This is a genomic window from Desulfonatronovibrio hydrogenovorans DSM 9292 (genome assembly GCF_000686525.1).
Lineage (GTDB): Bacteria > Desulfobacterota > Desulfovibrionia > Desulfovibrionales > Desulfonatronovibrionaceae > Desulfonatronovibrio > Desulfonatronovibrio hydrogenovorans.
In genome coordinates, this window is record NZ_JMKT01000010.1 from 57672 (window position 1) to 115342 (window position 57671).

58 protein-coding genes and 2 tRNA genes (2 of these 60 cut by a window edge) are annotated in these 57671 nt (G+C 50.1%); 33 read left to right on the plus strand and 27 right to left on the minus strand.

From position 1 onward, the window contains the following. On the minus strand, positions 1 to 300 hold the beginning of the coding sequence (locus P771_RS0107925) for a M23 family metallopeptidase (protein ID WP_161635954.1). The gene continues 540 nt to the left of window position 1, outside the view; 300 of the gene's 840 nt are visible here — the first part of the coding sequence; its start codon is at positions 298 to 300; the stop codon falls past the left edge of the window. 167 nt (positions 301 to 467) lie between these two features. Here P771_RS0107925 and P771_RS18295 point away from each other — a divergent pair, with 167 nt between their 5' ends. Then, the gene (locus tag P771_RS18295; protein WP_084301766.1) at positions 468 to 1109 is read left to right on the plus strand and encodes a YkgJ family cysteine cluster protein; all 642 of its coding nucleotides are present in this window, start codon (positions 468 to 470) and stop codon (positions 1107 to 1109) included. Here P771_RS18295 and P771_RS0107935 read toward each other — a convergent pair. From P771_RS0107935 to P771_RS0107960, 5 genes are all read right to left on the minus strand, one after another. Further along, a complete protein-coding gene (locus tag P771_RS0107935) occupies positions 1103 to 2146 on the minus strand; it encodes a hypothetical protein (RefSeq protein ID WP_028574726.1) in 1044 nt (347 codons plus the stop codon). The genes P771_RS18295 and P771_RS0107935 overlap by 7 nt on opposite strands. Before the next feature lie 24 nt (positions 2147 to 2170). After that, positions 2171 to 5023, minus strand: a complete 2853-nt coding sequence (locus P771_RS0107940) for a DEAD/DEAH box helicase (RefSeq protein WP_035244133.1) — start codon at positions 5021 to 5023, stop codon at positions 2171 to 2173. 11 nt (positions 5024 to 5034) lie between these two features. Beyond that, complete coding sequence (locus P771_RS0107945) at positions 5035 to 6408, minus strand: sigma-54-dependent transcriptional regulator (RefSeq protein ID WP_028574728.1); 1374 nt, start codon at positions 6406 to 6408, stop codon at positions 5035 to 5037. 48 nt (positions 6409 to 6456) lie between these two features. Then, a complete protein-coding gene (locus P771_RS0107950; RefSeq protein ID WP_028574729.1) occupies positions 6457 to 7884 on the minus strand; it encodes an ATP-binding protein in 1428 nt (475 codons plus the stop codon). Positions 7885 to 8010: 126 nt separating this feature from the next. Continuing rightward, positions 8011 to 9186, minus strand: coding sequence for a pyridoxal phosphate-dependent aminotransferase (locus tag P771_RS0107960; protein ID WP_028574730.1), 1176 nt, complete (start codon positions 9184 to 9186; stop codon positions 8011 to 8013). A 215-nt stretch (positions 9187 to 9401) separates the two neighbouring features. Between P771_RS0107960 and P771_RS0107970 the strand changes: the two genes are divergently transcribed. The 3 genes from P771_RS0107970 to P771_RS0107980 all read left to right on the plus strand — a co-directional run bounded on the left by P771_RS0107970 (position 9402) and on the right by P771_RS0107980 (position 12090). Beyond that, the gene (locus tag P771_RS0107970) at positions 9402 to 9824 is read left to right on the plus strand and encodes a 4Fe-4S binding protein (RefSeq protein ID WP_028574731.1); all 423 of its coding nucleotides are present in this window, start codon (positions 9402 to 9404) and stop codon (positions 9822 to 9824) included. After that, the gene (locus P771_RS16925) at positions 9817 to 11592 is read left to right on the plus strand and encodes an aldehyde ferredoxin oxidoreductase N-terminal domain-containing protein (RefSeq protein WP_051617207.1); all 1776 of its coding nucleotides are present in this window, start codon (positions 9817 to 9819) and stop codon (positions 11590 to 11592) included. Before P771_RS0107970 ends, P771_RS16925 begins: the two co-directional genes overlap by 8 nt. 63 nt (positions 11593 to 11655) lie before the next feature. Then, positions 11656 to 12090 (plus strand): pyridoxamine 5'-phosphate oxidase family protein, encoded by a 435-nt coding sequence (locus P771_RS0107980; RefSeq protein ID WP_028574732.1) that lies wholly within the window; start codon positions 11656 to 11658, stop codon positions 12088 to 12090. A gap of 64 nt (positions 12091 to 12154) precedes the next feature. Here P771_RS0107980 and P771_RS0107985 read toward each other — a convergent pair whose 3' ends face one another. The 10 genes from P771_RS0107985 to P771_RS16930 form a co-directional block, all read right to left on the minus strand. Next, a complete protein-coding gene (locus P771_RS0107985) occupies positions 12155 to 13018 on the minus strand; it encodes a YitT family protein (RefSeq protein WP_028574733.1) in 864 nt (287 codons plus the stop codon). A gap of 170 nt (positions 13019 to 13188) precedes the next feature. Then, on the minus strand, positions 13189 to 13491 hold the full coding sequence (locus tag P771_RS0107990; protein WP_028574734.1) for a MerR family transcriptional regulator: 303 nt from the start codon (positions 13489 to 13491) through the stop codon (positions 13189 to 13191). A gap of 210 nt (positions 13492 to 13701) precedes the next feature. Continuing rightward, positions 13702 to 16098 carry a phenylalanine--tRNA ligase subunit beta gene (gene pheT / locus P771_RS0107995; protein ID WP_028574735.1) on the minus strand — a complete coding sequence of 799 codons (2397 nt, stop codon included), beginning with the start codon at positions 16096 to 16098 and terminating at the stop codon, positions 13702 to 13704. Between the two features lie 110 nt (positions 16099 to 16208). Further along, on the minus strand, positions 16209 to 17261 hold the full coding sequence (gene pheS, locus P771_RS0108000) for a phenylalanine--tRNA ligase subunit alpha (RefSeq protein ID WP_028574736.1): 1053 nt from the start codon (positions 17259 to 17261) through the stop codon (positions 16209 to 16211). Then, a complete protein-coding gene (gene rplT, locus P771_RS0108005) occupies positions 17261 to 17614 on the minus strand; it encodes a 50S ribosomal protein L20 (RefSeq protein WP_028574737.1) in 354 nt (117 codons plus the stop codon). The genes pheS and rplT overlap by 1 nt, the downstream gene beginning before the upstream one ends. A 185-nt stretch (positions 17615 to 17799) precedes the next feature. Continuing rightward, on the minus strand, positions 17800 to 18000 hold the full coding sequence (gene rpmI / locus P771_RS0108010) for a 50S ribosomal protein L35 (protein ID WP_028574738.1): 201 nt from the start codon (positions 17998 to 18000) through the stop codon (positions 17800 to 17802). A gap of 116 nt (positions 18001 to 18116) precedes the next feature. Then, a complete protein-coding gene (gene infC / locus P771_RS0108015; RefSeq protein ID WP_028574739.1) occupies positions 18117 to 18635 on the minus strand; it encodes a translation initiation factor IF-3 in 519 nt (172 codons plus the stop codon). Next, positions 18619 to 20559: a threonine--tRNA ligase gene (gene thrS / locus P771_RS0108020; protein ID WP_028574740.1), complete on the minus strand. Its 1941-nt coding sequence runs from the start codon at positions 20557 to 20559 to the stop codon at positions 18619 to 18621. Before thrS ends, infC begins: the two co-directional genes overlap by 17 nt. 65 nt (positions 20560 to 20624) lie before the next feature. Then, a tRNA-Val gene (locus tag P771_RS0108025) sits at positions 20625 to 20699 on the minus strand. Positions 20700 to 20744: 45 nt separating this feature from the next. Then, positions 20745 to 21485: a Mut7-C RNAse domain-containing protein gene (locus P771_RS16930; RefSeq protein WP_051617208.1), complete on the minus strand. Its 741-nt coding sequence runs from the start codon at positions 21483 to 21485 to the stop codon at positions 20745 to 20747. Between the two features lie 145 nt (positions 21486 to 21630). Here P771_RS16930 and P771_RS0108040 point away from each other — a divergent pair, with 145 nt between their 5' ends. After that, positions 21631 to 22026 carry a secondary thiamine-phosphate synthase enzyme YjbQ gene (locus P771_RS0108040; protein ID WP_028574741.1) on the plus strand — a complete coding sequence of 132 codons (396 nt, stop codon included), beginning with the start codon at positions 21631 to 21633 and terminating at the stop codon, positions 22024 to 22026. A gap of 35 nt (positions 22027 to 22061) precedes the next feature. Here P771_RS0108040 and trmFO read toward each other — a convergent pair whose 3' ends face one another. Further along, positions 22062 to 23396, minus strand: coding sequence for a methylenetetrahydrofolate--tRNA-(uracil(54)-C(5))-methyltransferase (FADH(2)-oxidizing) TrmFO (gene trmFO / locus P771_RS0108045; protein WP_028574742.1), 1335 nt, complete (start codon positions 23394 to 23396; stop codon positions 22062 to 22064). A gap of 314 nt (positions 23397 to 23710) precedes the next feature. On the opposite strand from trmFO, the gene P771_RS0108060 reads away from it, so the two are divergent. From P771_RS0108060 to P771_RS0108070, 3 genes are all read left to right on the plus strand, one after another. Beyond that, positions 23711 to 24670, plus strand: a complete 960-nt coding sequence (locus tag P771_RS0108060; protein WP_028574743.1) for an ABC transporter ATP-binding protein — start codon at positions 23711 to 23713, stop codon at positions 24668 to 24670. A gap of 101 nt (positions 24671 to 24771) precedes the next feature. After that, complete coding sequence (locus tag P771_RS0108065) at positions 24772 to 25734, plus strand: ABC transporter ATP-binding protein (protein WP_028574744.1); 963 nt, start codon at positions 24772 to 24774, stop codon at positions 25732 to 25734. Next, positions 25727 to 27658 (plus strand): U32 family peptidase, encoded by a 1932-nt coding sequence (locus tag P771_RS0108070; RefSeq protein ID WP_028574745.1) that lies wholly within the window; start codon positions 25727 to 25729, stop codon positions 27656 to 27658. Before P771_RS0108065 ends, P771_RS0108070 begins: the two co-directional genes overlap by 8 nt. A gap of 4 nt (positions 27659 to 27662) precedes the next feature. On the opposite strand, the gene P771_RS0108075 is transcribed toward P771_RS0108070, so the two are convergent. Further along, positions 27663 to 28001 carry a tRNA-binding protein gene (locus tag P771_RS0108075; RefSeq protein ID WP_028574746.1) on the minus strand — a complete coding sequence of 113 codons (339 nt, stop codon included), beginning with the start codon at positions 27999 to 28001 and terminating at the stop codon, positions 27663 to 27665. A gap of 138 nt (positions 28002 to 28139) precedes the next feature. Between P771_RS0108075 and P771_RS0108080 the strand changes: the two genes are divergently transcribed. From P771_RS0108080 to P771_RS19215, 6 genes are all read left to right on the plus strand, one after another. Next, the gene (locus tag P771_RS0108080; RefSeq protein ID WP_028574747.1) at positions 28140 to 28985 is read left to right on the plus strand and encodes a sugar phosphate isomerase/epimerase family protein; all 846 of its coding nucleotides are present in this window, start codon (positions 28140 to 28142) and stop codon (positions 28983 to 28985) included. After that, positions 28978 to 29544: a nucleotidyl transferase family protein gene (locus P771_RS0108085; protein ID WP_051617209.1), complete on the plus strand. Its 567-nt coding sequence runs from the start codon at positions 28978 to 28980 to the stop codon at positions 29542 to 29544. The genes P771_RS0108080 and P771_RS0108085 overlap by 8 nt, the downstream gene beginning before the upstream one ends. 56 nt (positions 29545 to 29600) lie before the next feature. Next, complete coding sequence (locus tag P771_RS0108090; RefSeq protein ID WP_028574749.1) at positions 29601 to 30071, plus strand: HAD family hydrolase; 471 nt, start codon at positions 29601 to 29603, stop codon at positions 30069 to 30071. A gap of 199 nt (positions 30072 to 30270) precedes the next feature. Beyond that, complete coding sequence (locus P771_RS0108095) at positions 30271 to 30603, plus strand: cupin domain-containing protein (protein ID WP_028574750.1); 333 nt, start codon at positions 30271 to 30273, stop codon at positions 30601 to 30603. Between the two features lie 171 nt (positions 30604 to 30774). Continuing rightward, complete coding sequence (locus P771_RS0108100; protein WP_028574751.1) at positions 30775 to 31425, plus strand: nuclease-related domain-containing protein; 651 nt, start codon at positions 30775 to 30777, stop codon at positions 31423 to 31425. Between the two features lie 53 nt (positions 31426 to 31478). Next, entirely contained in the window at positions 31479 to 31928 is a 450-nt protein-coding gene (locus P771_RS19215; RefSeq protein ID WP_353740014.1) for an ORF6N domain-containing protein, read from the plus strand. A 46-nt stretch (positions 31929 to 31974) separates the two neighbouring features. On the opposite strand, the gene P771_RS0108110 is transcribed toward P771_RS19215, so the two are convergent. The 4 genes from P771_RS0108110 to P771_RS19220 form a co-directional block, all read right to left on the minus strand. After that, positions 31975 to 33900, minus strand: coding sequence for a PhnE/PtxC family ABC transporter permease (locus P771_RS0108110; protein WP_028574752.1), 1926 nt, complete (start codon positions 33898 to 33900; stop codon positions 31975 to 31977). Continuing rightward, entirely contained in the window at positions 33900 to 34712 is an 813-nt protein-coding gene (locus tag P771_RS16940; protein ID WP_035244136.1) for a phosphonate ABC transporter ATP-binding protein, read from the minus strand. The genes P771_RS0108110 and P771_RS16940 overlap by 1 nt, the downstream gene beginning before the upstream one ends. A 111-nt stretch (positions 34713 to 34823) precedes the next feature. Continuing rightward, positions 34824 to 35735, minus strand: coding sequence for a phosphate/phosphite/phosphonate ABC transporter substrate-binding protein (gene phnD, locus P771_RS0108120; RefSeq protein ID WP_035244138.1), 912 nt, complete (start codon positions 35733 to 35735; stop codon positions 34824 to 34826). 856 nt (positions 35736 to 36591) lie between these two features. Continuing rightward, a complete protein-coding gene (locus P771_RS19220; protein WP_084301768.1) occupies positions 36592 to 36978 on the minus strand; it encodes an integrase core domain-containing protein in 387 nt (128 codons plus the stop codon). An 83-nt stretch (positions 36979 to 37061) separates the two neighbouring features. On the opposite strand from P771_RS19220, the gene P771_RS0108130 reads away from it, so the two are divergent. From P771_RS0108130 to P771_RS0108210, 15 genes are all read left to right on the plus strand, one after another. Beyond that, positions 37062 to 37286, plus strand: a complete 225-nt coding sequence (locus tag P771_RS0108130) for a Fic family protein (RefSeq protein ID WP_337833573.1) — start codon at positions 37062 to 37064, stop codon at positions 37284 to 37286. Positions 37287 to 37722: 436 nt separating this feature from the next. Next, entirely contained in the window at positions 37723 to 38082 is a 360-nt protein-coding gene (locus P771_RS16945) for a type II toxin-antitoxin system RelE/ParE family toxin (RefSeq protein ID WP_035244192.1), read from the plus strand. Then, positions 38042 to 38323 carry a helix-turn-helix domain-containing protein gene (locus P771_RS0108140; RefSeq protein WP_028574756.1) on the plus strand — a complete coding sequence of 94 codons (282 nt, stop codon included), beginning with the start codon at positions 38042 to 38044 and terminating at the stop codon, positions 38321 to 38323. The genes P771_RS16945 and P771_RS0108140 overlap by 41 nt, the downstream gene beginning before the upstream one ends. A 268-nt stretch (positions 38324 to 38591) precedes the next feature. Then, positions 38592 to 38813 carry a hypothetical protein gene (locus tag P771_RS0108150; protein ID WP_028574758.1) on the plus strand — a complete coding sequence of 74 codons (222 nt, stop codon included), beginning with the start codon at positions 38592 to 38594 and terminating at the stop codon, positions 38811 to 38813. Between the two features lie 56 nt (positions 38814 to 38869). Next, positions 38870 to 39097, plus strand: coding sequence for a hypothetical protein (locus P771_RS0108155; RefSeq protein WP_028574759.1), 228 nt, complete (start codon positions 38870 to 38872; stop codon positions 39095 to 39097). A gap of 348 nt (positions 39098 to 39445) precedes the next feature. Beyond that, the gene (locus tag P771_RS0108160) at positions 39446 to 40777 is read left to right on the plus strand and encodes a hypothetical protein (protein WP_028574760.1); all 1332 of its coding nucleotides are present in this window, start codon (positions 39446 to 39448) and stop codon (positions 40775 to 40777) included. A gap of 108 nt (positions 40778 to 40885) precedes the next feature. Beyond that, on the plus strand, positions 40886 to 41587 hold the full coding sequence (locus P771_RS18815; protein ID WP_150112160.1) for a hypothetical protein: 702 nt from the start codon (positions 40886 to 40888) through the stop codon (positions 41585 to 41587). A 101-nt stretch (positions 41588 to 41688) separates the two neighbouring features. Then, on the plus strand, positions 41689 to 42495 hold the full coding sequence (locus tag P771_RS0108175; RefSeq protein WP_028574763.1) for a hypothetical protein: 807 nt from the start codon (positions 41689 to 41691) through the stop codon (positions 42493 to 42495). A gap of 123 nt (positions 42496 to 42618) precedes the next feature. Next, on the plus strand, positions 42619 to 45330 hold the full coding sequence (locus P771_RS0108180; protein ID WP_244147309.1) for a type I restriction endonuclease subunit R: 2712 nt from the start codon (positions 42619 to 42621) through the stop codon (positions 45328 to 45330). Beyond that, positions 45330 to 46919: a restriction endonuclease subunit S gene (locus P771_RS16950; RefSeq protein WP_051617211.1), complete on the plus strand. Its 1590-nt coding sequence runs from the start codon at positions 45330 to 45332 to the stop codon at positions 46917 to 46919. Before P771_RS0108180 ends, P771_RS16950 begins: the two co-directional genes overlap by 1 nt. Beyond that, the gene (locus tag P771_RS0108190; protein WP_028574765.1) at positions 46916 to 48349 is read left to right on the plus strand and encodes an RNA/DNA-binding domain-containing protein; all 1434 of its coding nucleotides are present in this window, start codon (positions 46916 to 46918) and stop codon (positions 48347 to 48349) included. Before P771_RS16950 ends, P771_RS0108190 begins: the two co-directional genes overlap by 4 nt. A gap of 1 nt (position 48350) precedes the next feature. Next, positions 48351 to 49829 (plus strand): class I SAM-dependent DNA methyltransferase, encoded by a 1479-nt coding sequence (locus P771_RS0108195; RefSeq protein ID WP_028574766.1) that lies wholly within the window; start codon positions 48351 to 48353, stop codon positions 49827 to 49829. After that, on the plus strand, positions 49819 to 50004 hold the full coding sequence (locus P771_RS0108200) for a type I restriction enzyme endonuclease domain-containing protein (RefSeq protein ID WP_028574767.1): 186 nt from the start codon (positions 49819 to 49821) through the stop codon (positions 50002 to 50004). The genes P771_RS0108195 and P771_RS0108200 overlap by 11 nt, the downstream gene beginning before the upstream one ends. Before the next feature lie 85 nt (positions 50005 to 50089). After that, positions 50090 to 50371: a type II toxin-antitoxin system Phd/YefM family antitoxin gene (locus P771_RS0108205; protein ID WP_028574768.1), complete on the plus strand. Its 282-nt coding sequence runs from the start codon at positions 50090 to 50092 to the stop codon at positions 50369 to 50371. After that, positions 50368 to 50694, plus strand: coding sequence for a type II toxin-antitoxin system RelE/ParE family toxin (locus tag P771_RS0108210; protein WP_028574769.1), 327 nt, complete (start codon positions 50368 to 50370; stop codon positions 50692 to 50694). Before P771_RS0108205 ends, P771_RS0108210 begins: the two co-directional genes overlap by 4 nt. A 64-nt stretch (positions 50695 to 50758) precedes the next feature. Here the strand turns inward: P771_RS0108210 and P771_RS0108215 are convergent, their stop codons facing one another. Further along, positions 50759 to 52189, minus strand: coding sequence for a sensor domain-containing diguanylate cyclase (locus tag P771_RS0108215; RefSeq protein WP_028574770.1), 1431 nt, complete (start codon positions 52187 to 52189; stop codon positions 50759 to 50761). Between the two features lie 260 nt (positions 52190 to 52449). Here P771_RS0108215 and P771_RS0108220 point away from each other — a divergent pair, with 260 nt between their 5' ends. After that, the gene (locus tag P771_RS0108220; protein WP_035244142.1) at positions 52450 to 53199 is read left to right on the plus strand and encodes a class I SAM-dependent methyltransferase; all 750 of its coding nucleotides are present in this window, start codon (positions 52450 to 52452) and stop codon (positions 53197 to 53199) included. A 210-nt stretch (positions 53200 to 53409) separates the two neighbouring features. Here P771_RS0108220 and P771_RS0108230 read toward each other — a convergent pair whose 3' ends face one another. Together P771_RS0108230 and P771_RS0108240 are read right to left on the minus strand one after the other, a co-directional pair. Further along, on the minus strand, positions 53410 to 54123 hold the full coding sequence (locus P771_RS0108230; protein ID WP_028574772.1) for a DUF4412 domain-containing protein: 714 nt from the start codon (positions 54121 to 54123) through the stop codon (positions 53410 to 53412). A 326-nt stretch (positions 54124 to 54449) separates the two neighbouring features. After that, positions 54450 to 54526 (minus strand) — tRNA-Arg (locus P771_RS0108240). Between the two features lie 174 nt (positions 54527 to 54700). Between P771_RS0108240 and P771_RS0108250 the strand changes: the two genes are divergently transcribed. Together P771_RS0108250 and P771_RS0108255 are read left to right on the plus strand one after the other, a co-directional pair. Then, positions 54701 to 55258 carry a UbiX family flavin prenyltransferase gene (locus P771_RS0108250; RefSeq protein ID WP_028574773.1) on the plus strand — a complete coding sequence of 186 codons (558 nt, stop codon included), beginning with the start codon at positions 54701 to 54703 and terminating at the stop codon, positions 55256 to 55258. Positions 55259 to 55324: 66 nt separating this feature from the next. Further along, the gene (locus P771_RS0108255; protein ID WP_028574774.1) at positions 55325 to 56017 is read left to right on the plus strand and encodes a metal-dependent hydrolase; all 693 of its coding nucleotides are present in this window, start codon (positions 55325 to 55327) and stop codon (positions 56015 to 56017) included. 143 nt (positions 56018 to 56160) lie between these two features. Here P771_RS0108255 and P771_RS0108260 read toward each other — a convergent pair whose 3' ends face one another. Next, on the minus strand, positions 56161 to 56637 hold the full coding sequence (locus P771_RS0108260; protein ID WP_028574775.1) for a chemotaxis protein CheX: 477 nt from the start codon (positions 56635 to 56637) through the stop codon (positions 56161 to 56163). A gap of 62 nt (positions 56638 to 56699) precedes the next feature. Beyond that, entirely contained in the window at positions 56700 to 56843 is a 144-nt protein-coding gene (locus P771_RS18900) for a hypothetical protein (RefSeq protein ID WP_153304078.1), read from the minus strand. A 205-nt stretch (positions 56844 to 57048) separates the two neighbouring features. Between P771_RS18900 and P771_RS0108270 the strand changes: the two genes are divergently transcribed. Next, positions 57049 to 57671: the 5' portion of a basic amino acid ABC transporter substrate-binding protein gene (locus tag P771_RS0108270; RefSeq protein ID WP_028574776.1), read on the plus strand. 115 nt of this gene lie beyond the right edge of the window; only the first 623 of its 738 coding nucleotides appear in the window; it begins with the start codon at positions 57049 to 57051; its stop codon lies off the right edge, out of view.

The window sequence follows — 57671 nt, forward strand, 5'->3', positions numbered from 1 at the left end:
TATCTGCTTCTGCCTGTCCAGGCGCGAACCATTGATTTCAAAAGCAAGGCTCAGGGGATAACTTCCCTTATGATCCAGCCCGGCCCCCAGCAGGATGGCCTGGGTACCAGGCAGCTCTACGGGATAGTCCCGGGTCTTGTTCATCCAGGAGACCGATATTCTTTCAGGCTGGCGGTCCCAGCTGATTTCAACCAGAAAAGGCTCACCCTGCCCTACCTGCTCGGGAATTGATATGGAGACCGCATGGGCCGGAAGAGACCACAACATCAATATCAGACTGATCAATAATATCCTTCTCACACCTTCCTCCTGAAATTCTTTTTTACGGATCATCCGGCAGGTTCAGCAGTCCTGCCCGGACTGAACATGTATTTGACGGCCAGTACGCTTCAAGATATTTTTTTCACCCGGACATTACCAGCCCAGGACCTTTCAGCTAACACTTTCACTGGGAAATATGACTAAAGATGAAGCAACCCGGCTTCCCTCAAAACAGCTGCCGCAAATGCGGAACATGCTGCCGAAAAAACGGACCTGTGCTCCACATGCAGGATCTGGGACTTGTTACTGAAAAAATCCTCCTGCCTGAGAACCTTGTTCTCCTGCGCAAGGGTGAACCAGCCCTGGACAATATTCTGGGAAGACCGGTCCTGCTGGACAGAGAGCTTATCAAGGTCAAGGGGAAAAGGCCCGGGACCTGGTCCTGCATCTTTCACCATCAGGCCACGAACCTCTGCACCATCCACGACCGCAGACCAGCTCAATGCAGGCTCCTTGAGTGCTGGAACACCGGCAAAATAACCCAATCCTACAATCAGAACACCCTTTCCAGAACAAATATCTTCAAAAAGGGGACCGCCCTGGAAGAGCTGATCCAAATCCATGAAAACCAGTGTCCGGTGAACTTGCTGGTGGACCTGCTCAAAGAGGATAAACATTTCCCCGGCAAGGCCGGACATGAGATCAAACTGATCTTATCCCGGGACCAGCAGTTCAGAAACTCATTCATGGAAAAAACCGGAGCAGGGCCACCAGTACTCGACTACTACTTTGGCCGTCCTCTGACAGAGCTGGTCATCCCGGTTAAGACCTTCCTGGAGCATCACTGATCCTGGATGGATCCGGCATCATTCTCCAGAAGCTTTTCCGACCTTTCCAGGGCCTGATCAGCAACTATCCGGGCGGCTTCAGCCAGGGCCTGGATGGACTCGCCTGAAAATCCGTCAACCTCCATCCGCCGGTAAATCCACTGAACCTCATAGACATGGTCATGCCCGGCCTGACGCATTTCAGAATCAGCCACCCTGGAAATGATCTTTTCCCTGATGTTTTCCCTCTGCATGATCAGGGACTTGATTTCATTGCCAAGTCTTTCTCTTTCAGAGGCATTCGAGTCTTCATCCAGTTGCCAGTACTTGAAATAGGTGTCCCGCAGTTCATCCACCACCAGCAGATAGTCCCCTACCAGATCCAGGGTTCCCGGATCAGCAGCGGTCCGTTCAAAGACCTCTGATAACTGGTTCAGTCTTTCAGCCAGCAATCTGAACAGCTCTGCTGTTTCATACCTGGTCAAAACCCTTTCCTGCGGCTGGGCAGGGGAAGGAATGGTCCTGATCCTGGTCTGGGCAAGGTCTTGAATACGGTCCAGGAGCCTGGGACCGTAAAATGAGGTTGCTGATCTGATCACCACAGGCTGCAGCAGATGCCCCAGGACCTCCTGTCTGCCCCTGAGGATATCTTCCTGATCCACCCTGAAGCCGGTAAGATCAACAGCATAATTCATGTTCACCTGCTTAAAGGTCAGAGCAAATCTGCCAGGTCCTCCTGCAGGACCTGCCGGAATATAGGCGTTGAAAATCTTCTCAGCCAGCCTGCCTGAAAAGTCATCAGAAATCATCTCATCGGCCAGGTAGATATCTTCATCCTCAGCCACGGGCCTGGAATCAGCCTCGTCTGTTTCAGGCTGAACACCATCGCCCACCCTGAGATCTTCAAAACGGGTTGTAAAGTCTATCCTCCTGGTCTCCTCAGGCTGTTCCTCTTCAGGAGAAGGTTTTGGACCGGCAAAGTGAAAAAACCACAGGCCCCCGGCCAGCAAAAGACCAAGCAATCCTGCTCCAAGGACAACAATCATTTTTTTAGACATGGTTCACCCCTTGAGCCTTGAATTCTAATTCCAGTCCACCGGGATTCTGACTTTCCGTCCGGACCTGTTCTGAAAAACAAGATGACCCTGTTCCCGACCAAATTGATACAAATCCCTGGTAATGGCCACATCCTGTCGGCAATACTCAATTATTTTGTCCATTTTACCCTGCTTCCACCACTTAAGGGCCAGCAAGCCGCTGGCTGACTTGTTTACCCCCAGGGTGTGCCCAGCCAGGTGGTCCAGGGAAAGTCGGTGACCCAGCCTTTTTTCCACGTCAGCCAGGATATCAAGGGTTGGCAGATCGTGAAAGTTGAAACCTGACTGTCCTTTCAGAACCCGGTAATCAAACCGGATGAGATTGAAGCCCACCACCAGGTCGAAACTGCTCAGATATTTTCCCAGATCATCGGTCTGTTCCTGAAAAAAAGTCAAGAACTCATTGGAGCTGGAATCATAAACAACTGAACAGCTCACTCCCATGAGATGGCTGTTGCCCCATCCCCCTACCTCCTGGGCAGAAAGCCTGGTTTCAATATCAAGTACTGCAAAATTCTTCATCCGGCTCTTTTCCTTGCTTTTATCTTTTTCCAGCCGGGCAGACCCGGCTGGACAGGATACAGGCTGTACTTTTTTCCCGGCCAGCTCCCTCAGCATGACCATGGCTGCTTCCTTATCCAGGGGTCTGTTCCCGGATCCGCATTTGGGAGAATGAACACAGGCCGGACAGCCATTTTCACACGGACAGCCGGAAATGACCCTCACAGCCCTGTCCAGGAGCTGGTCCATAAGGGTGAAGGCCTGGGAGCAAAGCCCTATGCCGCCCGGGATTCCATCATAAATGAAAATCGCACCAGTGCCCAGCTGTTCATGGGCCGGAGTGGATATCCCCCCCAGATCATTACGATCAGTGAGGATCAGCAAGGGCAGGCACCCAATGAGACAATGCTCCACAGCATGAATCCCCCCCATAAAGTGCATCATCTTTTTTTCTATCTGCTTGTGCAGATCAGGGTCTATGGTCAGCCAGATTCCCTGAGTCTCAAAGATCACCGGGGGGAGATCCAGGGGTACACTCCCTATCCTTCTCTGCCCTTTGACCTGCCTCTTTTCATAACCCACCACCTGTTCGGTAACCTTCAGTTTTCCCAGGCAGACCTTCCCTGCTCCAGTGACCCCGGATTGAAGTGTTTCAACAATCTCGGTCTGCTTCTGGGTACAAGCCCGGGTATAGTAACTGAGCCTGGTTTCAGCTGCAAAAACAGACCTGGTTTCCAGACTGAGTTCATGGACCAGGTATGTTTTGCCCAGATGCAGATAAACTGCTCCAGGGTGTGTTTCATAAAATACCCTGGCCTGGTCAATATCCCCCAGGAACTCCCCGGTGATCTGGTCAAAAATACTGTAATTACCACCTGATCCCCGCAGATCAACATCCTTGTGAGGATACTTCTCCAGGGTATAATAGTAATCACCCCTGCCTGCTGGAATCAGTCTCCCCTGCTTTGCAAGATCGCAGACACTTTTTTGAGCCTGGTGCTCCAGAAACTTTTCTTCAGTCTGCAGAGGAAGATCTGCAGCCGCACACACCAGGTGGTTTGACATGATTCGGGGATTGTAAGGATCAATTACTGCGCTTTCAGGTTCCATGGAAAAAAACTCCTGGGGATGACGCAGAAAGTACTGGTCCAGGGCATCCTCATGCCCGATGAGCATCACGGCACTGTCCCGACCGCTCCGGCCCACCCGTCCGGCCCGCTGCCTCGTGGCCATGACCGATCCCGGATATCCCACCAGCAGACATAAATCCAGGTGACCAATATCTATGCCGAGCTCCAGGGCACTGGTTGATACCACGGCCAGAAGCCTGCCAGAGGATAGCCCGGCCTCGATTTCCCGGCGCTGCTCAGGCAGGAACCCGGCCCTGTAAGCGCTTATTCTGTTTTTAAACGGCCCGGCCTTTTCAGCACACCACATGGCAATGAGTTCGGTCATCTTTCTGGACTGGGTATAGACTATGGTCCTGAGCCCTGCTTCCAGGGCTCTGCCCAGAAGCCTTATTGCTGCTCCAGCTGCTCCCTGCATCAAAGGATCAACCAGAAGCAGGTGTTTTTTTCCCTGAGGCGCCCTGCTTTTAGTCAGACTGGTGCAATCCATTCCAGTCAGCTGTGAGGTGAACTGAACCGGATTTCTGATGGTGGCTGAACTGAAAATAAAGACCGGCTCCCGGCCGTAGTGAGCGCAGATCCTGGCCAGACGCCGGAATACCCAGGCCATATTGGAGCCCATAACTCCCCGGTAGGTGTGGACTTCATCCACAATCACATACTTAAGGCCGGAGAAGAAGCCCTTCCACTTCCGGTGATAAGGCAGAAAGGACCGGTGAAGCATGTCCGGATTGGTCAGGATTATCCTGGGCGGGTCCTTCTTGATCATGGACCTGACAGCATGGTCAGTATCACCGTCATACACGGCTGAAGATATATCCTGATTTTCCTTCAGACGTCCGGCCAGTTCAGCTATGAACTGATGCTGATCCTGGGTCAGGGCCTTTAAAGGAAAAAGATACAGGGCCCTGACTTCAGGGTCTTCCAGGATGGATTCAAAGACCGGAAGATTGTAGATCAGGGACTTGCCACTGGCCGTGGGCGTTGAAACAACCACGTTTTTTCCGGATCTGACCAGATTGATGGCCTCTGCCTGATGGGTGTACAAAAACCTGATCCCGCTTTTTTCCAGGGCCTGGACCAGGGAGTTATCCGTGCAGCTTAATCTGGCATATTCGCCCTTTTGAGCGGGGAAAACCTTATGACTGACAATGTTGATACCCAGGGCTTCATCCCCGGAGACCTGTCTGATAAATTTTTCTATGGACACGTAACAGCAGGCTATTTGGCCTGGATATTATACTTCTTGAGCTTATACTGCAGAAGACTCTTGGAAATACTCAGGAGTTCCGCCGCCTTGACCTGGACAAAATTGCTCCTGACCAGGGCTCTTCTGATCAGGGCCGCCTCTATCTTCTCCAGGGTTCCGGACAGCTCCAGCCTGATAGGCAGCAAATCCACCGCACTCTTGAACTGGGCTTCCTCATCCTTGATCTCACTGGGCAGATCATCAACTCCGATCAGATCCTTGGCAGCCAGGACCATGCATCTTTCCACCACGTTTTCCAGCTGGCGGACATTACCGGGCCACTCATAAGCACTCAAGTATTCCAGGGCATCAGGAGAGAATTTTTTCCTGGACTGGATGTTCTCCCCTGCTAATTTCTGCATGAAATGAGCCACCAGCAGAGGGATATCCTCCCTTCTTTCCCGCAGGGGTGAAATATTGATATTGACCACATTCAGGCGGTAGTACAGATCTTCCCTGAATTCTCCCCTGGCCACGGCCTCTTTGAGATTCTTGTTGGTGGCTGCCACCAGGCGGATATCCACGCTGATGGTTTTGCTGCCGCCCACCCGCTCAAAGGACTTTTCCTGCAGCACCCGCAGCAGTTTGACCTGAAGATCGCTGGAAAGTTCTCCGATTTCATCAAGAAACAGGGTCCCTCCGTGCGCCAGTTCAAACCGGCCTTTTTTCATGGCTGTAGCCCCGGTGAAAGAGCCTTTTTCGTGTCCGAATATCTCGCTTTCCAGGACCCCGGGACTCAGGGACATGCAGTTCACAGAAATAAACGGTCCGTCCTTGCGGGGTGAGGAATAGTGTATGGCCTTGGCCACAAGCTCCTTGCCCGTACCGGACTCCCCGGTGACCAGGACTGTGGATTTGCTGGGGGCCACCTTGGCCACCACCTGAAGAACCTCCCGCATGGGCTTGCTCTTGCCTACCAGCTTGTGCGGCCCGTGCTGCTCAGCCAGGGTCTGCCGGAGCAGGATGATCTCCTGCTCGGACCTGGAAAGCATGACTGCTTTTTTGACCGACAGCAGGAGCTCATCGTTGGCAAAAGGCTTGGAAATATAGTCAAAGGCCCCGCACTTCATGGCCTCCACTGCTCCGTCTATGCTGCCATAGGCGGTCATGATCAGGACCGGTATATGGGGATAATTCTTATTGACGTGTTCAAGTATCTCCTGTCCGGTGACTCCGGGCATCTTCATATCCGTAATCACCACATCCACTTCTGACTCATCAAGGTAGTCCAGGGCCATCTGGGAATCGTTCAATGCAGTCACATTGTATCCTTCTTCACCCAGGATGGTTTCCAGAATCAGCAGGTAATTCTTTTCGTCATCTATGACCAGAATCTGTGTACTCATTTATCTTTCCGACTATTAGACATTCACCGGCTTGGCTGCCCCATCTATTCATGTAGCTACCGGAAAAATCACCCTGACTCTGCCACCGCCGGAATCATTGTTGGACAGGACTATTCTTGCGCCGTGGTTTTTGATGATGCTGCCCACGATTGCCAGTCCGAGGCCTGTTCCGGTATCCTTGGTTGTATAAAAAGGCTCAAGATATTTGTCCAGCATGGAAGGTTCAAAACCAGGTCCTGAATCAGAAACCGTGACTTCCGGGTCTGGTCCAGGATTCATTTCCACCCTGATGGTTCCGTTATCAGGGACAGACTGCAGAGCATTGACAAAAATATTGTAAAAAGCCCTGTACAGCAGATCCTTGTCACCGGAAACCACCAGCTGCTCTGGAAAATCCTTTTCCAGGGAGACATTATGCTTCTCCACCTCTGAAGCCAGAAAAGAAAAGATTTCTTCCCAGACCCGGACCAGGTCAACCTGCTCCATTCTGGGCTGCTTGGGCCTGGCATAATCCAGAAAGTCGTTGACAATTTGACTCAGTCTTTTGGATTCATCAAAAATGGCCTCCAGCAGTCTGGCATTAGGAGATCCCTCCCTTTTAGCCCGACCATGCAGGATTTCGCTGCTGCTTCGAATGATTCCCAGAGGGTTTCTGATCTCATGGGCGATACTGGCCACCATTCGGCCCATGCTGGCCAGCTTTTCATTCTGATGCAGCTCTTTTTCAAGTCTTTCCTTTTCAGAAATCCTCTGGGCCAGGACCCGGTCCGTGCGCAGGATGATCATGTACAGCATGAAAAAAAGAACCAGGGAGGTTGTAAATGAGCCGATGATGATCAGCCACTGAAAATGAATCACTGTTTCGTAATCCGCTGTAATATCCTGGGTGAACTCCAGGATACCCATGATGGTTTCTTCCCTCAGTCCCAGGGTCCTTTCCACCCTTAATGGGTAAACCGTCCTCAGAACAATGGAATCAGGCTCCAGGGAGAACCTGAGCATTGCCATCCAGTTGGAGATCTTTTTCTGGAGCTTGAAGCTGTACTGACCATGTTCAAAAGCATTTTTGACACTGATATCCGCCAGGTCGGTCTGCCCCACCAGATCACTGTTGGTGGAATAGGAAATGGCTCCCTGGTGATCGTAAATCCTCACTTCCAGAACGTGAAAGCTGTGGGTCGTTGAGCGGATAACCTGCTCCAGGCGCTCGTACTGAGCAGGCTGTCTCAGCTCAATCCGGCCGAAGCCCAGGACCGTAGGCAAGGTAAAACGCTGGTATATCTGGTGATTAAGGTTCTCTGCCAGCAGCAGGGCAAACTCGTGATTTTTGTTGAGAATAGTTTCCCTGGCGTAATTGGCAATAAAAACTGACAAGGCCAGAATAGAGGCCAGGATCAGAACCAGGGAACTCCAGGAAAGGAATTTGACCAGCTGAAACGGACGGGCCGGATCAGGCTTGAAAAGATGCCTGAACAAATCTAACCTCTCTTCAGACCCAGCAACAGCAGGATCATAAAATTGGCCGGGCCCTGATGAGCCCCTCTGTTACTTGGCTGATCCGACAATCCATAATCCTTTCTGAACCAAAAAATCATGTCCAATCTACATCTTTGCAAGGAGTTTGCCGATCCTGGCCAGGCACTTTTCCAGAACTTTTTCACTGACCGCATAGGATATCCTGATACACCGGTCATCTCCGAATGCCGCTCCAGGAACCAGAGCTATCTTTTCCTGCTCCAGAATCAACTGGCATAATCTTGTGGAGTTGTCCACTTCGCCACGATAAAAAGTGTCCAGTCTGGGGAATACATAAAATGCCCCGTCCGGTCTGGGACAAAACGAATCTTTCCAGGAGCCGATCATGTCCAGAGCCAGATCCCTTCTGGACACAAAGGCCTTTTTCATCTCTTCCACAAACTCAAATGGTCCGGTCAAGGCAGCCAGAGCCCCCTTCTGGGCAATGGAACAGATATTTGATGTTGACTGGCCCTGAATTTTGGACATGGCCCTGATCAGATCAACATGGGCCAGGACATAGCCGATTCTCCAGCCAGTCATGGCAAAGGTCTTGGACAGCCCATTGACCACTGCGACTTTTTCCTTGTTTTTGGCCCAGAAACCGCATAGAGATGCTGGCTCGGCAGGCTCATAAACCAGCTGATCATAAATTTCGTCACTGATCACAAAAATATCCCTGGATACAGCCCAGTCAGCCAGCTGGTCCAGACTTTTCTGATCATAATGGCATCCGGTGGGGTTGGATGGAGTGTTGAGGATCAAAACCCTGGTCCTGGGAGTGACATACTTGTCAAGTTTGTCCGGACTGACTAGAAAACCATCTTCAGGTTCGGTGGGAACCACCACCGGAACACCCTGGGCCAGCTGGACCATGGCTGGATAGCTGACCCAGTAGGGGCCGGGAACAAGAACTTCATCCCCGGGATCGATAAGGGCCTGAAGGATGTTGTACAGACATTGCTTGCCGCCGTTGGAGACCATTACCTCGTCAAACCGGCAGTCAATGGCGTATGATTTGGAAAAATACCCGGCCACGGCCTGGCGCAGTTCAGGAATTCCCGGCACAGCCGTGTACCTGGTAAAGCCCTGGTCCAAAGCTGCTTTGGCTGCCTGGATGATGTGGGCAGGTGTGGAAAAGTCCGGTTCACCCACTGCCAGACTGACCACATTTTCCCCGCTGGCCCGCATTTCCTGGGCTTTGGCGTTTATGGCCAGGGTTGCCGAGGGTTGAACACTGGAAACTCTTTTGCTAAAGTTCATGACTAGCCCCTTTGGACGCTGTTTTTTTTAATTCTTTAATAAAAACAAAAAGATCTGCCACATTGTGCCCCGGCCGAACAACAACCCCCTGATCATACAAAAACCGTTGTCCGACCAGGAAGTCTGGTCTTGGATCATTTTGCCGTGTCAAAAAAGATAATCAAACTTTCCCTCAAGGTAAAACATAAAATTTTCCCATCAATCGGAGGAAGATAGTGAAGATTCTGAAACCCAGCAACATGAAAAGATGCATAGGCTGCTATTCATGTTCCCTGGCCTGCGCCAGGAATGTCCATAAATCCCTCTCCTGGAAAAGATCAGGCATCCGCATCCATTCTTCAGGCGGGATAAGTACCGGCTATGAAGCCACGGTCTGTCTGGCCTGCGATCCTCCCCCCTGCGCTCCGGTCTGTCCCACTGAAGCTTTAAGGCCCAGAAAGGGAGGAGGAGTGATCTTCAAAGAAAAGCTCTGCATCCACTGCGGTGAATGTGCCACAGCCTGTCCGGTGGAGGCCATATATTTTGATCCGGTCAAAAAAATACCTGTATTCTGTATCCATTGCGGCAGGTGCGTATCTTTCTGTCCCCATGACTGCCTTGAAATGGCCGAACCTTCAAAGGAGGACGGCAATGAATAGCATGTTTAAAGTTCTTGTTGTTGACCTTTCCAGAAAGAAGTCCAAGGTTGAATATTTTGACACAAGAAAGACCTGGATCGGTGGCAGCGGACTGGCTGCAGGTCTTTTTGAACACTTTGCCGACTTTGATGCTGATCCTTTTCACCCTGATCAGCCTTTGATCCTGGCCATCGGTCCCTTGACCGGGCTGTTTCCCCTCATGAGCAAGACCATCATGAGTTTCATGTCCCCGTACAACGGTCAGTACGCCGAATCCCATGGCGGGGGAAGGTCAGCCCTGGCCTTAAGGTTTGCCGGATATGACGCCTTAGTAGTCACGGGCCGGGCCCGGAAACTCACCTGTCTGGGCTTTGGATCCCAGGAAATCAACATCCAGGATGTCCATTACCTCAAAGGGATGGACATCTTCAGGACCGGCAAGGTCCTCAGGGGGCTTAAACCCAGAAACCCCGGACACCGGAGCATCCTGCGCATCGGGCCGGCCGGGGAAAACAGGATCAGTTACGCCTGCGTCAACGTTGACACTTACCGCCATTTTGGCCGCATGGGCGGCGGAGCAGTCATGGGTGCCAAAAATCTCAAGGGTATTATCATCTCCGGCGACTCCACCCAGGACCTGCCACATGGCAGGATCAAGGAGTACAACAAGGTCTACAGGGAAATATATTCCACTGTTACTGAAAGTGGAGCAGTCCGCAAGTATCACAACCTTGGCACTCCGGAAAATCTGATCCCCTTGAATGAACTAAGGGCCCTGCCCTGGCGCAATCTCCAGAGTACCCATGACCCTGAAATAGAATCCATATCCGGGGAAAAGTTTGCAGACGACCTCCTTTTGCGCCAGGTGGCCTGTGCAGGGTGTCCAGTAGGATGCATCCACATCGGACTGCTCAGAGAGCGGTTCGGTCATGAACATGAATATCTGTACCGGCAGGTGTCCTACGACTATGAACCCATCTTCGGAATGGGATCCATGCTGGGCATTACCTCGGCCCCGGGGGTATTAACTCTTCTGGAAGAGGTGGAAAAACTCGGTCTGGATGCCATCAGCGCAGGAGTTGCCCTGGCCTGGGCAACCGAGGCCCTGGAAAAAGGAGTTGTCGGCATTGACCAGACCATTGTTGACCTGCAGTTCGGCAATGTTCAGGCTTATGTCCAGGCCCTGACCCACCTGGCCGGACAGGACAACGAGTTTTACCTTGAACTGGGAAAAGGAGCCCTGGTTGCAGCGGAAAAATACGGAGGCGAAGATTTTGCCTGCGTCCTGGGTCAGGAAATGGCCGGCTATGCCACAGGTGAAAATTATTTTGTCAGCCAGGCCCTGGGATTCAGGCATTCTCACCTGGATACCGGAGCCTACAGCTTTGACCAGGAGGAACAGGCCAGGGACATCCACAAGTCCATTGACTACATGCAAAGCCAGGAGATATACCGGATACTCATGTGCTCTGTTGCTGGATGTCTTTTCGGTCGCAAGGCCTATCCAAAGGAAACCATTCTCAAGGCCCTCAACTCAACCGGACTGGACTATTCAGAACAGGAATTGGATCAGGCTGTCCAGGCCATCCAGGCCCACCGCTGGGCCATCAAATTCAGGACCGGGTTCAATCCCGATGAAATCAAGATTCCAGGAAGATTCCTGGAGGTTGAAACCTGGAAGGGCAGGACCGATCCGGACTATCTTTTTAAACTCAAGGAAAAGTACCAGGAGGTCCTCAGGACCCTGGCCGAAAAACACGTCTTTACCACCAATGGTGACCAGGAATGACTCCAGCCGGAAGCACTCATCTGCACCAAAGCAGGCCTCTGAACAGGGGCAGGTGGACCTGTCATGCTTGAAGAGATTAGAAGAATTATTAAGACCAGCGACCTGGCGGTTCTGGCCACCAGCAGTGAAAACCAGCCTCACTGCTCTCTCATGGCCTATATTCCTGATTCAGGCTGCACTGAAATCTATATGCTGACCAGGAAAGAATCCCGCAAATACAAGTATATAAGCGCCAATCCTTTGGTCAGCATCATGATCGACACCAGACTGGACCGTCCAGAATCAAGGAAGTCCATCAAGGCCCTGACCATAACCGGCTCCTGCCGGCCTGCTGACCCGGGCCGGCAGGAAGAACTGATTAAAGCAATCCTGGCCAGACATCCCCAGCTGGAAATTTTGACCAGGGATCAGGATGCAATCGCCATCCAGACGACCATCAGCTCTGTCCTGCTTTTGGACGGAGTAAAAAACGCATTCTTTACTGAACCCGCCGGCTAGCCCTGCAAATCTTAAACAGGACTGGGCATGCCTCTTCCAAGCCAGGTCAGCAGCCTGCTTTCTCTTAATATATCTTTCTTTTGGTAAAACTTGAACCCAGCACGTTAAACGTGTTCTCCACTATGAAGATAGCACTTTCATCATTGGAAAACACTGTCTCTTCCAGACGCTTAAGCATGATATTGTTGGTTATGGCCATGATCACATTTTTGTCACTGCCGGTATAGGCACCCTTGCCTGTGATAAAAGTGGCTCCCATTTTCAGATCTTTGATCATTTCATCGGCTATTTCCCGACTTTTATCAGAAATAATCAGGACCAGTTTCCGCTGGTTAAACATGGCCAGAGTATACTCCAGAACAAACGACATGATAAAGACCAGGATCAGCGAAGCAATGACCAGGTCAATTTCCAGAACAAACAGGCTGGCCGAAAACACAAAAAAGTTGAACAGAAAGTAAAACTTGCCAATCCCCAGGTTGTACTTCTGGTTGAGCATGACCGCTATGACGTCCAGCCCCCCGTTGGAACCAAGAGACCTGAGCACCAGTCCGCAACCAGCTCCGCATACTGCCCCGGCAGCAATGGCAGCGTAGAGCTGATTCTGGATGCCGAAATCAACAGTCAGGAATTCAAAGGCCAGGGTCGCCACCACCGTGGCATAAAGACTGTAATAAAAAAACCTTTTGCTTACGTACATCCAGCCCATGGCAAACAAAGGGATACTCATGAAAAAGTACAGCAGGCCGGCAGAGATTACAGGGGTAAGATAGTACACCAGCAGGCCCAGTCCGAACACGCCCCCTGGAATGAACTGATGATGAAAAGCAATACCCTTGAGGCCTATTGAATAGATGACAGAACCAATGGTGATGATCAGGATGTTCCACCATACGGTATAGGTGATTTGCTCCAGCTTCTTGGGCACCTGAAAAACCTCCGGAACATAAAGATAACGGGCCGGGACCGACCCTGAGCTACACAGGCAGAATCCCCAAACAAAAAGCGGGCCATAACTTAACCACAACCACGAGGTCAAGAAAAAAAGGCGGCCTGGACCTGACCGCTCTGCTCAGGCCGGCCTGAATCCCGGACCGGCTATTCCAGGATTTTCTTTATTTCCTGCAGCCCCTTTTTCACATCACCCAGAACTCCGGAAAATCTGCCATGCTCTTCCAGGCGCATGCGGGCACCATCTATAGTCAATTTGTCATGATACAAAAGGCTTTTAATTTTTTTGAGGAGCTGAACGTGTTCAGAAGTGTATAAACGCTGCCCGGTCCTGGTCCTGCCGGGTTGGAGCTGGGGGAATTCAGTTTCCCAGAATCTGAGGACATAGGTTTCCAGGCCGAGCATTTCAGCGACCTGGCCGATTTTATAGGTTTTCTGATCCTGGTGCATGGATCAAGACTAAACATATCGTCCTGTTTGGTAAAGCCTTTAAACAGGACCTACATGCAAAAGCATATCTGTTTCTCATTCATCTGCAAAAGAGCTAAAGTCCAGCAGCCTGCAAGCAAATGGCCGTCATAGAGTCTGGCAAGCTCTTTGACGGCCACGGATAATGCCCAGGGACACCTTGTCCCGGCATGAAATCATCCACTTAATCCGTTATGAAAACCTCACCGGCAGTTTTTTCAGAATCAAATCAGCCAGCCTTTGGTGGACTTTATCCACTTCCTTGTCTTTCAAGGTCTTTTCCGGATGACGATAGGTGAACCTGAAACTCATGTTCTTTTCTCCGGTTCCCTTGGGAAGATATACATCCATCAGGGTCAGATCCTCCAGGATTTTCTGGCCTGCATCCATGACCAGATTGACCACCTGCTGGTATTTCAGGTCCAGGGGAGCTACCACAGTCATATCCCTTTTGACCACGGGAAATCTGGGCAGAGTCTGAAAGCTGATCTGCCGGGACCCATGAATAATGCGCAGCTGATCAAGATCTATATCAGCAAACCAGACCTCCTTCCTGGCCTTATAGGATCTGGCCAGGTCGGGATTCACCCTTCCCAGGCCCCCCAGCACTGCATCCCCTGCCAGGCACTCCACCCCGGGCAGGAGATAAGAATGGTCCGGGTCCGGCCTGAAGTCGGCCTTAGTACCAATAAATACCCGGACTAAGTTTTCCACGTAGCCCTTGATATCTGAGTAGTCTGATTCTTCATCTGGATAAGGCCAGTGCCCCTGGTGCCGAGGGCCGTAAAGCAGGATGGCCAGCCGGTTTGTTTCACTCACTCCGGTTTCAGAGTCAGGATCGGGCAAAAAACTCCGGGCAACTTCAAACACCCTGACCCTGTTGTTTCCATGGCCAAGATTATGTTTCAGGGTCTGCAGAAGCCCGGGCAAAAGGTCAGTCCTTAAGACGTCCTGGTCTTCACTCAGAGGATTGAAGACCTTGACCCTGCTCTCCTGATCAATGCCCAGCAGGTCCAGATCGGAATTGCCTACAAAGCTGTAATTGACGGCTTCGTTCAGGCCCAGGCCTTTGCCCCAGCTTTTGATGGCTGAGATGAAATCAAAACTCTGTCCCAATGGTTCCTGATCAAGGGATTTTTTTATCCTGGGCAGGTGTTCGGCAATCCTGTCCAGTCCATATAAGCGTCCCACCTCTTCAATAAGATCCACCTCCCGCTCCAGATCCGGCCTGAAGCTGGGGGGCTCCACCTGGAAAACAGTCTGGTCCGGGCTGACCCGGCATCCGAGAAGTTCCAGGTTCTTCTGGCAGTATTCCTGATCCAGATCCAGGGCCAGTAATGAGTTGGCTCTGGCCGGGCGAAAGCTGATGGACCTGGGTTTATACGGCCTTGGCTGGGCCAAAGAGACCTTATTTGCCACCCGGCCGCCTGACAGCTCCTGCATCAGGGCTGCGGCCCGGTCCAGGGCAAACCTGCTTCCGACCTGGTCCACTCCCCGTTCAAACCTGAAGGAGGATTCACTGGACAACCCCAGCCTCCTGGCCGTCTTTCTGATGGTCAGGGGATCAAACACAGCACATTCAAGCAGGACGTTCTGACTGGCCGAATGAATTTCTGAATCAGCCCCGCCCATGACCCCGGCCAGGGCTACGGGATTCTGCTCATCCAAAATCAGAAGATCGGTTGAAACCAGTTCTCTTGACTGATCGTCCAGGGTCTTGAACTTCATCCCCTGCCTGGCCCTGGCTACCCTTATCCTGGATCCGCTGAGCAGATCCCGGTCAAAAGAGTGCAGGGGCTGGCCAAGTTCCATAAGCACATAATTGGTCACATCCACAATATTATTTATGGGTCTGATACCCACTGCCATGAGCCGGTATCTGATCCAGTCTGGGCTGGGTCCAACCCGGCAGTCGGAAATCAGTCTGGCCTGGTAGAGGGGGCAGGCTGATGGATCATCAATGATTACCTCCAGCTGACTGGGGCAATCAACGGATTCATCTTCCTGCAGATCAAAGCAAGGAAGACCCAGAGGCAGGTCGAAAACCGCAGCCGTCTCCCTGGCCAGGCCCAGCACACTCAGGCAGTCCGGCCGGTTGGGAGTGACGCCTATGTCCAGGACACACTCTTCCAGGTTCAGGGCTTCTATCAGCCCGGAACCAGGAGCAAGGTCGCTTTTCAGGACCATGATCCCGGAACTGTCCGAACCCAGCTCAAGCTCGGTCTCGGAACAGATCATCCCCTGAGAGAGCTGTCCCCTGATCCTGGCTTTTTTTATGACCAGCCCGCCAGGCAGTTCTGTACCTACAGGAGCAACCGCCACCTTCTGTCCTGAAGCCACATTGGGTGCTCCGCATACTATGGACAAAGGCTCTCCAGTACCAATGTCCACCTTGCACAGGGACAGCTTGTCCGCATCAGGGTGGCTGCTTCTTTCCAGGACATGTCCTACCACCAGACCGGAAAGATGGGCAAAGGGGCGCTTGACCTCTTCAACCTCCAGTCCGACCATGGTCAGCCTGTGAGCAAGTTCATCAACTGATCCGTCATAGGGTGTGAATTCTTTGAGCCAGGAAAGACTGAGAAGCATGAAACATTTCCTTTAAACTGCCCAGCAGGAAAACAGGGTCGTCCATCAAAGCGGTAATGCTGAACAGGCATCCGTGATCCGCCCTGCTGACCCAGTGGGTTGATTCTTGATCAGACAAATTGATTTAAAAAGCGCAGGTCGTTCTCAAAAAACATGCGCAGGTCGCCTATTCCGTATTTGAGCATGGCTACCCGCTCCACCCCCAGGCCGAATGCGAAGCCGGTGTATTTTTCAGGGTCATAACCAACCTTTTCAAACACAGCAGGATCAATCATCCCGCATCCCAATATTTCCACCCAGCCCGTCTCCTTACAGACCCGGCAGGGTCCGCCCTGGTCAGACCTGCCGCTGCCCATGCACATGACACAACTGATGTCCACTTCTGCACTGGGTTCGGTAAAAGGGAAAAAGCTTGGCCTGAATCTGACCTTGACCTGAGGATCAAAAATCTCATGGGCAAATGCCGTCAGGGTGCCGCGAAGGTCGGCCATGCTCACGTCGGTATCAACCAGAAACCCCTCAATCTGATGAAACATGGGAGTATGGGTCAGGTCAGAGTCCCGGCGATAGACTTTGCCCGGGGCTATGGCTGCCAGAGGAGGTCTGGCTTTAAGCATTGTCCTGACCTGAAGGGGCGAGGTATGGGTCCTGAGCACCACCGACTCGCTGATGTAAAGGGTATCCTGCATGTCCCTGGCTGGATGACCAGGGGGAAGGTTGAGGGCTTCAAAATTATAAAAATCAGTTTCTACCTCAGGACCGGTCACAATATCAAAGCCCAGGCCCACGAATATCCTGCAGATGTCGTTAATGACCCGGGTCACAGGATGAAATGAACCGGAGTCCGGAATCCGCCCGGGCATGGTGTGGTCAAAGCTGGACATATCCTCGTGTCTAAGCCTGTTCTGAATGTCCCTGGATTTTTCATCAAGGATCCTGTTCAGCTCTGCCTTGACCTCGTTGGCCAGCCGGCCAATACCCGGACGCTCCTCAACCGGGAGACTTGGCAGACTGGACATGATTTCGGCCAGCCGGCCCTTTCTACCCAGAAAGGCAACCCGGACTTCTTCCACTTCCTGCAATAAAGAAGCCTGGTCCAGGGCTTTTTCAAACTCCTGGACCAGGCTCTTCAGAGATTTACTGATCTCGGCGGCCGAGTTCATTAATTTGCTCCGGACTTGACCATTTCCGCAAGCCTGGCAAAGGCGGCCTTTTCGTTTACAGCCATGTCGGCCAGGGATTTGCGGTTCAGCTCCACCCCGGCTCTGGTCAGGCCGTTCATGAACCTGCTGTAGGAAAGACCGTATTCCCTGGCCGCAGCATTGATACGCACCACCCAGAGTTTACGGAACTCCCGCTTTTTCTGCCTGCGGTCACGGTAGGCGTAACACAGGCCTCTTTCCACTGCCTCGCGGACAGTGCGGTAAAGTTTGCTCCTGCCTCCGCGATAGCCCTTGGCCATCTTCAGATATTTTTTATGCCGCTTGTGAGCGGTTTTACCTCTTTTAACTCGCATCTTGGTCTCCCCCCTGGAGTAATTTGGCTACTTCAAAATAATATAGTCTAAAATCCGCTGTACTGGGCTGTGGCCTGAAATACCATCCCAAAGGATGAATCTGGTTCAATTATGAGAAGGTGTAAACCTGAAATTTACGGATAATTGTCCCCCAGGCCCCGGGCAACTGGGAAATATTACAGCGCCTAGAAAGAATTGGGCATCAAACGTTTCACAGCCTTGATGTTGGCACTGTCCACCAAGGCGGGCTGGCCCAGTCTTCTCTTTCTCTTGGCACTCTTTTTGGTCAGAATATGGCGCAGATTCTGTTTACGACGCCTGACCTTGCCGCTTCCGGTTAGTGAAAAGCGCTTGGCAGCACTTCTGTTGGTCTTGATCTTGGGCATTATATCCTCCTGACTTAAATAAAAAACACTAATTATGATAAGGACCGGATGCAGTCCTTCTTAAGAACTGTCAAAAAACCGGACCATTGCTTGTCAACCTTTGAGCCTTGCCAGAGTCAGCTCTTCCTGGGTGCCAGCAGCAGGTGCATGGTTCTGCCTTCAAAGCGGGGTTCCTGCTCCACCTTGGCTACCTCAGAAGTCATATCAACAATTCTGGCCAGAATCTCCGACCCCCTGTCCTTGTGGGCCAGCTCCCTGCCCCGGAAAGCCACAGTGACCTTGCAGCGGTCACCCCCTTCAATAAACCTGAGGATGTGGCGTACCTTGGTATTCAGGTCATTATCATCGGTCTTGGGCCTGACCTTTATTTCCTTTATCTGGACTTTTGTCTGCTTTTTCTTGGCTTCCTGCTTTTTTTTCTGCTGCTGAAACTGATACTTTCCAAAGTCCATGATCCTGCACACAGGCGGGTCGGCATTGGGTGCAACCTCAACCAGGTCCATGCCCATGTTTTCAGCCTTGGCCAGGGCCTGACCCAGGTCCATCACGCCCAGCTGTTCGCCGTCGTCACTGATTACGCGTACTTCTCTCGCCCTTATCTGTCTGTTGCGGCGGGCTTTAGTAGAGGTATCTATAGCTCATTCCTCCCTTCTTGAACGGTTCATCCATTTCCTCGTATATTAATTCAATCACCTCTTGGATTGTCTTCATGCCCAGGTTTTTGCCACCACGCAGACGGACGTTCAGTCCGGAGCTGTCGATTTCCTTTTCTCCGGCCACCAGTACAAAGGGAATTTTTTCTAGCTGGGCTTCGCGAACCTTGAAGCCTAGCTTCTCATTCCTTATATCAGCATCAACCCTGATTCCGGCCTTGCGAAGCTTTTGCAGACACTTTTGCACATACTCTTTCTGAGCATCAGTGATGCTCATCACCCTGGCCTGGACTGGGGACAGCCAGACCGGAAAGGCACCGGCATAATGCTCAATAAGCACCCCCAGAAATCTCTCAATAGCACCCAGAATCACTCTGTGCAACATCACCGGTCTGTGCCTCTGACCGTCCTCACCGGTATAAAACAGATCAAACCGCTCAGGCAGGGTGAAGTCGCATTGAACAGTGGCACATTGCCATTTCCTGCCCAAAGCATCCTTGAGCTTGACATCAATCTTGGGACCGTAAAATGCTCCGTCACCCGGATTCACGCTGTAGTCAAGGCCCAGGTCCTTAAGGGCCTGCCCAAGGGCATTGGTGGCCCGGTCCCAGTCTGCATCAGACCCAATGGATTTTTCCGGCCTGGTGCTGATCTCTATTTCATAGTCAAACCCGAACAGATCCATAACATCCTGAACAAATTTGACAATAGATATGATCTCATCCTGAAGCTGATCAGGACGGCAAAGGATATGAGCGTCATCCTGGGTAAACTCCCGGACCCGCAGCAGTCCATGCAGGACCCCGGACTTTTCATGCCTGTGCACCCTGCCCAGCTCAAAATAGCGCAGGGGAAGGTCCCGGTAACTCCTGCGCCTGGACCTGTAAATAAGCATATGGGAAAGACAGTTCATGGGTTTGATCCCATAAGACTGTTCTTCAATATCCGTGAAATACATGTTTTCACGGTAGTTGTCATAGTGGCCCGACTTTTCCCAAAGCTCACGTCTGAGGATCTGCGGACCCTGCACAATCTGGTAGCCTCTTCTCAAGTGCTCCTTGCGCTCAAAGTCCTCCAGAATAGTCCTTATCAGGGCTCCCTTGGGATGAAAAATCGGCATGCCAGGCCCGGCCTCCTCGGAAAAACTGAAGAGATCAAGCTGCACCCCCAGCTTCCTGTGGTCACGCTTTTTAGCCTCTTCCAGCTGGGCCAGATATTTCTTGAGATCTTTTGGCGTGGCAAAGGCAGTGCCGTAAATCCTCTGAAGCATAGGCCTGTTTTCATCCCCGCGCCAGTAGGCCCCGGCCACGGAAGTCAGCTTGAAGGCCTTCAGAAAACCTGTGCTCGGAAGATGCGGACCCCGGCACAGGTCTACAAAATCACCATGCCGGTAAAGGGACACACTGTCCTCGTCCAGATCCTCCAGGATCTCCAGCTTATAGGTCTCGTTCATGTCCAGGAATATCCTCTTGGCCTCATCCCTGGACACCACCATCCGCTCAAACGGGTGATCCGCAGCCACACTCTCGGCCATCCTGGCCTCGATTTTTTCCAGATCCTCCGGAGTAAACGGACGCTCAAAATCAAAATCGTAATAATACCCGCTTTCTATATCCGGGCCAATGGTTACCTTGGCAGTGGGGAAAAGGGTCTTGACCGCCTCAGCCATGACATGGGCGGCACTGTGCCTGAGCACTTTGAGCCCGTCTTCACTGGTCATGACCACCGGTTCCAGGCTCTGACAGTCCTGGTCCAGCCTGGACCCAAGATCCAGGAGCTGATCCTGACACCTGCAGGCCACAACTTCCTTGAGCCTCTTCTTGGACAAGGCCCTGGAAAGGACATCCCTGCACGTGGCGCCGGAACTGAGCTCGACCTCTTCACTGGTACCGGCAATTCTGACCATTGTATCTCCTGCCTATAAACAGATAAGGGAGGCAAGGGCCTCCCTGAATGATGAATCCCTGTATGTGGTAGGCGCGGGGAGATTTGAACTCCCGACCCTTTGCACGTCAAGCAAATGCTCTCCCCCTGAGCTACGCGCCTGCCCTGTAAACAGACGGATTAGCTATCAACATTGAGCCTGTCTTGTCAAGCAGATTCTCTCAAGATCCCCGCCATTTTCAATCTTTTTTGAAATTTTTCCAGATGGGTTCCGGCCCAGTAGATCTGGTCGCACTCCAGGCACATGGTAAACCGGTCAAAGTACCTTCTGGTTCCAGGCTCAAGCCTGTGCAGGATCTTTTCCTTGTCCACCCTGACCAGCCGACTGTTGCAGCCCAGGCACCTGGTGAACATTCTGCTGGACTCCAGGCCGAACAGGCTGGCCACTTCCTTGAACTGATCAGCAGGTCTGTCAGCCCTGACCAGCCGGCCGTACTGAATGAGCCTGCGTTTTAAAAGACCCCGGTCCCTGGACAGAACCACTCTCTTGTCCTTTTGAGCTGTCAGGGCCATGGCCTGGTCGTCCATGTCTGGATCATAAAGGACATCATAACCAAGTCCCCTGAGCAGGCCTGCCAGTCTGCCAACATTCAGATCAACCAGAAACCTGAGTTCTGGAAAGGGCTCAGGTCTGAGTCTGTCGGGCCTGGTAGGATCCAGCGGTGCTCTGACCTGAAAAACACTAATTCTCTGACCTGGAACAGGAATCAGTTCAAAACCGGCCCGGCACCCATCAGCCAGGATCAGTCCGACCTCGGTGTGGGGCACACCTTGAGCCTCGATGATATCCTTGATAGAAGATCTTCTGTCAAGGATATACCGGAATCTGGGCCTGATCCGGAAAAATCCGGCCAGCCCGGGATCAAAACAAAGCTGAATTGTATTCATGGCCAGGGGATATTGTCATGGGCTGAAAACTAAAATCTTTCCAACCAGTTTTCCAGCTGATCTGAACGGATAATTACAAAAGGTTTTAACCATAATCCGCCCGGAAAGACTTGGCCGGGCATTTCACTTTGAGGGAGGATAGAACATGGATTCCATTTCGGTCAAGACAGGACACAGACAGGAGCTGGCCGACATAACCGGTCTGCTCCAGGAACATGTCAGATCAAAAGGGCTGACCAGCGGCGTGCTGACAGTCTTCTGTCCCCATACCACTGCAGGCATCACCATCAATGAAGGGGCAGACCCCTCAGTTGTCCGGGACATACTGGTCAACCTGGAGAAACTCGTTCCCCGGCAGGGAGATTACAGGCACAGGGAAGGTAACAGCGATGCCCATATCAAGACCAGCCTGATTGGTCCGGCAGTCCAGATCATAGTAGAAGAAAGCCGGCTGATGCTTGGGACCTGGCAGAAAGTGTTCCTTGCTGATTTTGACGGCCCCAGGACCCGAAAAGTCTGGCTCAAATTCATCAGCAGCTGAAAAAGAGCGGTTTACCGGAAAAGCTCCAACCGGCCCTAACCTCGGCCTGGTCTCTCTTTTTCCAACTCAGTCCGGGGCAGCTCCAGGCACCACTGGTGAAAACTTTTTCTGGCCCGCTCGGCATGCAGTTCCTTGCGCCTGGCCTTCTTGGCCCGGATGTTGAGTCCTGGAAAGAGTCCGAAGTTCACGTTGGAAGGCTGAAAACCCCTGTCCTCTTTTTCCAGATGATGCAGCAGAGCTCCAAGGGCCGTATCCCTGGGGGGCAGGGGCAGTTCTGTGCCCAGGCTTTTTCCCAGCCAGAGACCCATGGCAGCCGACTCCAGATAACCTTCCACCCCGGTAATCTGTCCAGCCAGAAAAACCCCGGGCCTGGCTTTAAGCTCCAGGCCTGCCAGGACCCTGGGTGCATTGACAAAGGTGTTTCTGTGCATGCTGCCCAGGCGCAGGAATTCTGCCTGCTCAAGTCCCGGGATCATGGCAAAAACCCTTTTCTGTTCCGGATACTTGAGCCTGGTCTGAAAGCCCACCAGGTTAAAAGCCGTTCTTTCCAGATTTTCCGCCCTGAGCTGGACCACGGCAAAGGGTTCCTGCCCGGTTTTCGGGTCAGGCAGGCCCACCGGCTTGAGAGGGCCAAAGGCCATGGTCATCTCTCCCCGTCCAGCCATGGCTTCAATGGGCATGCAGCCTTCAAAGTGAATCTCCTGCTCAAAATCCCTGGCCGGAACCGTGGCCGCAGCTGTGAGTTCCCGGTAAAAAGCAAGATATTCCTCTCTGGTCATGGGACAATTCAGATAGTCGTCGTCCCCTGGTCTGTACCTGGACCCCCAGTAGGTCCTGGTCATGTCGATGGAATCAGCACTGACAATGGGTGCGATGGCATCGTAAAAATACAGGCTTTGCTCCCCGATCACTGCGGACAGGCTCTGGGCCAGGGGGTCGCTCATCAAAGGTCCGGCAGCCAGGACAACTGCATCAAACCCGGACAGTTCAGGATCATCCAGGCTGCAGATCTCCTTTCTTTTGACTGTGACCAGGGCAAGGCTTTCCAGGGCTGAACTCAGGTACCGGGCGAACTTCAGCCTGTCCACAGCCAGGGCCTTGCCTGCCGGGACCCTGGTCTTCAGGGCCGCCTCCATGACCAGGCTTCCCAGCTCGGACATTTCTCTCTGAAGAAGACCGATTCCGGTTGCCTCTTCCATGGAACGAAAGGAATTGGAACAGACCAGTTCCCCCAAATCGGAATTTTCATGGGCCGGGGAAAACCTTTCCGGCTTCATTTCAAATATTGTTGAAGACACACCCCTTCCAGCCAGCTGCCATGCTGTTTCGCATCCAGCCAGACCTCCGCCGATCACTGCAATATTTTGCATACTCATCATCACCATCTCAATTTACAGGACATATTTTGATTGTATTCAAAAGCCGTCTAAGAAAGAACCGGCCTGTTTCTTGATTTCAGCACCCCAAACAGCCTTTTTCCGGACTGTACTGCCTGCATCCCTGACTGCAGTCCTTTTCAACGGCCATTCTCCTATCTTTGACCCCGGGCATGGTCAAGGCCAAATTCCTGTCCAGACTCAGGGCCGGATAACCTCTGCTCCTGCCTGAAAATAATGGCTTCAGGCCATTCCCCCCTTGCCAAAACCTATCCGAACAGGGCATATAACCGGTTTATGGAGAGGATATGCAGCCGGTTCTGGAAATAAACGATCTCACAACTACTTTTTTTCTGAAAAACGGTCCGGTCAAGGCAGTGGACAGGGTATCTTTGACCCTTAACCAGGGCCAGAGCCTGGCTCTGGTGGGGGAATCCGGCTGCGGCAAGACCATGCTGGCCCTGTCCATCCTGGGGCTTGTCCCGGCACCGCCCGGCAAGATCACTGCTGGCCGGGTCCTGTTCAATGGCCAGGACCTGACCCGCCTGCCTGAAAAAGACCTGCGGTCCATCCGGGGCAATCATATCTCCATGATTTTTCAGGAACCCATGTCCGCTCTGAACCCGGTATTCCGGGTTGGTGCCCAGATCAGCGAGACCCTCATCTTCCACAAGAAAATGACCATGGACCAGGCCAGGGCAAAAAGCATTGAACTCCTGAAAATGGTCGGCATCCCGGCCCCGGAAAAGAGGTACAACGATTTTCCCCATCAGTTAAGCGGTGGAATGCGTCAAAGAATCATCATTGCCATGGCCCTGGCCTGCTCTCCCAGGGTCATCCTGGCTGACGAGCCCACCACTGCCCTGGATGTGACCATCCAGGCCCAGATCCTGGACCTGATCAAAGAACTGCAGGACCAAAGCAGGACCTCCACGGTACTCATCACCCATGACCTGGGAGTCGTGGCCCAGATCTGTCATGAAATGGCAGTCATGTACTCGGGGCGGATAGTTGAATATGGAGAAGTTTCCAGGGTCCTGGCTCAACCGGGCCACCCCTACACCCGGGGCCTGCTGGCATCCCTGCCCAGGCTGGACCGGGATGCTGAATTAAGTCCCATTCCCGGGACTGTTCCAGAGATAAGCCACCTTCCCCAGGGATGTCACTTTCATCCAAGGTGCCCGGAAAAAATGGACAAGTGCGCTAAAGCCCCTCCCCCGGTTTTTCACTCTGACTCGGAAATCAGGTGCTGGCTTTATGAAAAATAGTCAAGCCCCATTGAAAAAATCCCTTTTCATCTTCTCCAGGGCCGGAATCGGGATAAGCCGTACACTGCTCAAATATAACTGCTGCCGGATATGTTGAAAAGATGAAACCTGAGACTTACCTTTCCCTGGACAATGTCAGCAAATCCTATCCCGTCAGGGAAGGAACCTGGATCAAGACCACTGCCTGGCTCACAGCGGTGAACAAGGTCAGCCTGGGCATATCCAGAGGAGAAACCCTGGGCCTGGTGGGGGAATCCGGCTGCGGCAAATCCACCCTGGGCAGGATCGCCTGCGGCCTGGAAAGGCCTTCCCAGGGTCGGGTCTATCTGGCCGGACAAAACATGGACTCAACCGTTGATCTGCTTAAGAGCAAAAGAATCCAGATGATCTTTCAGGACCCCTTTGCTTCCCTCAATCCCAGGCAGAAAATCGGGAACATCATTGCCGAACCCCTTACCATTCATAAATCCGGTTCCAGAAAAGCCATTCAGGACAGGACCCTGGCCCTGCTGCAAAAGGTGGGTCTGTCCCCTTCTCACATGTCCAGATATCCCCATGAATTCAGCGGAGGCCAGCGACAGAGGATCGCCATAGCCAGGGCCATCAGCCTTGACCCGGACCTGGTGGTCTGCGATGAACCGGTTTCCGCCCTGGATGTATCGGTCCAGGCCCAGATCCTCAACCTGCTTAAAAAACTCCAGCAGGATCTCAAGCTGTCCTATCTGTTCATCTCCCATGACCTGTCAGTAGTCAGATATCTGTGCTCCAGAATTGCAGTCATGTACTTGGGCCGGCTGGTGGAACAAGCCGGCAAAGATCAGCTCTACAGCAATCCCTGCCACCCCTACACCAGGGCCCTGCTGGCAGCTGTGCCTGTGCCTGACCCGGGTATCAGAAGTAAAAACCTCATGGTCAGCTCAGAGCCTCCCAATCCCCTGAATCCGCCCCAGGGCTGCCATTTCCATCCCAGGTGTCCAGACAGAATGGATATATGTTCAAAGCAAAGTCCCGGGTGGACCACTGTATCTTCTAATCAATCTGTAAGGTGTTTTTTATATGAATAAACCGGAAATCCTGGCTCCGGCCGGGAATAGACTCTCCTTTCTTGCAGCCCTGGCAGCCGGGGCTGACGCTGTGTACTGCGGCCTCAAACACTTTTCAGCCAGGATGGAGGCAGACAACTTTTCCCTGGCAGACCTGACCAGCCTGGCGGACCTGGCCCATGCCAGGGGCTCCAGTGTCTATATCGCCTTGAACACCCTGCTCAAGCCCGAAGACACCCACAGGGCCGGACGGCTCCTGGACCGGCTGAACAGACAGGTCAAGCCCGACGCCATAATTTTCTCTGATCCGGGAATAGTGGAAATCGCCCGTCAAACAGGTCTTGAATGCCAGCTCCACCTTTCCACCCTTGGTAATTTTCATTCCAGTTCAGCCTTAGCCCTGCTGAAAACAGCAGGCATCTCCAGGGTGGTCCTGCCCAGGGAACTAAACATTGATGAGATAAAACAGCTGGCTGTTAAAAACGGACCTGAGCTGGAAGTCTTTATCCATGGAGCCTTGTGCTACGCTGTTTCAGGCCGCTGCTACTGGAGCAGCTTTTTGGGAGGAAAAAGCGGGCTTCGGGGACGATGTGTCCAGCCCTGCCGCCGGATATACTCTTACAAGGGCTCCAGGGGGACTTATTTTTCCTGCCAGGACCTGGGCCTGGATGTCCTGGCCAAAACCCTTTTGGGCATTTCCCAGGTTTCCGCCTGGAAAATAGAAGGCCGGAAAAAAGGTCCCCACTATGTCTTTTACACCACCAGGGCCTACCAGATCATAAGGGACAACCCTGATGATCCCAAAGCCAGGAAGGAGTCCCTGAACCTCCTGGACCTGGCCCTGGGCCGGAAATTCTCCCATTATAACTTCCTGCCCCAGAGACCATTCATACCCATTGACCCGAAACAGGAACCAGCTTCAGGAAGGTTCATGGGTAAGACCAAAGGGGCAGCCAGGGACGTGGCTGTCAGTCCAAGATCAGCTCTTTTGCCGGGTGACCTGCTCAGGATCGGCTACGAAGGCGATCCAGGCCACAAACTTGTCAAGATCAGAAAGACCGTTCCGGCCAAGGGAAGATTCACCCTGGCCCAGGGCAGCAAACAGGGCCTGCCTGTATTTCTCATTGACCGCCGGGAAAAGGAACTCATGGACCTGATTGCCGGCCTGGAAAAACAGCTGGCACCGTCTCCAGGCCGGACCATCAAAAGCAGTTTTTCCTTTAAAGGGTCCGGACCTTCCAGGTCAGGATCAGGGCCAGGACTTTTGGAAGTCTACCGCTATCCGCCCAGGATAAAAAAAACCATGGGCATCCAGCTCAGCCTTGATCCAGCCATCCGGCCCAAGCTCGGTCCCTTCAAGTCCAGCTGGTATTTTCTTCCTCCGGTGATCTGGCCTTCGGTTGAGCATAAATGGCAGGAACTGGTGGACTTTCTCCGGAAAAAGGGCGCAACCAATTTTGTCCTTGGTTCTCCGTGGCAGATGGGCCTTTTCCAGTCCGGAAAAAAAACCAGCCTCTGGGCCGGGCCCTTCTGCAATGTGGCTAATCAGGCCCATCTGATGGTCCTGAAGGAAATGGGATTCAAAGGGGCTGTGATCAGCCCTGAGCTGTCCAGGCAGGACCTCCTTGAACTGGGAAAATCAGCCTGCATGCCTGTGGGCATTATAATCCAGGGGATCTGGCCTGTCTGCGTATCCAGGACCTTTGCCAGTGAAGCCAGACCCATTGCCGTATTTGAAAGCCCCAAAAAAGAAGTGTTCTGGACGGCCAAGCATGATGAAAACTTTTACACCTTTCCCAACTGGGAGATCAACCTGACCGCCCACCAGGAAGAATTGCGCAGGTCCGGCTTTTCTCTGTTTCTGCACCTGAAAGAACCCCTGCCCAAGAAAATGGACCTCAAACAGCGGCCCGGACTCTGGAACTGGGATCAGGGGTTATTGTGAGCCGTCAGCCGAGCTTTGCTCCGTTGGGCACTTCCCTTTCCGGCACAGCCAGAACCACGCTTCCATCTTCCCGGTAGAATCCGGTCACCAGGCACTCGGACATGAACGGGCCGATCTGCCTGGGCTGAAAATTGATCACACAGACAACCTGCCTGCCAAGCAGATCCTGTCTGGAGTAGTGGTCAGTTATCCTGGCGCTGGACTGTTTGATGCCGATTTCCGGGCCAAAGTCCAGCTTGAGTTTGTAGGCTGGTTTTCGGGCTTCGGGAAAATCAAGGACCTCTACAACGGTTCCCACCCTTATCTCCACCTTTTCAAAATCCTTCCATTCAATGGTTTCCACTGATAAAACTCCTTTCTTAGCTAATCATTAATCAGATCAATAAATTTAATATAAATCAATAGACATAATCCATTAGACTCCCATCAATATTTTCAATAGAAACTTAATTTGCACCAGAACTGACCTGATAATAAGTATATGCTCAAGACATACCCATCCTTATACCCCCTGCTGGCCTTTACCGGCAGCCATCATGATCCTGAGGCCAGGACCGCCTGGGTCCTGGAAAACTCCCATGGCCTGGAATACTCGCCTGATCCGGACAACCTGGATCAGCTCCATCCAAGGATCATCCCTTTGATCAAGTCAGACATTCCAGTCCGCTTTCACACCAGGTACTTTCAATATGAACTGGGCCATGCAGATCAGCACCTGGCTGAACAGGCCCTGGAAGTCCATGCCCGGACCATCAAAAGAATCAGGGACCTCCTGGGTCAGGCCGTGGTTACCGTACATACAGGTTTATGTCCTGATTTGCCAGTCAAACCAGAGCAGGTCAGAGAAAACCTGTGCCGGCTGGTGGAGTATGCAGACAGTCAGAAGGTAACTGTCTGCCTGGAGAATCTGCGTCAGGGCCATGCCAGTGATCCTTTCCAGGTACTGGAATGGGCTGTGGATTCAGGAGCCATGATCACCATGGACCTGGGCCATGCCCTGGGCTGCCCCATGGTTCTGGACAACAGGATCACTCCAATGGAAATCGCTGAGATGTTCGCACCCAGGCTTTTTGAAGTCCACGTCTACGGACGGGAGGATGAGGCCGGACACCATCCCATTACAGACATGGAACCTTTGGGGCCGGTGCTGGACAGGCTTTTGCTGACCAGTTGCCAGTGGTGGACCATTGAACTGGGCCCGCCTGACCAGGCCATGTCCACCAGGGAATTGCTTGAAGCGTATTTTGCAGCCAGGCATCAGAAACAGCTCATGAACGGTCAAACCACCAGACTGAAGAATGTGTTCGGAGAAACCGGACATGTATGATCTGGGCGTTATTCACGGCAGGTTCCAGATCCTGCACAACGACCACCTCAAATATCTGCTGGCCGGTAAAAGCCTGTGCCGCCACCTGGTAGTGGGCATAACCAATCCTGATCCGGTTCTGACCACTGATGTCCAGGTGGACAGAAACCGTTCCGCTGCCCTGTCCAACCCCCTGACCTATTATGAACGGCTGATCATGATCCAGGCAGCCCTCCAGGAATCCGCAATAAGTTCTCATGACCTGACAGTAGTGCCTTTTCCCATAACCAGGCCAGAGCTCTACAAATACTACGTTCCCCTGGATGCGGTCTTTTTCCTGTCCATTTACGACGACTGGGGCCGGAAAAAGCTGGATCAGTTCAAATCCCTGGACCTGGCCACCCATGTCCTGTGGGAGGTGGCTCCTGAGCAGAAAGGGATCAGCTCCACAGACATCAGAAAACTGATCCTGGACAGCAGACCATGGGAGCACCTGGTCCCAGCCAGTGTGGCCCGGCTCTGCAGAAAATGGGACCTCCCGGCCAGACTGGCCAAGCTTGCAGGCAGCCACCCGGTCTAGACAAATCTGTTATTGTCTGGCTGATCACCATCTAAAGGATTATAGAGGTTTAAATCATGCTGATTATAGACATTCCCGGTTACAGTGAACTCAAACTCAAACATCTGGTCCTGGACTACAACGGCACCCTGGCCCTGGACGGAGAAATCATCAGCGGTGTCCGGTCCAGGCTGGAGCGTCTGTCCAGAGACCTGAATATCCATGTATTGACTGCTGACACATTCGGCCATGCCCGCCAAAAACTCTCTGAAATTGACTGTGCGTTCCAGCTCATCGGTCAAGGCGACCAGGCCCGGGCCAAAGCGGAATACGTGATGGCCATCGGGGCTGAAAACACCGCAGCAGCAGGCAACGGACGCAACGACCGGCTCATGCTGGAAAAAGCAGGCCTTGGCATCGGCCTGATCCAGGAAGAAGGTGCCTGTCTGAGTTCCATGAACAGCGCAGATATCATCTGCTCCCATATCAACCACGCCCTTGACCTGCTGCTTTTCCCCTTACGCCTTGCTGCTACACTCCGGGGTTAGCTTGACCCTGATTTACATTCCAGGATAGAAATTCAAAGCTCTGGTTTTCCAGACTCCAGCATGGGTCTGAAGTTTAAACCCCTTGACTCCTGACCCATGACCAGGTTCTGGTGTCAGGGCTGAACCAGGGACTTGAATGAAAAATCAGGCCCAGACCAAACTGACTGCAGAATCATTTAACATCCCAAGGGAGGATCAGATGGCAGATCAAAGCAATCTTACCGGAACTGTTCTGAACATGAAGGATCTGGTTTCCTATCAGACTGGTTCGGTTGTCAGCCGGACCATCATCGGCAAGAGCGTGGGCACGGTTACTGTATTTGCCTTTGACTCGGGACAGGGGCTCAGTGAGCATACCGCGCCTTTTGATGCCATGGTCCAGATCATTGACGGAACAGCTGATATTACCATTGAGGGCTCGCCCTTCAAAGTCAGACAGGGGGAAATGATCATAATGCCTGCCAACAAACCTCATGCCCTGAAGGCCAATGAAAAATTCAAGATGATCCTGACAATGATCAGAAAGCAGTAATCTTAAGCAGCCAGCAGGTTAAACCAGCCAGCTCTTAGAGGTTGCTGCAGAAAACTTGTATTTCCCATGCAAACTGGGGCTGGTTTCTGGAGTATTTTTATTCACCGCCCAGGATCTATTTGCTGACAGTTGTGACCGGTCTTTAATCCCCAACTAAAGAGGTCAACCAGCATGGACCTTACTCCCCTGATCAGTGAATTTTACAAAATTATTTTGTTTGTGGTTTTTATTGCCCTGCTCATGGGGATATTCAAGTCTCCCCGGGGCAAAGGAATCTTCGGCGAGGCCATGGTCAGGCTTTTGTCGATGCTGATGCTGAATAAAAATATCTACCGTCCCTTTCATGACGTGACCCTGCCCTCACCGGACGGCTCCACCCAGATCGATCATGTGTATGTTTCACCATATGGCATTTTTGTTGTTGAGACCAAGAACATGAGGGGCTGGATCTTTGGTGATGCAAGGCAAAGCCAATGGACCCAGAAGATTTATAAAAAGAGCTTTAAATTCCAGAATCCGCTGCGCCAGAACTTCAAGCACGTCAAAGCCCTGGAATCCGTCCTGCAGGTTCCAGCCGGTACAATCCATTCCATTGTCACTTTTGTGGGAGACAGTTCCTTTAAAACACCCATGCCGCCCAATGTAACCTATGGAGCCGGCTTTATCCGGCATATCAAGTCATTCAAAGAAAAGGTTTTTTCAGAGGACCAGGTAAGCGATCTGGTGGCCAGGATTGAATCCGGTCGCCTCCAACCCGGATATTCCACCCGTAAAAAACACGTTCAACGCCTTAAAGAACGGTCAAATCGGGATCAAGGTTAATAACCATGAGTAATATCGTTAAGTTTGAAAATGTCGAAAATTGAGTTCTGGAAATCAGGGGGACCAAGGTAATCCTGGATAGCGATCTGGCTGAACTTTATGGGGTGGAAATCAAACGTATTAATGAAGCTGTAACGAATAACCCGGAAAAGTTTCCAAAAGGTTATCTTTTTGAACTTACAAGAGAAGAATGGACTCCCTTGAAGTCGAAATTTTCAACTTCAAACAGGGGTGGCAAGGTTAAACTTCCAACTGCCTTCACTGAAAAGGGCTTGTACATGCTGGCCACTATTCTGAAAAGTGCCCAGACTGTTCAGACCACCATTGCCATCAATGCCATCATGTCCGTAGCTGCGTTTAATTTCCGGAAACTGGTCCAAAAGTGGAACCATTTTTATTTTTCCTTATTTCTGGTATCTCAGATTATCCATATTCAACCTTATAAACAGAGTCAGACAGCCCTCACAGGCCAAAACTTGAATTTTTCAGGGTCAACTACTTAGACAAATACCCCCCGTGTTATGGGTCACCAAAAAAAACTCATTTGTTTCAGCAGCTTTTTCTGGCCAAGTTCAATGCTCTGGATATTCTGTCAATAATTATTGTCAGTGCGATAATCATCAATAAATAAGTACCTGCTTTTTCGAGCCGAAACCACTCAAAGTTGAAAGTGAAAAAGAAGCCAAGACCGCCAATTCCAACAATGCCGAAAACAACAGCTGTTCGAACATTGCTCTCAAACTGAAAGAAACTATAAGTCATCCAGTCTCTCCAGCATATTGGGCCTGCAGTATATCCGTAACATGACATCCTTGCCCCCATAAAAGCTTGTTCAAAGCGCCGATAGGGGATGTTATCCACGGACTCGCTGAAAACTCTGACCAGAACGCCCAAGCTGTGAATAGCAATGGCCAAGGTCCCGGCAACCAGCCCCGGCCCGAAAAAAGCAATAAACAAAAAGGCCCACATGACATCCGGAACTCCTCGGGAAACCAGACCCAGACCTTTGGCCACAGCCAGCTGGCCGAAACGCAACCCCCTTATCCACCAGGGATGAGTTTCTCCGGTAAACTGTGAGGACTCCAGCATAAAAGCCAAAGAGTGTGGATAACTCAACAATATCGCCCCAATTACGCCCAGCAGAGTGCCCACAATCGCCATTGCCAAAGGAATGGCAGAAGATTTTATCACACGCCAGACAAACCACTTCTGCATTTCCTGTTCCCAGTCTACCCATGCTGAAGGCTTCCAGAACTCCCATGGACGATAGCTGGAAAATAAGTCAACAGTCCTGCTTTCTTTCTTAAACTCCTTTACTTTTACCTGGTCGCCCAGCCCAATTGTTTCCAGATCAAAATCAGGTTTTACCAATCGTTCAAAAAAACTGAGGTTTTTCCAAGAGTCAGTCGAAACCAGCTTAATAGCCGGCTCTAGATAGTTGCGGCTTTGTTGACCCGGAGGAGCATTATCCCCGTAACCCATGAACCAGACGGACCAGAATGCAATGCTCAAGGCAAAGAGTATGCCTATGTAGGGCCGGGCGACCTGGGCATGAATGGACTTGGATTTGATTACTCTTGGATGATTGGGGTCCGAGCGCAACTGACGCCGTATAAAGTTGCTGGCCAAGTCTGCTGACAAAGTCAGAGCAAGGGTAAAAATCATCAGTGTGGTGACTTTGGGCCAGGCTCCAAATTGTATCTGGTACCATATGTCAGCGCCAAGACCACCGCCGCCTACTGCTCCGATGACAGCTGCATTCCGAATAGCACACTCTGCCCGCATTAATGTAAAACTCTGGATAGTACGCGCAGCCAATGGACCAATGCCATAAAAAAGGGTGGCCAGGCGTCCTCCTCCAAGTATGCGTACCTGTTCATAAGATCTTTCCTCAATGTTGTCCCATACCTCGCTATAAACTTTTGCCAGAATGCCAGTAATATTGAGGGCTAATGCAAGAGCCCCTGTAAGGGGACCAAGACCTATTACAGCAACAAGAATGACCGCCCATACAAAATCGGGAATAGCTCTGAGGATATCCTGGACTAATCGGCAAAGGGAACATAACAATGCACTTGGGCTGCGAAAGGCAATAAAACGCATCCAACCCTGAGCTTTTTCTTCACCAATAATCACACTGCGCGATGATCCCAAGGCCAGCAGCGTGGCCAGGATTACCGCCAGAGTTATACCGAGAGTTGCGGCCGAGAGGGTCTGCAGGGTCAAGGCCCAACAATGTTTTAAAAATTCTGGACTAAAATCAGGAGACGAAAAAGTTGTAAGCCAGGCAAGCATTCTGGCAAATGCAATTTTACGATCATCTGGATTGGTTAATGAACTAAAATCCCATTCAGCTGCATAGAAGGCAGCTATAACCAATACAGCAATAGTTACGATAGCGGCCCAATGCTTCCATGGTCTTTTCTCAGCATAGCGATTTAGGCTGGATGAGCTTAGATCGATGTCTCTATACATTACTTAGGGGATGATTCCAATTCGTTGAGATACAAAGTGCGGTATTCTGTACCATAAAGCTCATGAAGAAAGTCCCGACTGATCAGGTCTGGTGATCCTTGCCAGAACACCCTTCCGTCCTTAAGAGCTATTACCCTCTCGAAGTGACCATGAAGCAGTTCAAGGGTATGCAGGTTAACTACAAGGGTTGTGCCTAAAGTCGTAGTAATTTCAGATAAAAGCTCAATCAGTTCTCTGCCTAGTCTGATGTCAAGCTGACTTACTGGTTCGTCAGCAAGCATGACTCTGGGTTGCTGAACCAATAGCCGAGCCATGGCCACGCGCTGCTGCTGCCCCCCTGACAATTCGCCAGGCATAGACCAGAGTTTTTCCTCAAGCTCAACTTTGGTCAGAGCTGACCTAGCCTCACCCAAGTTTTGCGGCCAAATCAGGGATAGCAAGGCCCGGGGAAGAGTCCAATGACCCAGCTTGCCCATCAGCACATTGTGAACCACACGCAGGTGCGGAATCAGGTTATCTGTCTGGTAAATAACACCAATTTCTCTTCGCAGTTCTCTCAATGCCTTGACACCAAGGTGACTTGTGTCCCGACCCAGTGCCACTATATGGCCAGAGCTTGGTTTCAATACAGCACAAAGCAGACGAAATAGAGTGGTTTTCCCTGCTCCGGAAGGGCCGATAACCGCAACACGTTCACCTTCAAATATTTCTAAAGATACGTTTTGCAGTACTTTTGATTTCCCAAAATTTATATCAACATCTTGAAGCGAAAAGACGGTGCTTTTGTATTCTTTTGATCTTTTTTCCGTCATTATTCTGTTATCCGTAATTAATATAAAAATTGAGGATGCCTGCAACAGGCACCCTCAATACTAAACCAACTTGATGCTTCTATTACAACATACCAACCCTAGTGACCAAGATCATCCTCCAATATCAATTCCAGATCTGATCAAATTTACATATCCCATCCATTCGCTCATATCTGCATCCACAAATCCCTCAGAGCCTAAGTATTCAAGAGCTTTTTTACCTTCAGGAGATTCGTGCAAAGTCATCAAGGCGGCATGAATTTCATCAATCAATTCTCGCCCCAGGGCTTTGCGGGTAGAAAAGTTGTAATTAGTGAACTTCGGTGTGGTATATATGATAGGCGCCTTTTCCTTGAGATTATCTGATGCCCGGTCATAGGGTGGCTGACCAAGTGCACCAAGATGGAACTCGCCATTAGCTACTTTTTGCAGGACTACATCATGGCTGCCACTGTAAGCTACAGTCCTGAAAATTTCTTCCGGATTTTTACCGCTTTGATCTGTAAAAAAACTGCGTGGCATCAAATGACTTGATGTGCTGCTTTTGCTTCCAAAGGTAAAAGTCCAGTTTTTACCTTGGGCCAGTTCAGCCAATTCAGCAAGATCGCTTACCTCAGGAATATTAGCGTCTGCATTGGCAATGAAGTACCCAATGAATCCCTTGTCAATATCCCTGGCGGCGACCACCTCAAGCTCATCTTCCATCATGATGTAAGCTTGAGCAGTCGTTACAGCACCGAACCATGCCAGATCAGCCTGTCCGGTAGCCAGAGCTGTTACGCTTGCAGCATAGTTAGACACATGCACATATTCCGTGGGTATCCCAACAGTATTTTCAATGTGCTTGGCGATAAGGCCAAAAAATTCGCGCATATTTTCAGCGCTGTCGTCCGGAATAGCTGTCATTACCAGTTTCTGTGGTCTTTCTGCAGCTAAAGATTGTCTAGGATTGGTTTTTCCGGAAATACTCAGGCCGAAAATCAAACAAATGATAACCATTGGTACCAGTAAACTACGCCTCATCACTAACCTCCAACCGTTTAGGTTAATTTTAAGACGAGGTGATTAATCCTGTCTTCAATGCCCACCCGTGTGCTGCTGAAGTCAGGAATCCCCCGCCAAAACATCAATATATAGTGTACTCACAAGGAGCGGATCAAAGTGCCCAGGAGCCCTAGCCAAAATATCCTTTCCAAGACGTGGGTCACCAATCATGCCAGGAGCATTACTTTTTTCATAGGTTGTTTTATATGTTAATTATTTCATGCTAAGAAATGCCAGAAAACTGATCATCGGTTTTATTAAAGATCAATCAGCACAAAATCATCTTTTCATTGTTTTTTTTATCAAACGGAGACAACATAAATTCTGCCCCTTCTAGGCTAGGCAGCTTTGCCACCTTAAACACCACTTTAATTTCCGACTCATTTTGTATTTTTATATCACTATCAAGCCAGTGCAATCCAATTCAAAAAACAAATGGTTACACATAAAATCAATTATCATGACAAATACATCTCCAGCCAATTAAGACTAAGGCCATAATAGGTTTTCCTGCTCCACCCTTAAGATGCTGACTAACTTTTAAAAAATGATCATCAGGTCTGCAAAAGTACAAACTTAACAAACGAAGATGGCTGGCAAATAAAAGCGGTCTGCATGTGCAGATGAACTAATCGACAGGCTTGAAATGGGCCATTTTGGTGATGCTGAACCGATAGGTGCAGGCATTAGTGAATTACGCATCTTCTAAGGTGCTGTTGTGGTGATGCTTTTATCGGGTGGCGAAAAAAGCTCTCAGTAAGCTGATATTGCCAAAACTAAAGAGATCGGTAAGTTTCAAGAAAGATGTCGCCTTTAGGCCGCAATTTTTTCTGTATTAGAGGTTCTTTTTTTTATTCAGGGTGACTTCAGAAGGTGCAGACCATTTCCTGATCTGACCTGACCACCGTTCCGGGTTTTTCATTTTTGCTCTTTGATAAACAAATCGTCGTCTGGCCAGGATTTCTTTGTCCCTGCCTGTGTGCCGATCATTGGGGGTTACATACACCAGGCTGCTGTGACGATGATCATGATTATACCACAGTACAAAACCCTCGACCCAGGTTCTGGCATCACTTAAGCTCTTAAAAGGCTTTTCTGGTAATACCCTGGAAGCATGGTGTGTCAGGACTCCATTGGCAACCTGTAGACCCTTACAGTGCCCATTTTGAGGATGAAACAGGCGCTCTAAGGCAAAATAACAGCCTGTTTTGGTCTGTATCATTCAAAATTTAAATATGTCAGCTCGGTCCGACTCCAAGTAACACACATGTCACCCCACATGTTACCCCACAAGTGACCCCACAAGTGGCAAGCATGCTGAGGGTGCTTAAGGGTGAGATGAATCGACAGGAACTTCAGGAAGAACTGGGACTGAAAGATCGTTTTTACTTCAGAGATTCTTATATCAACCCCGGGCTGAAGTCAGGAGTCATTGAAATGACCCAGCCGGATTCCCCCCGGAGCCCAACGCAAAAATATCGCCTGACAGAAAAAGGAATACGCGTACTGGAAAAATTTATCCCCAGGTAAATGGACAACACCATGGATGATAAAACTAATGACTCAGTCCGGTATTCAAGGCATTAATTCCCTTGTAATCTACATAAAATAATGGTTACTTGACCTGATTTTGATTAAAAACAGGCTTTTTAAAAGGCTTTTCTGATAATACCCAGGGAACAGGGTGTGGTCAGTGCTCCAATGACAACCTGAAGACTCTTACAGTGCCCATTTTGAGGGTGAAACAGGCTTTCTAAGGCAGAATGTCAGCCTATTTTGGCATGTATCATTCAAAATTTCAATATGTTAGCTCGGTCCGACTCCAAAATCCGACCCCAAAACAATTCCGACAGAGAGAAAGCGAAATTAAAACGGGCAGGAGGTAATAATGTTCACTTGGAACGTATTTTCTCAAGGAACATATTGTTAGCGGTTGACGGCATATAACATAAAGGTTATATATTCCATGTGGTCAATTCATTTTGCAAGTGACGCTGTTGAACAGGAATTTCTCGAACTGCCGCCTGAAATGCAGGCCCGTTTTTTTCGGATCGAAGAATTGATCGTTGCTCATGAACTGCACAATGTGGGTATGCCTTACCTGCGTCATATCCAGGATGATGTCTGGGAAATCAGACTGGCAGGAAAAGACCGGATTGGCCGCGGCCTTTATGTGGCAGTGGAAGGAAAGCGGGTGGTGATTCTGCGGTTTTTCATCAAGAAGACCCAGAAGACCCCGAGAAAAGAAATAAAAACCGCTTTGGAAAGATTGAGGTATCTTAAAGATGAAACCTGTAAAAGACCTGAAAGAAAAGCTGCTGGATAATCCAGAGGTCAGGGCTGAATATGATCGTCTTGACCCTGAATTCAAACTTGCGTCCATGCTCATTGAGGCAAGATCCAGGGCTGGGCTCAGTCAGAATGATCTGGCCAGGCTTATGGGCATGAAGCAGGCCAGTGTTGCGCGGATTGAGTCCGGCAAATTCAACCCAAGCATGGAAACCCTGCGTAAGTATGCCGCTGCCACCGGGCATGAACTCAAGATTGAGATGCTGCCCAGGGCATAAAAGAAGTTTCCCCGGCTAAGGCTGATCACCGAAAAGCAGGGCCTCCCACTCTGCCTGGCCGGAATTTGATTCAACTAAGCTATATTTCAAGGCTTTTCTGATAAGACCCAGGGAAAAAACCGGGGGCAGACTCTTACAATGACCATTTTGAGGATGAAACAGACGTTCTAAAGCAGAAAAACGGTCTGCTTTGGAAGGTATGATCCTAAAATTCAGTAGATTAGCTCGGTCCGACCCCAAAGCACAATTCCACAATAAGCAAATAGCCATGTCCGACAATAATATTTTTACACCTCAGGCCCGCAAAATATGGGACCAGATACCAAAAGGCTCAAGATTGAAGATCCAGAACACAGTCTGGTGCTCACAATGCAGAAAAGCAGTGACCATTAAAATCGACTCAGCCAGTATTGTAGCCGGAGATCTGCTCCTTCAGGGTACATGTGCCATTTGCCAGGGCAAAGTGGCCAGGCTGGTGGAAAAGGAATAGACTGAAAGCCAAGGGGTCAAAATCATTTTCTCTGATCAATAAAGGAGGCAATGAGCATGGATCAGGTTGAGTCTCTTATTATAGAATATCGAAGCACTATTGAGCACTGCTCAACACATGACCATAATAATCTGGCCAAGGCCTTGGTCCAAGACCATGAGTGGTCTGAAAACGGCGCCAGGGCCATCATCGATCTGGCAAACAATTACGGCTCCTTCATGCTCAAAAACGCCCTGGCCCTGTCCATTGTCCTTGGAAAGGAAGACGGTGATCTTGGATACTGAGTATCTTTCCCTTGTCAGCAATTAATGCGTGTATCATTCGGCAGCTTAAGGCATTAATTTCCTTGTAATCCCCACCAAAAAATGGTTATTTGATCGGAATTTGATTCAACAAGGCTTTTTCCAAAGCTTTGCTGATAATACCCAGGGAACAGAGTGTGGTCATTCCCATTGGCAACCTGAAATAAGGCATAATCTTCATGTCGTAATGGTATGCTATATTCATATTCATTTTGTCGGCATGATACACAGGAAAAAAACATTATAATCACTTGATGCCCGGACGCTCCGCGCTCGGCCAATGTGCGGCGGATTCTGATCCGCCGCACATTGGCCAGCATGGATAAAAACATGAAAAAAATATCATCACCAAAATCTAAAATGAAAGATGTTACTCTTCCGGCCGTTATTGAACAGACGACCCCGGCGTTAACTGCGCTGACTAATGCATTGGGCATACCTCGGGAGGTTCTTGCAAGCGATGAGGAAATTGAAACCGCTTGGGGAAATTTACCACGAGTGATTAGAAAAATTCCTCCACATTTGCGGACTGAGGGGCTTGCCCGGATGTGTGTGGCAGTCGCTTCCGGGCTGTTTGATAGTGGTATTAATTATATTTGGAATCTCTCTGTCATAGAACTTCGCGATAAGGTCAGGCGATTTGGCCTTAATGTGGTGTCTCAGATTAGGGGAAAACAATTTGACGAAGCTACTTTAATTGATCTTAAGGATGCAGAGTTATTGAATTTGTGTTTGGAACTTAATCTGATCACAGAGGATGGATATTTCTTTTTAGACCAATGCAGGGATATACGAAATAATTTTTCGGCAGCTCATCCTGCTGTCGGCACAATAGACGATAATGAGTTTATTTCATTTGTAAATCGATGTGCTAAATTTGCTCTTGGCCATGAGTACAATCCTGTTGGTGTAGATATCCAGGCATTTATTCAAGCCATAAAAGGACAAAAATTTTCGAAATCTCAGCGTGACACATGGGTGGATAGGCTGTCACAGACACACGAAGCCCAACGAGAGATGTTATTTGGCACCCTTCATGGCATTTATACTGATCCGGGCTCTTCTGAAGAATCCCGTCTCAATTCACTTTCAATTTCATCTCAGTTCGTCGACCATTTTACTCCGAAAACCAAGTCAGACTTGATCGATCGCCATTCCGAATATTTAGCGAAAGGGGACGATAAGCGGCATAAAGCGTCGCAGCTGTTCTTCCAAAAACTCGGTTTATTAGAATTATTAAGTGAGTCAGAACGACATGCTTTAGTTTCACATGCATGTAAGCAGCTTTTCAGTGTTCACCAGGGCTTTGATAATTTTTACAATGAGCCTCCTTTTGCTGAGCGTTTGCTGCAAATCGTTTCCCAGGGAGCTATCCCTGACACAGCTAAAAATGAATTTGTCACATCAGTGGTAACATGTGCCGTAGGCAATCCATACGGGGTATCCCGTGCTGCATATCCTAACTATTCAAGAATGATAAAGGGTTTTACCCCAAAAGAAATCACAATTATGCTCGAACTTCCGAGATCAAATTCAATTGTCGCACAAAGAATCAAATCCTACTCCAGGTGCAAAAAGGCTTTCAAGGAAATCGTAAGATTGATTGATCCGGATTCTGTGCCCACTAAATACAAGAAAATATACGATAAATTGACAAGTTAGAGTGGCCAACAATCGGCTTAACCTGACCGCGAGAACGTCGGCGGCGCTACGCGACAAGCTCATTGGCGCGGCAGGTTAGCCGCACAATGGGCAACTCAAGGTAGGGTAATGGATCGTTCAGAACAGATGGTATTTGAATATTTGTCGCATCATGGTTTCCGCGAGGTCATCTACGAACCAGATGGCAATATACCTCCAGATTTCCTTATTGATGGGCGAATTGCGGTTGAAGTTCGCCGCCTTAATCAAAATGAAGACACACCGAACGGTCATCGTGGCCTTGAAAATGTAGCTATTCCTCTCCATGCGAAAGTTCGAACACTACTCAGGACCCTGGGGCCATCTGATGGAGTGAGTTGGTATGTTATGTACCGTTTTCGACGGCCGCTTCCTCCTTGGGATCAACTGGCGTTTACCCTACGAGCTGAGTTGATAGAGTTTCGAAAGAACAACAATTGTGGAAAGACGAAGCGTACTGTCTCTCCGAAATTTATTATTTCGCTGATTAAGGCAGGCCGTTTGTACCCGGACTTTTTTGTACCCGGCGGTTTTGTGGACGGCGACTCTGGAGGATTTGTTTTGTCAGAACTCAACAGGAACATTCGCATCTGCGTGACAGAGAAAACACGTAAAGTTGCATTTGTACGTGAGAAGTACCCTGAATGGTGGCTTGTTCTCGTGGACAATATTGGGCATGGCATCGACGAGAGAGATCACGATGATGTGCGTCAATTGTTTCATTTCGAGCATTCCTGGAACAAGATTGTGCTCGTCAATCCTTTGGACACAAAACAGGGTTATGTTCTATAGGGCAACTCTAAGACATCGTATTGGCTGGCCCAACCCGTAAATCTAGCCGACCCAAAAAGCCGGGTGGCTGATTAAATCGTTAGAACAGCTTAGGAGGGTTCGTGGGAGAGCAACTCACTAAGTTCAGACGCCGGAGGGCTGCTCGCAAGGCGTTTGAAGATTTGGATGAGCGTCGGGACATGTACATCGTCTTGCATTACTCCTGCGAGTCCTTTTACGATATCAAGGATGGGAGAACGCCCCGCGTAACGTCTATTGCAGCTAGAAACTTCACAACTGGGCAGACTACATCCTTTTCAATCCACAAGTCGGCCGAACAACTTGGGGTGTCGCTTTCGGACATCACGCGACGATACGACGAGCTTGAGAAACATATGCTTGATGAGTACTTTGACTTTATCAAGTCGCGACACGGATACAGTTTCATTCACTGGAACATGAGAGATATCAACTATGGGTTTCAAGCGATTGAGCATCGATACAAGGTGCTCGGCGGAGACCCGTTTACGATTGATGATTCGCGAAAGTTTGACTTAGCCCGTGAACTCATTAATCAATTCGGGCCAGGTTACGTGCCGCATGGTGCATCTGGTCGCCTTCATAGCCTGATGGAGCTGAATCGAATTGCGGCTAGAGATGCGCTGACTGGGCAGCAAGAGGCCGACGCATTTGATGCAGGAGAGTATGTGAAGTTACATCAGTCCACTCTGCGCAAAGTTGATGTCATGTCTAACATACTTGAGCGAGCCCTAGATGGATCAATCAAAACGACGGCAACATGGCGCGAAAAGACTGGTTATCACCCTGCGGTAGCTATTGAAATCATCCGCGAGCACTGGATCTGGAGCATCGTGGTTGTCGTTGTCGCCGCTGTCGGGCTGCTTGCGTCCGTAAAGGCACTGTTCTAACAATTCATTCAAGCACAAGCCGCTTCGCGGCACGGCTTAATTCAGACGTTATAATAACGGCCCCAACAACCCCATACCATGAACAAAACTCCAGAACAAACAGCACGGGATAGCATTGACGCAATGCTTGCGCGTGCAGGCTGGGTGGTTGTTGATAAAGCAGCCATTAACTGGAATCTAGGGCCGGGGCTGGCGGTTCGGGAATACCAGACCGACGTGGGGCCTGCGGATTATGTTTTGTTTGTGGACCGCAAGCCTTTGGGCGTGATCGAGGCCAAGAAAGAAACCGAAGGCCATCGCCTGAGCACTCATGAAACCCAGGCTGAATTTTACGCTCAGAGCAGGCTGAAATGGTTTGCGGACAGCCAGCCCCTTCCTTTTGTGTATGAAAGCACCGGCATATTAACCCGGTTTACAGACATGAGAGATCCCAAACCCCGCGCTCGCCCGGTCTTTTCATTTCATCATCCAGTCACATTAAAACAAAGCATCCAGCAGCAAACCAGCCTGCGCCAGCGCCTGCAGCATATGCCGGATCTGCCTGTGCAGGGGCTTAGAAACTGCCAGATCAGGGCCATTACCAGGCTTGAAAAATCCTTCCGGGAAAACAGGCCCCGGGCCTTGGTTCAGATGGCCACGGGCAGCGGCAAAACATACACCGCCATAACTTCTGTTTACCGTCTGCTCAAATACGCGGATGCCAAAAGGGTTTTGTTTCTGGTGGATACCAGAAACCTGGGAGAGCAGGCCGAGCAGGAGTTCATGGGCTACCTGCCCAGTGACGACAACCGCAAATTCACCGAGCTATATAACGTGCGGCGGCTGAATTCCAAGTACGTGCCGCCGGACAGCCAGGTGTGCATCAGCACCATCCAGCGCATGTATTCCATTCTCAAGGGTGAAGACCTGGAAGATACTGCGGAGCAGACCAACCCCCATGAATTCGTGGCTACGGGTCCGCCCAGGGAAATTGAATATAATGAAAAGGTCCCCCCGGAATTTTTTGATTTCATCGTGATCGATGAATGCCACCGCTCCATCTACAACCTGTGGAAACAGGTGCTGGATTATTTTGACGCCTTTTACATCGGCCTGACCGCCACCCCGGACAAGCGGACCTTTGCCTTTTTCAATGAAAACGTGGTCAGCGAATACCGGCATGAAGAAGCCGTGGCTGACGGAGTCAATGTGGGGTTTGACACCTATCTGATAGAGACAAAGATCACCAGGGATGGGTCCAGGCTGGTGGCCGAGCAATGGGTGGACAAGCGCGAGCGCCTGACCCGGAAAAAGCGCTGGGAGCAGCTTGATGAGGAAGTGGTTTACACACCAAGCGATCTGGACCGGGACGTGGTCAATCCCAGCCAGATCAGAAACGTAATCAAGGCCTTCAGGGATAAACTTCCGGAAATGTTCCCCGGACGCGAAGAAATCCCCAAAACGCTTATTTTTGCCAAAACCGACAGCCATGCTGATGATATTATTCAGATAGTGCGCGAGGAATTTGCCGAGGGCAATGATTTCTGCAAAAAGGTCACCTACAGGTCAGAGGAAGACCCCAAATCCGTGCTGGCCTCGTTCCGCAACGATTATAACCCCAGGATCGCGGTCACTGTTGACATGATCGCCACGGGCACGGATGTAAAGCCCCTGGAATGCCTGGTCTTCATGCGCGATGTCCGCTCCAGAAACTATTTTGAACAGATGAAAGGCCGGGGAACCCGGACCCAGGGCTATGATGACCTGAAAAAGGTGACTCCTTCGGTGCACAGCGCCAAAACCGGATTTGTGATCGTGGATGCCGTGGGCGTGAGCAGATCCGTTAAAACCGACAGCCGCCCCCTGGAGCGCAAAAAATCCGTACCCTTGAAGGATCTCCTTCAGGCCGCGCTCATGGGACAGACCGATGAAGACCTGTACTCGTCCCTGGCCGGCCGTTTGGCCCGGCTGGATAAGCAGATCACGGATAATGAACGAGACAGGTTCAAAGAGCTGGCCCACGGGAAATCCATCAACCAGCTGACGCATGAACTCCTGGATGCCCATAATCCGGACAGAATCATAGAACACGCTGCGCAAAAGTTTGATCTGCCGCCGGGTACAGAGCCGGATAAGAATTTACAGCAGACTGCTCAAAAAGAGTTGATCCACCGGGCCAGGGACACCTTTACCGGCGAGCTGAATGAATATATTGAAACCGTGCGCAAGTCCCATGAGCAGATCATAGATGATGTCAACCTGGACAGGCTTGAATTTGCCGGGTGGGACAGGCAGGCTGGCATAAAGGCCCGGGAGGTCATCGAAGATTTTAAAACCTTTATGCAGGTCTACAAGGATGAGATCACGGCCCTTTCCATATTCTACAACCAGCCGTACAACCGCCGCCATGTCACCTATGCCATGCTCCGGGAAGTGCTGGACACCTTGAAGCTGAAAAAACCCGGCCTTGCCCCGGCCAGGGTCTGGCAGGCCTTTGAACAGGTGGAAAAGGTCAAGGGCAGATCCCCGAAAAGCGAACTCACAGCCCTGGTTTCCCTGATCCGGCGGGTCTCCGGTGTTGATGAGACCCTGACTGCTTTTGATCAGACCGTGGACCGCAACTTTAAAAAATGGGTGTTTGCCAGGCAGGCCGGAGCTGCCGCAAAATTCAGCGAAGAACAGATGACCTGGCTGCGCATGATCAAGGACCATATCATCAGCTCCGCGCATATTGAAAAGGATGATCTGGATTACGCCCCGTTTGACGGACAGGGGGGCATTGGCAAGATGTATCAGTTGTTTGGTGATGATCTGGATTCGATTATTGATGAGATGAATGAGGCTTTGGCGGCGTAATGATGAAAAACAAATCAAACATTTTTCCTAATAGTTGGATAGAAAAAACAATTGAAGACGTTTGCACCAGCCCACAATATGGTTATACAACAAAAGCTGTCGAAAATGGAGACATAAAACTTTTAAGAACAACAGATATTACATCGGGCAAAATAAATTGGAAGACGGTACCTTATTGTTTAAAGAACCCAGAAAATCCAAAAAAATATTTTTTAAAAGAGGGAGATATTGTTATATCTCGTGCTGGTTCAGTTGGTATTAGCTATTTGATTACAAAACCAGAAAAAGCGGTATTTGCTTCTTATTTGATTCGTTTTAATCCATTAATAAACAAAAAACTATTCAAATATTTCTTAGAAAGCCCATTTTATTGGACAAACATATCAGAAAAAAAACTTGGAATAGCTGTTCAAAATGTAAATGCAACGAAATTAAAATCCATTAAATTGCCAGTCCCTCCCCTTAGCGAACAACTCCGCATTGTAGACAAAATCGAAGAACTCTTTTCCGAACTGGACAACGGCGTTGAAAGCCTGAAAAAAGCCAGGGAACAGTTGAAAACCTATCGTCAGGCTGTGCTGAAATATGCCTTTGAAGGCAAGCTGACCCAGGAATGGCGGGAACAGCAGATACAGGCCGGAAACCCGCTGGAGCCTGCGGAAAAGCTTCTGGAACGCATCAAAAAAGAGCGGGAAGCGCATTATCAGAAACAGGTGGAAGAATGGAAAAAGGCCTGTGAGCAGGCAAAGAAAGACGGCAGTAAAAAAACCGCCAAACCCAGAAAACCCAAAGACCTGTCGCCACTCACGGAAAATGAACTGGCTGAGTTGCCGGAACTGCCAGATGCTTGGGGATGGTCATATCTCGACTATTGTGGTTATTGGACTGGGGGAGGAACTCCAAGCAAACAAAGAAAAGATTATTGGCTTGATGGAGATGTTTTGTGGGTTTCCCCGAAAGACATGAAGAATCAATATATAAAAATTACGATTGATAAGATAACAAAGGCTGCTGTTGAAGAATCAAGTGCAAAGCTTATTCCATCGGACTCAGTTTTATTTGTTGTACGGAGTGGAATTTTGCGAAGAACACTGCCTGTATCAATTACAACTGAAATTTCCACAGTAAATCAGGATTTACAAGCGTTTACTCCATTTAAAGTTTTCCCCGAATATGTTTATTGGTACTGTGTAGCGAATGAATTTAATATTCGCAATAATTGCGCGAAAAGTGGAACAACGGTTGAAAGCATCGAAACAACCCAGCTAAAAAAGTATAGAATATCTTTATGCTCACCGGAAGAACAACAAGCCATAGTTTCCGAAATCGAAATCCGCCTCTCAGTCTGTGATCAGCTGGAACAAACCATTGAAGACAGCCTGACAAAGGCTGAAGCCCTGCGGCAGAGCATTCTGAAAAAGGCATTTGAAGGGGAGCTGACCAGGGAGTGGAGGGCGGCGCACCCGGAACTGATTTCCGGTGAAAACTCGGCGGAAAGCCTGCTGGCGCGTATCCGGGAGGAAAAGGAAAGCCTGCGTAAGAATTCACCGCAAAGGCTCAAAAGACGCAAAGGGAAATCAAACAAATGAACAAGGCAGGAATAACTAAACTGATCCGCGCTGGAGAGGGGATTGCTGTCGAATTCAAGGAGTGCCGAAGCGGTCTGAGCAGAAATGTTTTTGAAAGTATATGTGCGTTCCTTAACCGGAACGGCGGAGATTTGTTCCTTGGCGTGGATGATAATGGAACAATAACCGGCATCGATATCGAGGCGGTGGAGCAGGTCAAAAAAGACTTGGTCACCGGTCTGAATAACCCGCAGAGACTGAATCCATCATTCTACCTGTCCCCCGAGGATTGGACCATCCAGGGGAAAAGGATAATCCGTCTTTTTGTACCCGAAAGCTCCCAGGTTCATCGTTTCAACGGCAGGATATACGACCGGAATGAGGACGGTGACTTCGATATTACCGGCAATACAAACCTGGTCGCCGCCCTTTATGCCCGGAAACAGACCTCTTATTCCGAAAATCGCATCTATCCTTATGTCACCATTAAAGATCTCCGTTCAGACCTTATAGCCAAGGCTCGAACATTGGCAGTGAACCAAAAGCCCGGTCATCCCTGGTCAGGGATGACGGATATGGAGCTGCTGCAAAGCGCTCAGCTTTTCCAGCGTGACTATCAGAGCGGAAAAAAGGGCTTTTCACTTGCGGCAGTCCTCCTCTTGGGAGAAGATCAGGTAATTCTGTCTGTCCTTCCCCACCACCGCACTGATGCTCTGCTTCGGCGTGATAATATCGACAGGTATGACGATCGCGATGATATCCGGACAAACCTGGTCGAGAGTTACGAACGCCTGATGACATTCGTCGCCAAACATCTTCCGGACAAGTTTTTCATGGAAAAGGCTCAGCGTATTAGTCTCAGAGATCATATGTTCAGGGAAGTGGCGGCAAACATGCTCATTCACCGTGAATTTCTGAATCCCTATCCGGCCAAGCTCGTTATTGAAACCCATCGGCTGTTTACCGAAAACAGCAACAAGCCCCATGGACAGGGATTGATCAATCCAGCCAGTTTTTCACCCTTTCCCAAGAACCCGGTAATCGCCCGCTTCTTCAAGGAGATCGGGCGGGCGGATGAGCTTGGCTCCGGGGTGAGGAATCTTTTCAAGTACTGCCGCCACTATTCCGGGGGAAAAGATCCTGAAATGATTGAGGAAGATATTTTTAAGTGCATCGTACCGCTCACCCCGCAAGTTACCGAGCAAGTTACCGAGCAAGTTACCGAGCAAGTTACCGAGCAAGTCACCGAGCAAGTCAAAAATATTATTGCGTTTTGCATGATCCCAAAATCGACCTCTGAAATTATGAACCTACTTGGCTTGAAGCATCGTGAGCATTTTAGAGCAACCATTCTTAAGCCATTACTGAAAGAAGGCCTCTTAAAGCCTGTGATCCCTGACAAGCCTAAGAGTCCAAAACAAAAATACTATACAAACTTAGAAAAGAAATAATATGAACGACACGGCAAGCATTGTTTCAAGAGTCTGGAGTTTCTGCCACACCCTGCGCGATGACGGGGTGAGTTACGGTGATTATCTGGAACAGCTCACTTATCTTTTGTTCCTCAAAATGGCTGATGAATACAGCAGGATTTACAAAAAAGATGTAGGCATTCCGGAAGAATACAGATGGGACAGCCTGAAAACCCGGAAAGGCGCGGATCTCGAAGCCCATTACATCACCCTGCTAAGAAGCCTGGGGAAGCAGAAAGGCATGATCGGGCAGATCTTTGTCAAATCCCAGAACCAGATCCAGGACCCGGCCAAGCTCTTCAAGATCATCCACATGATCGACGCGGAAAACTGGGTCATGATGGGCGCGGACGTCAAAGGGGATATTTACGAGAGCCTGCTGGAAAAAAACGCTGAAGACGTTAAAAGCGGAGCCGGGCAATATTTTACCCCAAGATCCCTGATCCGGGCCATGGTGGAATGCGTCCGGCCTGAACCCTTAAAAACCATCGCCGACCCGGCCTGCGGCACCGGCGGGTTTTTCCTGGCTGCTTATGATTTTTTAGTCAGGGAGTACAACCTGGACAAGGAGCAGAAAAAGTTTCTTAAGAATCAGACCTTGTTCGGCAACGAGATCGTGGCCAACACCAGGCGCCTGGCACTCATGAACTGTTTCCTGCACAACATTGGAGAGATTACCGGTGAATCAGCCATTTCACCCAATGACGCATTGATCGCAGATACCGGTGACCGTTACGACTATGTCCTGACCAATCCGCCCTTTGGTAAGAAAAGCAGCATCACCATCACCAACGGCCTGGGCAAACAGGAAAAAGAAGACCTGCGCTACAACCGGCAGGATTTCTGGGCCACCACCTCCAACAAACAGCTCAATTTTGTCCAGCATGTGCGCACCATGCTCAAGACCACCGGGCAGGCTGCCGTGGTGGTGCCGGACAATGTGCTCTTTGAAGGGGGAGCTGGTGAAACCGTGCGGCGAAAGCTCCTGGACAATACCGACCTGCACACCATCCTGAGGCTTCCCACCGGCATCTTTTACGCCCAGGGGGTCAAGGCCAATGTGATCTTTTTCGACAACAAGCCCGCGGCCAAAGCTCCCTGGACCAGGGAAGTCTGGTTCTATGATTTCAGGACCAACATTCATTTCACCAAAAAGAAAAACCTGATGACCTACCAGGACCTCAAAGATTTTGTTGCCTGCTACAATCCCAGGAACCGCCATCAGCGCAAAGAAACCTGGTCTGAAGACAACCCGGACGGCAGGTGGCGCAGATTCACGTATGACGAGATCATCGCCCGGGACAAAACCAGCCTGGACATCTTCTGGATCAGGGATGAAAGCCTGGCTGATCTGGACAACCTGCCTGACCCGGATGTGCTGGCCGAAGAGATCGTGGAAAACCTCGAGGCCGGCGCCCAGAGTTTCAGGCGGATCATGGAATCCATCAATGGACGATGAAGCCAGATACACTGACTGGGACCGCCGTGACGACATCAAGGCTGAACTCAAGGCCGATCTGATCAACCTCCTGGCCGGACACGGCCATCCCCCGGTGGATAGAGATGAAGTGTACAAGGAAATTTTTGAGCAGGCTGAGAATTTCAAGAAATATCAAAGCAGGGTCGGGGGTTAACCTGACAGGAGACCTGCTGAGCAGTTGCATTAAAACTTGACTTTCGGTCCGAATATGGCACTTTATTCAGACTGGAGGAAAAAATATGAATATTACAAACGATATTAAACCGGTTACCTTTTTAAAATCACGGGCAGCCGATTTACTCAGGCAAATTAATGAAACGCATCGGCCTGTTATAATAACCCAAAATGGTGAACCTCGAGCTGTGCTTCAAGATCCTCAGAGTTACGAAAATATGCGTAATGCCCTCGGTCTGTTAAAGCTGATTTCAATAGGGGAAGCCGATATCAGGGAGGGACGGACAAAGTCACAAGAAGAAGTGTTCGATGAAATCGAGAGCGCACTGAAAGAAATCGATAAATGAGCCAGGCATACCAAATTAAATGGGCTGCTGTTGCGCAAAGCGATTTGAAACAGATAATTGATCATATAGCAGCTGACAGCCCGGAAAGTGGGCTGCGAATACTGAAAAGCATCAGAGAGAAGGCGTCAAGACTCTACACCCTGCCTGATCAGGGCAGGATCGTACCGGAGCTGAAAGATCAGGGCATACACATTTATCGAGAAATAATTGTTCCTCCCTGGCGGATTATTTACAGAATATCAGAGATAACTGTTTTTGTTTTATCCGTTATAGATTCCAGACGGAATGTTGAAGATATCTTGCTGGATCGATTCGTCAAATAAAAGATTTGCCAGACAGTTTCCGGTAATAACCCTCCATCAGCTGGAGCAATGGTATTTGCTGCTACTAAGAAACAACCCTGTTTTTACCCTGTTTTTTGGCCGTATACATGAGCTTGTCTGCCCGGACGATCATCTCTTCCAGAGACTCATCAGCCCTGTGTTCCACCACCCCGGCGCTGACCGTGATCCTCAGAGGTTTGCCGTATGGACCGATTTCCAGACTGGAACAGGCCTCCTTTATTTTTTCAGCCACCTGAACAGCCTTGTCTATGGAGCAGTTTGCAAAAAGTATAACAAACTCTTCTCCACCCCATCTGCAAAATACATCTGCTTCCCGAATGACCCCCAGGATGGTCCTGGATATATCTTTTAGGACCAGATCACCCATCTGGTGTCCGTGCTGATCATTTACTTCCTTAAAGTTGTCAATATCAACAAGCATTAATGACAACGGATCTCCACTTCTATGTTTTTGTTTGATCGTGTGCGAGAAGATCAAAGAAAAGGCGTTTCTGTTGAATGCCCCTGTCAGGGGATCAATGCTGGCCAGTTTTTCAAGATTCTGGTGGTATCTCCTCAGCAAAATGCTGACAATGGCAATTACTGACAGGGTAATAAGCATGCCTATGACAAAATTCTGCTTGAGCCTGCTTCCAAGGACCTGTTCCATGTCATCAGTGCTTTTCAAGATAACCAGGAAAAGATTGAACTCAGGAATAAACCTTGAGTTTACCAGGTAGGAACGGCCATCTACTTTGTATTCAAAAGAAGCTCCAGGTGTGGTCAGGATATTCAGGGCCCGGGTGGAAAAGCCTTTCCAGTGGTGCAGGTCCAGGGGAAAGGCAAAATCATCTGCATGCAGCACTGTCTTGCCTGCATTATCAACAAAAAAGACTGTGCTGTTGTATTTCCCCTGATAAGCATTCAGAACACTCTGAACCTGGCTGAGTTCAAGCCCGACACCGGTTACCCCGATCAGCTCCCCTTTAAAATCATGCACCTGGTAGTTCACAAAAATGGTCATCCGGGAAGGATCTGCTGTATCTGCATCAATGTTTATTTCGTAAGGCGCGGGCAAAGACCTGGACCGGAAATACCAGGAATCGCCCGGATCATCCCTGGATACTTTTTTAATTATTCCATCAGGATGGTAATAATTATGGGTGATATCGGAAACAAAAAAGGCTGTAACTGTCTTAAACCTGTTCTGGATTTCAGACAGATACCTGATCATCCTTTGAGGCTCTTTTTCTCCGGAAACCACCCACTCTTTGACAAAAGTGTCATGAGCCATCTGGGAGGAAATATGAATTGAAAGGACAAGATCTTTTTGAATTTCAGAATAAATATTGTCACTTGTCAGAGGAAGGGTGTTCTGATGAATTTCCTCCTGAATGGTCCTTTGGGCAACAAAATAACCTGTAAGCAGTGTAGAACCGAAACCAGCTAAAAGAAGTGCTGATATCAGAATAATAATCCAGTATTTTCTTATCATTTTTAGTGGGTTAGAAAGTTTGGAACAGGATTGGGGATAAAAATCAGGATTGTCCTGATAAAAAAGACGGTTAAAGATAAAAAAATCAGCACTCAATGCAAGAATCCTTGTGTTACATTTTTTTTAATGCCAGGATGATGCAGGGCTCAAGGCCCGGAAACCCGGTCCAAGGCCGAAAGTCTGGAGAATATAAAGTCGAATCCATGCCGGCCGGGCACGTATTGTTTATTAAGCATTCTTAACAGAAACAGGTGATCAACATGTCCAAGTGGAAAGCCTATAATGAACTGGCCTGGACTGAAGAGTGGCTGGGCGAACCGTCTGAATATCAGGAAGAAGTTTCAGTTTATGTCAGGCTGGTCCACGAGTATTCAGCCCAGCCTCCTAAAACCATGCTCCACCTGGGCAGCGGCGCAGGCAGCCATGACCGGTTCCTTAAGCACCACTTTCAAATAACCGGAGTGGACCTGAGCCCGGGCATGCAGGACCTGGCCAGGACAGCCAACCCGGAAGTTGAGTACATCCAGGGTGACATGCGCACCATCCGCCTGAATAAAGAGTTTGATGTAGTGGTTATTCCGGACAGCATTGATTACATGCAAACCGAGGATGATTTGGGCCAGGCCATTAAGACTGCAGTCCTGCACCTGAAGCCGGGCGGGGTGTTGCTGGTGGTGGGCAAGACCAGAGAAACCTTCATGAACAATAATTTTGCCTATTCAGGCCACAAAAAAGGCATCCACGTCACCCTTATGGAGAATAACCACGTCTATCCGGATCAGCCTGACTCTTATGAGGCTGTCTTCTGTTACCTGATCCGGGAGAAGACAGATCTGACCATGCACACTGAACAGCATGCTCTGGGTCTTTTTTCAGAAAAACAGTGGGCCGGGGTGTTCAAAAGGGCAGGCATGACCATGGACCAGAAACCACTGACTGGAATCTATGACCGGCACATCCTGAACCAGGGGGAATACCCCATGATTATATTTGTCGGATGCAAAGGATAATCTTTACAGCTTGTCTGACTTTGTCCCCTTTTCTCCTGCCGGCCTGTTCCGGAACAACCTGGTCAGGCCGGAAAAACAACCATCCAAAGGTCGTTTCAGTAAAGCTGATTCTGGTCCGGACAGGACTGAACAGTGACTCAGAAACAGCCGGCTGATAATGATCCAGGACAGATACTGCTGGCTTGCTGCCTCATTTGACCCAGCCTCTGCTTACTGAGCCATCTGCTGCATCATTTCCTGCATCATTTCCATCATCTCGTCCATCTCCTGCTGGGAAGGCATGTCCTGGATTGAAGGCATCCCTTCCATCCCTTCAGACATGGAACCAAACCCCATGGCCTGGGGAATGCTTGAGACCTGAGTATAACCAGCGGGTACTTCAAAGAGACTTTCAGCCTGCCTGCCCTTGCTGATATTCTTGAGGTGGGACACCACCCTGCCGCCCATATGGGCCGGGAGACTGGTTTCTGTCTTCAGGGCGTAATTCAGCTCCCTGGAATACCAGAGTTTCATGGATACGGTCATGGGCTGTCCATCCTGGCCCGGACCGATTTCCAGCTGTCCCTGGTAGATGCTGGTTTTGTACCCTTCTATGGTTTCTGATCCGACTTTCTCAAATCCATTTTCTTTTATAAACTCATCAAAATCCCGGACATGGGCACCTGGATAGTCCTGGCTCATCTCCTCAAGATCAGTGACCACATACTTCCGGGTTTCATCAAAAACCTGGTAGACCATGGGATACTTCACAATACTGGTCATGCCCATCATTTCGGTCCGGGACAGGTCTGGATTTTTATGATAAAATTTTCCGGTCTGCAGGCCAAAGGCCGTTTCCATGACCATGTCCGCTGAAAACTCAGCAGCATGACCAGCCTGGGCTAAAAGAAAAAACAGCACTGAAAATATTCTGATGGTCTTCATGGTTCCGGCCTCCACCTGCAGTTATCCCGGCTTCATCCTTGAACTGGCTGATCCTGATTCCGGGGTCAGGGATCAGCCCTTGACTGGATCTGAACAAATGCCGGGGCCGGGGATCAGCCCTTGACTGGATCTGAACAAATGCCGGGGCCGGGTTTATGGTCAAGGGTGCACTATCCAGAGAATAACCCGGCCCCGGCTCCTGAGTGGGTAGAATAATACGCCCAACCCAGAAGCAAGTCAAAGATCCATCATAAATCTTATGCCAAGGGGATGTAGATTCTTTTTGATGCTGACCAAGAAAAGATAAAGAATTCAAGGAGATTGAGTGGTGGGCAATGCAGGACTCGAACCTGCGGCCTCCAGCTCCGGAGGCTGGCGCTCTATCCACCTGAGCTAATTGCCCTCCAGGGGAATTGATCAAATATTCCTCTGTTCCCAGGATGTCAAGCACCTGGTTCCGGTGTTTTTGAACAGGACCTTATATTCGGTCAGACCAGATTAAGGACAGCCATTGTAAGTTCAGCCGAATTCATTTATTAATTTTACTTCAGCAAAATACATCAGCAAAGGTTCACCAATGAAAAAAATCATTCTGGCCCTGACCGGTGCCAGTGGAATGCCGTATGGGTTGGAACTCATCCGCCAGATCAAAAAACAGGATTTTGAACTGCACCTGATCCTGTCGGATGCGGCCCGCATGGTTCTTGACCTGGAAGCACCAGGCCATGAACAGGTTTTGTCCCTGGCCGACCATGTGTTTAGCCAGGACCAGCTGGGAGCGCCTGCTTCCAGCGGGTCATTCTTCCACCAGGGGATGATCGTCTGCCCCTGCTCAATGGCCAGCCTGGCAGCCATTGCCAACGGTCTGGGCAATAACCTGGTCCACAGGGCTGCTGACGTCTGCCTCAAGGAGAAACGCCCCCTTATCCTGGTGCCCAGGGAAACTCCCCTCAACCGCATCCACCTGGAAAACATGCTCAAAGCCCATGACTGCGGGGCAACCATTCTTCCGCCCTGCCCCGGATTCTACCATGGCCCCCAAAGCATGGATGACCTGATCAAACATATTACCGGCAGGATACTTGACGCTCTGGGCATTGAAAACAATTTATTTAAACGCTGGGAAGGTGTCTGACCGGCAGCCCTGGTAACGCTCTCAAAGCACATGCCACCCTAAGTTCATAACAGCATGGAGGACATCATGGCCAATCAGCTCATCTGGCATGGACATGCCAATTTCGAGATTATCACTCCTGATCTGAACATCTTTATTGATCCCTGGTTTACAGGAAACCCTTCAGCCCAAACCAGTTCAGCCTCAGTTAAAAAAGCCGACCTGGTTCTGGTCACCCATGACCATGCCGATCACCTGGGTCAGGCCGTGGAGATCTGTAAAAATACAGGCGCTCACCTGGGAGCCATTGTCGAATTAGCCGGCAGATGCAAGGCCCAGGGAGTCAGGCCGGACCAGATCCTTAATGGTATCGGATTCAACATCGGGGGGACTGTGGAATTCAAGGGAGTCCAGGTGACCATGACTCAGGCTGAACACTCTTCAGACCAGGGTGTCTGCGTGGGCTTCATCCTTACCCTTGAGAATGGATTCTGCATCTACCATGCCGGGGATACCGGCATTTTCGCCACCATGGGACTCTGGGGTGAACTCTATCAAATAGATCTGGCTATCCTGCCCACTGGCGGGGTTTTCACCATGGATTCCAGGCAGGCTGCCCTGGCCTGCAGACTCCTCAAGTGCAGGCAGGTTGTCCCCATGCACTGGGGTTCATTCCCGGTTCTGGAACAGGATACTCAATCCTTTGCCCGGGAATTGACCCAAAGGGCGCCGGAAACCGAGCTGATCAGCATGGAGCCCGGTCAGAAAATCTCCCTTTGATTACTGCCGAAAAAGCCGGGCCATCAACTTGCCTCCAAAATCCGAACAACCTGCAGGCTGACCTCACTCCGGGCCAAAGCCCGGACTGGTCTTCCAGGCAGGGGTGTTCAAGGGCAGAAATATTCTTGAGAAACCGGGGTGGTTCAGGAGAAGCAGACCTCCACGATCAGAGGACCGCTGGCTGTTTCAAAAGGAATGGCCAGTATGGCTGAAGACGATACGTGGCGGATGGAATGATTCTTACCGGTAATTACCGAAGGGATAGCCCCTTCGTAGTTCATGCCTATTTCAGAAAGCCCTTTCCTGGCCTGACCGCAGATCATGTTGGTCAGCTCCCCCACTGCATCTTCCACGTCATTGTTTATGGAAGAGAATTCTTCACCCAGCATGCTGTTCACAACGCCCAGGGCAGCTTCCTGAGTAAAAGTCAGGGACATGGTGCCTTTGCTTCGCCCTGTGGAGCTTGAAAAGCCGATCACTCCGGATATGTCCCCTCCGGCCCTGTTGTCCTTTTTCACAAACGCCGCTCCAGGTCTGGCCTCGGTCATGGCCATCGTCCCCAGCACATTGACCACTGACTCAGCAAATTTCTTAATCACCTGCTCAACTTTTTTGTCCATTAATCATCCAGCCTTGTAATATTTTATTTGGCAGACCCAGACCTGAGTAACATCCGGCTCCTTCAGTCCTTAGAACCGGGCCGGTCCTGGTTGATCTCTTCTGAATAACCGTTGTCCAGAGCCACCTGGACAGCCTTTAGATACTTACGCTGGCCATTCAGGCTGGCCATCTCGATCCTGAAATAGACCCGGCCGCCATTCAGCAACTACTCTGCTTAAAAACAACTTAAAGCCAAGTCAATAAAATAAAGACCGGGCCAGTGAATTATCCCCAAAAGCCCTGTCCTGGATTAATTTATGTCCTGGCCATTATTTCCTTTCTTGACCTAGGATTACCAATGAAATAATATTCATTTTTTTGTATTCTGGTCAGCAAGGTGTTTTAAACTTTATTTCAGGAGGCTGTTAAGGATGTTTAGGAAGCTCACTTTTCTGGTACTGGCTCTGCTGCTCTTTGCCAAACCGGTCCTGGCTGAAAAAATCGTATTTGCTGTGGACGCCACCTGGCCCCCCATGGAGATGATTGATGAAAACAGACAGATCGTTGGTTATTCCATTGATTACATGACTGCCGTAGGTCAGGAAGCAGGGTTCACCCCTGAATTCAGGAACACTGCCTGGGACGGAATCTTTGCCGGACTGGCTGCAGGCAATTACGATGCCATCTGTTCTTCTGTGAGCATTACTGAAGAACGGAAAAAGGCCATGGACTTCAGCATCCCCTACTATGAAGTCAAACAGGGACTCGTGGTCCCCAAAGACAGCGCTGCCAGGACCCTGGAAGACCTCAAAGGCAAGACCGTGGGTGCCCAGATCGGAACCACCGGTTACTTTGCCATTCAAAGAGTGTCCGGAGTCAACGCCCGCTCATATGATGAAATCGGTCTGGCCATGCAGGACCTTTACAATGGCCGCATTGACGGAGTGGTCTGCGATGACCCTGTTGCTGCCCAGTACGCCCTGAACGAACCCAGATTTTCAGAAAGACTCAAGCTGGTCTCGGTCATTGAATCTGATGATCCCGAATACTATGG

Coding starts and splice junctions, on each gene's coding strand:
- P771_RS18295 (WP_084301766.1), top strand. CDS start 468: ATGAAGCAACCCGGCTTCCCTCAAAACAGCTGCCGCAAATGCGGAACA.
- P771_RS0107935 (WP_028574726.1), bottom strand. CDS start 2,146: ATGTCTAAAAAAATGATTGTTGTCCTTGGAGCAGGATTGCTTGGTCTT.
- P771_RS0107945 (WP_028574728.1), bottom strand. CDS start 6,408: ATGAGTACACAGATTCTGGTCATAGATGACGAAAAGAATTACCTGCTG.
- P771_RS0107960 (WP_028574730.1), bottom strand. CDS start 9,186: ATGAACTTTAGCAAAAGAGTTTCCAGTGTTCAACCCTCGGCAACCCTG.
- P771_RS16925 (WP_051617207.1), top strand. CDS start 9,817: ATGAATAGCATGTTTAAAGTTCTTGTTGTTGACCTTTCCAGAAAGAAG.
- P771_RS0107980 (WP_028574732.1), top strand. CDS start 11,656: ATGCTTGAAGAGATTAGAAGAATTATTAAGACCAGCGACCTGGCGGTT.
- P771_RS0107990 (WP_028574734.1), bottom strand. CDS start 13,491: ATGCACCAGGATCAGAAAACCTATAAAATCGGCCAGGTCGCTGAAATG.
- pheT (WP_028574735.1), bottom strand. CDS start 16,098: ATGCTTCTCAGTCTTTCCTGGCTCAAAGAATTCACACCCTATGACGGA.
- pheS (WP_028574736.1), bottom strand. CDS start 17,261: ATGAACTCGGCCGCCGAGATCAGTAAATCTCTGAAGAGCCTGGTCCAG.
- rplT (WP_028574737.1), bottom strand. CDS start 17,614: ATGCGAGTTAAAAGAGGTAAAACCGCTCACAAGCGGCATAAAAAATAT.
- rpmI (WP_028574738.1), bottom strand. CDS start 18,000: ATGCCCAAGATCAAGACCAACAGAAGTGCTGCCAAGCGCTTTTCACTA.
- thrS (WP_028574740.1), bottom strand. CDS start 20,559: ATGGTCAGAATTGCCGGTACCAGTGAAGAGGTCGAGCTCAGTTCCGGC.
- P771_RS16930 (WP_051617208.1), bottom strand. CDS start 21,485: ATGAATACAATTCAGCTTTGTTTTGATCCCGGGCTGGCCGGATTTTTC.
- P771_RS0108040 (WP_028574741.1), top strand. CDS start 21,631: ATGGATTCCATTTCGGTCAAGACAGGACACAGACAGGAGCTGGCCGAC.
- trmFO (WP_028574742.1), bottom strand. CDS start 23,396: ATGCAAAATATTGCAGTGATCGGCGGAGGTCTGGCTGGATGCGAAACA.
- P771_RS0108060 (WP_028574743.1), top strand. CDS start 23,711: ATGCAGCCGGTTCTGGAAATAAACGATCTCACAACTACTTTTTTTCTG.
- P771_RS0108065 (WP_028574744.1), top strand. CDS start 24,772: ATGAAACCTGAGACTTACCTTTCCCTGGACAATGTCAGCAAATCCTAT.
- P771_RS0108070 (WP_028574745.1), top strand. CDS start 25,727: ATGAATAAACCGGAAATCCTGGCTCCGGCCGGGAATAGACTCTCCTTT.
- P771_RS0108080 (WP_028574747.1), top strand. CDS start 28,140: ATGCTCAAGACATACCCATCCTTATACCCCCTGCTGGCCTTTACCGGC.
- P771_RS0108085 (WP_051617209.1), top strand. CDS start 28,978: ATGTATGATCTGGGCGTTATTCACGGCAGGTTCCAGATCCTGCACAAC.
- P771_RS0108090 (WP_028574749.1), top strand. CDS start 29,601: ATGCTGATTATAGACATTCCCGGTTACAGTGAACTCAAACTCAAACAT.
- P771_RS0108095 (WP_028574750.1), top strand. CDS start 30,271: ATGGCAGATCAAAGCAATCTTACCGGAACTGTTCTGAACATGAAGGAT.
- P771_RS0108100 (WP_028574751.1), top strand. CDS start 30,775: ATGGACCTTACTCCCCTGATCAGTGAATTTTACAAAATTATTTTGTTT.
- P771_RS0108110 (WP_028574752.1), bottom strand. CDS start 33,900: ATGTATAGAGACATCGATCTAAGCTCATCCAGCCTAAATCGCTATGCT.
- P771_RS16940 (WP_035244136.1), bottom strand. CDS start 34,712: ATGACGGAAAAAAGATCAAAAGAATACAAAAGCACCGTCTTTTCGCTT.
- phnD (WP_035244138.1), bottom strand. CDS start 35,735: ATGAGGCGTAGTTTACTGGTACCAATGGTTATCATTTGTTTGATTTTC.
- P771_RS19220 (WP_084301768.1), bottom strand. CDS start 36,978: ATGATACAGACCAAAACAGGCTGTTATTTTGCCTTAGAGCGCCTGTTT.
- P771_RS16945 (WP_035244192.1), top strand. CDS start 37,723: ATGTGGTCAATTCATTTTGCAAGTGACGCTGTTGAACAGGAATTTCTC.
- P771_RS0108140 (WP_028574756.1), top strand. CDS start 38,042: ATGAAACCTGTAAAAGACCTGAAAGAAAAGCTGCTGGATAATCCAGAG.
- P771_RS0108150 (WP_028574758.1), top strand. CDS start 38,592: ATGTCCGACAATAATATTTTTACACCTCAGGCCCGCAAAATATGGGAC.
- P771_RS0108155 (WP_028574759.1), top strand. CDS start 38,870: ATGGATCAGGTTGAGTCTCTTATTATAGAATATCGAAGCACTATTGAG.
- P771_RS0108160 (WP_028574760.1), top strand. CDS start 39,446: ATGAAAAAAATATCATCACCAAAATCTAAAATGAAAGATGTTACTCTT.
- P771_RS18815 (WP_150112160.1), top strand. CDS start 40,886: ATGGATCGTTCAGAACAGATGGTATTTGAATATTTGTCGCATCATGGT.
- P771_RS0108180 (WP_244147309.1), top strand. CDS start 42,619: ATGCTTGCGCGTGCAGGCTGGGTGGTTGTTGATAAAGCAGCCATTAAC.
- P771_RS16950 (WP_051617211.1), top strand. CDS start 45,330: ATGATGAAAAACAAATCAAACATTTTTCCTAATAGTTGGATAGAAAAA.
- P771_RS0108190 (WP_028574765.1), top strand. CDS start 46,916: ATGAACAAGGCAGGAATAACTAAACTGATCCGCGCTGGAGAGGGGATT.
- P771_RS0108195 (WP_028574766.1), top strand. CDS start 48,351: ATGAACGACACGGCAAGCATTGTTTCAAGAGTCTGGAGTTTCTGCCAC.
- P771_RS0108200 (WP_028574767.1), top strand. CDS start 49,819: ATGGACGATGAAGCCAGATACACTGACTGGGACCGCCGTGACGACATC.
- P771_RS0108205 (WP_028574768.1), top strand. CDS start 50,090: ATGAATATTACAAACGATATTAAACCGGTTACCTTTTTAAAATCACGG.
- P771_RS0108210 (WP_028574769.1), top strand. CDS start 50,368: ATGAGCCAGGCATACCAAATTAAATGGGCTGCTGTTGCGCAAAGCGAT.
- P771_RS0108215 (WP_028574770.1), bottom strand. CDS start 52,189: ATGATAAGAAAATACTGGATTATTATTCTGATATCAGCACTTCTTTTA.
- P771_RS0108220 (WP_035244142.1), top strand. CDS start 52,450: ATGTCCAAGTGGAAAGCCTATAATGAACTGGCCTGGACTGAAGAGTGG.
- P771_RS0108230 (WP_028574772.1), bottom strand. CDS start 54,123: ATGAAGACCATCAGAATATTTTCAGTGCTGTTTTTTCTTTTAGCCCAG.
- P771_RS0108250 (WP_028574773.1), top strand. CDS start 54,701: ATGAAAAAAATCATTCTGGCCCTGACCGGTGCCAGTGGAATGCCGTAT.
- P771_RS0108255 (WP_028574774.1), top strand. CDS start 55,325: ATGGCCAATCAGCTCATCTGGCATGGACATGCCAATTTCGAGATTATC.
- P771_RS0108260 (WP_028574775.1), bottom strand. CDS start 56,637: ATGGACAAAAAAGTTGAGCAGGTGATTAAGAAATTTGCTGAGTCAGTG.